This is a genomic window from Actinophytocola xinjiangensis (assembly GCF_001921215.1).
GTDB lineage: Bacteria > Actinomycetota > Actinomycetes > Mycobacteriales > Pseudonocardiaceae > Actinophytocola > Actinophytocola xinjiangensis.
Map to the genome: position 1 here is coordinate 1,027,548 of NZ_MSIF01000001.1, position 57,671 is coordinate 1,085,218.

At 70.6% G+C, this 57,671-nt stretch carries 46 protein-coding genes and 1 pseudogene (2 of these 47 cut by a window edge); 28 read left to right on the forward strand and 19 right to left on the reverse strand.

Annotated elements, in window-relative coordinates; all coding sequences use genetic code 11:
- The 3 genes in view from BLA60_RS04500 to BLA60_RS04510 are tightly spaced (at most 52 nt apart) and all read left to right on the forward strand, a layout consistent with a single transcriptional unit that may run on beyond the window.
- Positions 1-650 carry the 3' portion of a sensor histidine kinase gene (locus tag BLA60_RS04500; protein ID WP_211288583.1) on the forward strand. It extends 535 nt beyond the left edge of the window, so only the last 650 of its 1,185 coding nucleotides appear in the window; its start codon lies off the left edge, out of view; the stop codon is at positions 648-650.
- Positions 647-1,306: a response regulator transcription factor gene (locus BLA60_RS04505; protein ID WP_075131338.1), complete on the forward strand. Its 660-nt coding sequence runs from the start codon at positions 647-649 to the stop codon at positions 1,304-1,306. The genes BLA60_RS04500 and BLA60_RS04505 overlap by 4 nt, the downstream gene beginning before the upstream one ends.
- Positions 1,307-1,358: 52 nt before the next feature.
- Positions 1,359-2,132 carry a maleylpyruvate isomerase family mycothiol-dependent enzyme gene (locus tag BLA60_RS04510; RefSeq protein ID WP_075131339.1) on the forward strand — a complete coding sequence of 258 codons (774 nt, stop codon included), beginning with the start codon at positions 1,359-1,361 and terminating at the stop codon, positions 2,130-2,132.
- Positions 2,133-2,150: 18 nt separating this feature from the next.
- Here BLA60_RS04510 and BLA60_RS04515 read toward each other — a convergent pair whose 3' ends face one another.
- The gene (locus BLA60_RS04515) at positions 2,151-3,191 is read right to left on the reverse strand and encodes a hypothetical protein (protein ID WP_154814101.1); all 1,041 of its coding nucleotides are present in this window, start codon (positions 3,189-3,191) and stop codon (positions 2,151-2,153) included.
- Positions 3,192-3,526: 335 nt separating this feature from the next.
- Here BLA60_RS04515 and BLA60_RS04520 point away from each other — a divergent pair, with 335 nt between their 5' ends.
- Positions 3,527-4,102 (forward strand): dihydrofolate reductase family protein, encoded by a 576-nt coding sequence (locus BLA60_RS04520; RefSeq protein WP_075131529.1) that lies wholly within the window; start codon positions 3,527-3,529, stop codon positions 4,100-4,102.
- Between the two features lie 34 nt (positions 4,103-4,136).
- On the opposite strand, the gene BLA60_RS04525 is transcribed toward BLA60_RS04520, so the two are convergent.
- The 3 genes from BLA60_RS04525 to BLA60_RS42940 are packed head-to-tail and all read right to left on the reverse strand — an operon-like array spanning position 4,137 to position 6,383.
- Positions 4,137-6,011, reverse strand: a complete 1,875-nt coding sequence (locus BLA60_RS04525) for an FAD/NAD(P)-binding protein (RefSeq protein WP_075131341.1) — start codon at positions 6,009-6,011, stop codon at positions 4,137-4,139.
- Positions 6,008-6,199: a hypothetical protein gene (locus BLA60_RS04530; protein WP_075131342.1), complete on the reverse strand. Its 192-nt coding sequence runs from the start codon at positions 6,197-6,199 to the stop codon at positions 6,008-6,010. Before BLA60_RS04530 ends, BLA60_RS04525 begins: the two co-directional genes overlap by 4 nt.
- 10 nt (positions 6,200-6,209) lie before the next feature.
- Positions 6,210-6,383: a hypothetical protein gene (locus BLA60_RS42940; RefSeq protein ID WP_154814102.1), complete on the reverse strand. Its 174-nt coding sequence runs from the start codon at positions 6,381-6,383 to the stop codon at positions 6,210-6,212.
- Between the two features lie 200 nt (positions 6,384-6,583).
- Between BLA60_RS42940 and BLA60_RS46125 the strand changes: the two genes are divergently transcribed.
- The 4 genes from BLA60_RS46125 (at position 6,584) to BLA60_RS42945 (ending at position 9,383) form a co-directional block, all read left to right on the forward strand.
- On the forward strand, positions 6,584-6,706 hold the full coding sequence (locus BLA60_RS46125; RefSeq protein ID WP_281257409.1) for a hypothetical protein: 123 nt from the start codon (positions 6,584-6,586) through the stop codon (positions 6,704-6,706).
- Complete coding sequence (locus BLA60_RS04535; RefSeq protein ID WP_075131343.1) at positions 6,703-7,839, forward strand: LLM class flavin-dependent oxidoreductase; 1,137 nt, start codon at positions 6,703-6,705, stop codon at positions 7,837-7,839. The genes BLA60_RS46125 and BLA60_RS04535 overlap by 4 nt, the downstream gene beginning before the upstream one ends.
- Complete coding sequence (locus BLA60_RS04540; RefSeq protein ID WP_075131344.1) at positions 7,836-9,182, forward strand: NtaA/DmoA family FMN-dependent monooxygenase; 1,347 nt, start codon at positions 7,836-7,838, stop codon at positions 9,180-9,182. The genes BLA60_RS04535 and BLA60_RS04540 overlap by 4 nt, the downstream gene beginning before the upstream one ends.
- A gap of 63 nt (positions 9,183-9,245) precedes the next feature.
- Positions 9,246-9,383, forward strand: coding sequence for a hypothetical protein (locus BLA60_RS42945; RefSeq protein WP_154814103.1), 138 nt, complete (start codon positions 9,246-9,248; stop codon positions 9,381-9,383).
- Position 9,384: 1 nt separating this feature from the next.
- Here the strand turns inward: BLA60_RS42945 and BLA60_RS04545 are convergent, their stop codons facing one another.
- Entirely contained in the window at positions 9,385-10,320 is a 936-nt protein-coding gene (locus BLA60_RS04545) for an SDR family oxidoreductase (protein ID WP_075131345.1), read from the reverse strand.
- 77 nt (positions 10,321-10,397) lie between these two features.
- On the opposite strand from BLA60_RS04545, the gene BLA60_RS04550 reads away from it, so the two are divergent.
- Complete coding sequence (locus BLA60_RS04550; protein ID WP_075131346.1) at positions 10,398-10,967, forward strand: TetR/AcrR family transcriptional regulator; 570 nt, start codon at positions 10,398-10,400, stop codon at positions 10,965-10,967.
- A gap of 128 nt (positions 10,968-11,095) precedes the next feature.
- On the opposite strand, the gene BLA60_RS04555 is transcribed toward BLA60_RS04550, so the two are convergent.
- From BLA60_RS04555 to BLA60_RS04595, 9 genes are all read right to left on the reverse strand, one after another.
- Positions 11,096-12,367, reverse strand: coding sequence for an extracellular catalytic domain type 1 short-chain-length polyhydroxyalkanoate depolymerase (locus tag BLA60_RS04555; protein ID WP_075131347.1), 1,272 nt, complete (start codon positions 12,365-12,367; stop codon positions 11,096-11,098).
- A 198-nt stretch (positions 12,368-12,565) separates the two neighbouring features.
- Positions 12,566-13,765 carry a mandelate racemase/muconate lactonizing enzyme family protein gene (locus BLA60_RS04560; protein ID WP_075131348.1) on the reverse strand — a complete coding sequence of 400 codons (1,200 nt, stop codon included), beginning with the start codon at positions 13,763-13,765 and terminating at the stop codon, positions 12,566-12,568.
- A 2-nt stretch (positions 13,766-13,767) separates the two neighbouring features.
- Positions 13,768-14,589: a carbohydrate ABC transporter permease gene (locus BLA60_RS04565; protein ID WP_075131349.1), complete on the reverse strand. Its 822-nt coding sequence runs from the start codon at positions 14,587-14,589 to the stop codon at positions 13,768-13,770.
- Positions 14,589-15,404, reverse strand: a complete 816-nt coding sequence (locus tag BLA60_RS04570) for a carbohydrate ABC transporter permease (protein WP_245811808.1) — start codon at positions 15,402-15,404, stop codon at positions 14,589-14,591. Before BLA60_RS04570 ends, BLA60_RS04565 begins: the two co-directional genes overlap by 1 nt.
- A gap of 105 nt (positions 15,405-15,509) precedes the next feature.
- Positions 15,510-16,778 carry an ABC transporter substrate-binding protein gene (locus tag BLA60_RS04575; protein ID WP_075131350.1) on the reverse strand — a complete coding sequence of 423 codons (1,269 nt, stop codon included), beginning with the start codon at positions 16,776-16,778 and terminating at the stop codon, positions 15,510-15,512.
- Complete coding sequence (locus tag BLA60_RS04580) at positions 16,775-19,123, reverse strand: ricin-type beta-trefoil lectin domain protein (RefSeq protein WP_245811809.1); 2,349 nt, start codon at positions 19,121-19,123, stop codon at positions 16,775-16,777. The genes BLA60_RS04575 and BLA60_RS04580 overlap by 4 nt, the downstream gene beginning before the upstream one ends.
- Positions 19,124-19,125: 2 nt before the next feature.
- On the reverse strand, positions 19,126-20,817 hold the full coding sequence (locus tag BLA60_RS46410) for a ThuA domain-containing protein (protein ID WP_075131351.1): 1,692 nt from the start codon (positions 20,815-20,817) through the stop codon (positions 19,126-19,128).
- The gene (locus tag BLA60_RS04590) at positions 20,814-23,627 is read right to left on the reverse strand and encodes a PQQ-dependent sugar dehydrogenase (RefSeq protein ID WP_211288584.1); all 2,814 of its coding nucleotides are present in this window, start codon (positions 23,625-23,627) and stop codon (positions 20,814-20,816) included. Before BLA60_RS04590 ends, BLA60_RS46410 begins: the two co-directional genes overlap by 4 nt.
- Before the next feature lie 26 nt (positions 23,628-23,653).
- Positions 23,654-27,109 carry a ThuA domain-containing protein gene (locus tag BLA60_RS04595; RefSeq protein WP_211288585.1) on the reverse strand — a complete coding sequence of 1,152 codons (3,456 nt, stop codon included), beginning with the start codon at positions 27,107-27,109 and terminating at the stop codon, positions 23,654-23,656.
- Positions 27,110-27,678: 569 nt separating this feature from the next.
- Between BLA60_RS04595 and BLA60_RS04600 the strand changes: the two genes are divergently transcribed.
- From BLA60_RS04600 to BLA60_RS04615, 4 genes are all read left to right on the forward strand, one after another.
- The gene (locus BLA60_RS04600; protein ID WP_084734617.1) at positions 27,679-28,932 is read left to right on the forward strand and encodes a glycoside hydrolase family 6 protein; all 1,254 of its coding nucleotides are present in this window, start codon (positions 27,679-27,681) and stop codon (positions 28,930-28,932) included.
- Between the two features lie 217 nt (positions 28,933-29,149).
- Entirely contained in the window at positions 29,150-29,911 is a 762-nt protein-coding gene (locus BLA60_RS04605) for a FadR/GntR family transcriptional regulator (RefSeq protein ID WP_075131354.1), read from the forward strand.
- Positions 29,912-30,347: 436 nt separating this feature from the next.
- Positions 30,348-31,655 (forward strand): ricin-type beta-trefoil lectin domain protein, encoded by a 1,308-nt coding sequence (locus tag BLA60_RS04610; RefSeq protein ID WP_075131355.1) that lies wholly within the window; start codon positions 30,348-30,350, stop codon positions 31,653-31,655.
- A 23-nt stretch (positions 31,656-31,678) separates the two neighbouring features.
- The gene (locus tag BLA60_RS04615; protein ID WP_211288586.1) at positions 31,679-33,145 is read left to right on the forward strand and encodes an RICIN domain-containing protein; all 1,467 of its coding nucleotides are present in this window, start codon (positions 31,679-31,681) and stop codon (positions 33,143-33,145) included.
- A gap of 155 nt (positions 33,146-33,300) precedes the next feature.
- On the opposite strand, the gene BLA60_RS04620 is transcribed toward BLA60_RS04615, so the two are convergent.
- Positions 33,301-33,669 carry an STAS domain-containing protein gene (locus tag BLA60_RS04620; protein WP_075131357.1) on the reverse strand — a complete coding sequence of 123 codons (369 nt, stop codon included), beginning with the start codon at positions 33,667-33,669 and terminating at the stop codon, positions 33,301-33,303.
- 57 nt (positions 33,670-33,726) lie between these two features.
- Between BLA60_RS04620 and BLA60_RS04625 the strand changes: the two genes are divergently transcribed.
- The 12 genes from BLA60_RS04625 to BLA60_RS45280 all read left to right on the forward strand — a co-directional run bounded on the left by BLA60_RS04625 (position 33,727) and on the right by BLA60_RS45280 (position 40,757).
- The gene (locus BLA60_RS04625; protein WP_075131358.1) at positions 33,727-34,959 is read left to right on the forward strand and encodes a PP2C family protein-serine/threonine phosphatase; all 1,233 of its coding nucleotides are present in this window, start codon (positions 33,727-33,729) and stop codon (positions 34,957-34,959) included.
- A 263-nt stretch (positions 34,960-35,222) separates the two neighbouring features.
- The gene (locus tag BLA60_RS45275) at positions 35,223-35,741 is read left to right on the forward strand and encodes a hypothetical protein (RefSeq protein WP_075131533.1); all 519 of its coding nucleotides are present in this window, start codon (positions 35,223-35,225) and stop codon (positions 35,739-35,741) included.
- A 5-nt stretch (positions 35,742-35,746) separates the two neighbouring features.
- Entirely contained in the window at positions 35,747-36,727 is a 981-nt protein-coding gene (locus BLA60_RS04635) for an SRPBCC family protein (protein ID WP_084734618.1), read from the forward strand.
- Positions 36,724-37,128 (forward strand): gas vesicle protein GvpJ, encoded by a 405-nt coding sequence (gene gvpJ / locus BLA60_RS04640; RefSeq protein WP_075131360.1) that lies wholly within the window; start codon positions 36,724-36,726, stop codon positions 37,126-37,128. The genes BLA60_RS04635 and gvpJ overlap by 4 nt, the downstream gene beginning before the upstream one ends.
- Entirely contained in the window at positions 37,125-37,877 is a 753-nt protein-coding gene (locus BLA60_RS04645; protein WP_075131361.1) for a GvpL/GvpF family gas vesicle protein, read from the forward strand. Before gvpJ ends, BLA60_RS04645 begins: the two co-directional genes overlap by 4 nt.
- A gap of 3 nt (positions 37,878-37,880) precedes the next feature.
- The gene (locus tag BLA60_RS04650) at positions 37,881-38,120 is read left to right on the forward strand and encodes a gas vesicle protein GvpG (protein WP_075131362.1); all 240 of its coding nucleotides are present in this window, start codon (positions 37,881-37,883) and stop codon (positions 38,118-38,120) included.
- Positions 38,117-38,404, forward strand: a complete 288-nt coding sequence (gvpO, locus tag BLA60_RS04655) for a gas vesicle protein GvpO (protein WP_245811811.1) — start codon at positions 38,117-38,119, stop codon at positions 38,402-38,404. Before BLA60_RS04650 ends, gvpO begins: the two co-directional genes overlap by 4 nt.
- A complete protein-coding gene (locus BLA60_RS04660; protein ID WP_075131363.1) occupies positions 38,404-38,733 on the forward strand; it encodes a gas vesicle protein in 330 nt (109 codons plus the stop codon). The genes gvpO and BLA60_RS04660 overlap by 1 nt, the downstream gene beginning before the upstream one ends.
- A complete protein-coding gene (locus BLA60_RS04665; RefSeq protein ID WP_075131364.1) occupies positions 38,730-39,506 on the forward strand; it encodes a GvpL/GvpF family gas vesicle protein in 777 nt (258 codons plus the stop codon). The genes BLA60_RS04660 and BLA60_RS04665 overlap by 4 nt, the downstream gene beginning before the upstream one ends.
- Positions 39,503-39,700, forward strand: a complete 198-nt coding sequence (locus BLA60_RS04670; protein ID WP_075131365.1) for a gas vesicle protein — start codon at positions 39,503-39,505, stop codon at positions 39,698-39,700. Before BLA60_RS04665 ends, BLA60_RS04670 begins: the two co-directional genes overlap by 4 nt.
- Positions 39,697-39,990 carry a gas vesicle protein K gene (locus BLA60_RS04675; protein WP_075131366.1) on the forward strand — a complete coding sequence of 98 codons (294 nt, stop codon included), beginning with the start codon at positions 39,697-39,699 and terminating at the stop codon, positions 39,988-39,990. Before BLA60_RS04670 ends, BLA60_RS04675 begins: the two co-directional genes overlap by 4 nt.
- 167 nt (positions 39,991-40,157) lie before the next feature.
- Complete coding sequence (locus BLA60_RS45280) at positions 40,158-40,757, forward strand: helix-turn-helix transcriptional regulator (protein ID WP_075131367.1); 600 nt, start codon at positions 40,158-40,160, stop codon at positions 40,755-40,757.
- Positions 40,758-40,767: 10 nt separating this feature from the next.
- On the opposite strand, the pseudogene BLA60_RS04685 reads toward BLA60_RS45280, so the two are convergent.
- The 4 genes and pseudogenes from BLA60_RS04685 to BLA60_RS04700 form a co-directional block, all read right to left on the reverse strand.
- Positions 40,768-41,670, reverse strand: a pseudogene (locus BLA60_RS04685) (zinc-binding dehydrogenase); the annotation flags it as partial.
- Positions 41,671-41,728: 58 nt separating this feature from the next.
- Positions 41,729-43,483 carry an ABC transporter ATP-binding protein gene (locus tag BLA60_RS04690; RefSeq protein WP_084734619.1) on the reverse strand — a complete coding sequence of 585 codons (1,755 nt, stop codon included), beginning with the start codon at positions 43,481-43,483 and terminating at the stop codon, positions 41,729-41,731.
- 5 nt (positions 43,484-43,488) lie between these two features.
- A complete protein-coding gene (locus BLA60_RS04695; RefSeq protein ID WP_075131370.1) occupies positions 43,489-45,309 on the reverse strand; it encodes an ABC transporter ATP-binding protein in 1,821 nt (606 codons plus the stop codon).
- Entirely contained in the window at positions 45,306-46,478 is a 1,173-nt protein-coding gene (locus BLA60_RS04700; protein WP_075131371.1) for a glycosyltransferase family 4 protein, read from the reverse strand. Before BLA60_RS04700 ends, BLA60_RS04695 begins: the two co-directional genes overlap by 4 nt.
- A 122-nt stretch (positions 46,479-46,600) precedes the next feature.
- Between BLA60_RS04700 and BLA60_RS04705 the strand changes: the two genes are divergently transcribed.
- The 3 genes in view from BLA60_RS04705 to BLA60_RS04715 are tightly spaced (each overlapping or abutting the next) and all read left to right on the forward strand, a layout consistent with a single transcriptional unit that may run on beyond the window.
- Complete coding sequence (locus tag BLA60_RS04705; RefSeq protein ID WP_154814106.1) at positions 46,601-52,072, forward strand: type I polyketide synthase; 5,472 nt, start codon at positions 46,601-46,603, stop codon at positions 52,070-52,072.
- Positions 52,069-57,540, forward strand: coding sequence for a MupA/Atu3671 family FMN-dependent luciferase-like monooxygenase (locus tag BLA60_RS04710; RefSeq protein WP_075131373.1), 5,472 nt, complete (start codon positions 52,069-52,071; stop codon positions 57,538-57,540). The genes BLA60_RS04705 and BLA60_RS04710 overlap by 4 nt, the downstream gene beginning before the upstream one ends.
- Positions 57,527-57,671, forward strand: partial view of an MbtH family protein gene (locus tag BLA60_RS04715; RefSeq protein ID WP_075131374.1) — the 5' portion only. The gene runs 77 nt beyond the window's last position; 145 of the gene's 222 nt are visible here — the first part of the coding sequence; it begins with the start codon at positions 57,527-57,529; its stop codon lies beyond the right edge, outside the window. Before BLA60_RS04710 ends, BLA60_RS04715 begins: the two co-directional genes overlap by 14 nt.

Below are 57,671 nucleotides of genomic sequence, written 5' to 3' on the forward strand. Positions count from 1 at the left end.
TGAACGCACAGGCCGCCGCGCAGGCGGTCACCGCCGAACGGCTGCGCATCGCCCGCGAGATGCACGACACGGTCGCCCACAGCATCGGGATCATCGCCCTGCAGGCCGGCGCCGCGGTCCGGGTCGCCGAGACCCAGCCGGCCCGCGCCCGCGAGGCGATGCGCGTCGTGGAGCGGACGGGCCGCGAGACCCTGTCCGGACTCCAGCACATGCTCGGCGCGTTGCGCGAGTCCGGCGACGACCGGCCGCCGCTGCGTCCGGCCGCCGGCCTGGCCGACGTCGAACAGCTCGCCTCGACCACGACGGCCGCCGGTGTCCCCGTGCGGGTGCGGTGGGAGGGCGACCACCGCCCGCTGCCCACCGACGTCGACCTGGCGGCCTTCCGGATCATCCAGGAGTCGGTCACCAACGCCGTGCGGCACTCCGGCACCGACACCTGCGAGGTGACCATCGACCACCGCCCCGGCGAACTCGCCATCGAGATCCGCGACCACGGCACCGGCGAGGTCACCGGCACCGGCTACGGGCTGGCCGGCATGCGCGAACGGGCCGCCCTGCTGCACGGCGACCTCATCGCCGGGCCCCACCCGGCGGGCGGCTTTCTGGTCTCCGCCCGGCTGCCGATCCCCGTGGCGGCGGGTGCCGGATGACCGTCCGTGTCGTGCTCGCCGACGACCAGCCGCTGGTCCGCTCCGCCCTCGCCATGCTGATCACCGACGCCGCCGACGTCGAGGTCGTCGGCGAGGCCGCGGACGGCGCCGAAGCGGTCCGGCTGACGGCGGACCTCGCCCCGGACGTCGTGGTGATGGACATCCGGATGCCCGGGACCGACGGCATCGAGGCCACCCGGCGGATCACCGCCCGCACCACCGCCACCCGGGTTGTCGTCCTGACCACGTTCGACGACGACGAGTACGTCTACGGCGCGCTGCACGCCGGCGCGTCCGGCTTCCTCCTCAAGTCCATGGCCCTGGACGACATCCTCGCCGCCGTGCGCACCGTCGCCGCCGGGGACGCCCTGATCGCCCCCGGCGTCACCCGCCGGCTGATCACCGAGTTCGTCAACCGCCCGCCGGCGCCACCCGCGCGGCGGGCGCGGCTCACCGGCATCACCGACCGCGAACGCGAGGTGCTGACCCTGGTCGGCACCGGCCTGTCCAACACCGAGATCGCCCAGGCACTGTCCATCAGCACCGCCACCGCCAAGACCTACATGACCCGGCTGCTGGCCAAACTCGACGCCCGCGACCGGGTCCAGCTGGTGATCCTCGCCTACGAGACTGGCCTGGTGACGCCGTCGCCGTGAAAAGGCCAGCCGGGCGCGGAACACCGGCGGTCGTTCGGTGGTTGCGCATGGCATGAGTCAACTCGTGGACCGCACGGTCGCCGCTCTCCGCTCCGAGTACGACGTGCTCGCCGGCCTCGTCCGTACCCTCACCGACGACCAGCTGGCGGCCGCCAGCGGCGCCGACGAATGGACCGTCGCCCAGGTCCTGTCGCACCTGGGCAGTGGCGCGGAGATCAGCCGGGGGGCGATCGGCCGGGCGGCCGGCGAGACCGTGGCGGACGAGGACAACCAGACCATCTGGGCCCGCTGGGACGGGTCGACGCCGCGCGCGCAGGCCGAGGGTTTCCTGGAGCACACCGGCCGCTGGCTCGACCTGGTCGAGGGGCTCACCCCGGAGCAGCGCTCGTCGCTGACCGTGGACCTCGGCTTCCTGCCGGAGCCGGTGCCGGTGCTGGTCTCCCTGGGCATGCGGCTCAGTGAGGTCGCCAACCACTCGTGGGACGTGCGGGTGGCCTTCGAGCCCGACGCCGGGGTGGACGCCACCTCGGCCCAGGTGGTCGTGGACCTCCTGGCGGGGCCGCTGGGCTTCATGGTCGGCTTCCTCGCGAAGCCGGCCGAGCTGGCGGACCCGGTGTCGGTCGCGATCCCCGGCGCCGGCCTGGTGATCGACGACGGCGTGACCGTGGTGGACCACCTGGAGTCGCCGTCGGCGACGTTCGACGGGCCGGTGGAGGCGTTCGTCCGGCTGATCAGCGGCCGGCTCAAGGCACCGTACGACAAGGGCGTCACCGTCGAGGGCGCCGTCACGCTCGACGACCTGAGGCGCGTGTTCCCCGGCTTCTGAGCTCCTGCCGGTGGCGGGTCAGCAGTAGTCGCCGAGTTCACGCGCCATTTCCGGGGTCATCCGGCCCTGGCAGGGGAAGCCAGGCAGGTCGACTTTGCTCAGCATGTTCATGACCAGGGTCGGGGGTTTGCCGGGGGTGTCGGCGTCCCAGGACACGACGTGCTGGTCGCCGCCGAGGTTGTCGGTGGTGACGTCGGCGAACAGGTCGGACCACGGCTCGCGGGTGGCGCCCGACGCGCCGTCGCTCATCGCCTTGTCCAGGAGCGAGTGGTGCTTCTCGGCGTCGGATTCCGACGACCAGGACGTGCAGACGACCGCGTGTGGCGTGTCGGTGTTCGCGGACGGTGCGCGGACACCGACCGCGACGGCGGTCGGTTGGGGCGTGGCCCGCAGGTTCGGGGTGGCCACGGCCGCGACGACGACGTCCCCGAGGCAGTCGCTCAGCGCCCTGGTCCGGGGGTCGTCGGCGAGGGTCTCCCCGGTGGGTTCGCCGATGCGCGCCAGGTCGGCGCCGACGCCGCCGTAGACCAGGTCGGACCCCTCGGCCCTGGCCTTGGCCAGTTGCAGCGTCAGCGACGCGAACCGGGCGTCGTCCACCTCGCCGAGGGCGGGCGCGACGAGGGTCTGCTCCTCCCGCGTCCAGCCGAGACCGGTCAGGCCCTCGGAGATCCTGGTGCCGTCCTGCCCGCCCGCGACCAGCCCGACCAGGTGCGGCGGCTGCCCGGCGCTGACCGTGAAGTCGGCGTCGAGCAGCGCGATCCCCGGCTGTTCCTCGATGACGGTGACGTAGGGGGCCAGGTTGGCCGCGCCGTAACCGCGCAGACTGCCATGGCCGCCCTCGTCCACCCCCGGCTCCGCACCGGCGAGCTCGACGAGGGCCGCGGTGTCGTCGAAGGTCACCCAGGCCCGGGTGTCCTCGGTGGCGGCGACGCGATCCAACGCCAGCAGCAGCCTCGACCCACCGAGCGGGGGCGTCTCCGACCCGCCGGGGGGCTCCCCACCACACGCGACCAGCGTCAGACAACAGGCGGACACCAGCGCGGGCAGGACTCTACGCATCACCACACTCCTCACAGGACCGTTCGAAGCGGCCATGCTCCCATGACCGGCCCCGCCGGAAGGGCGAAATGGTCATAGCCCCGGCTGTGATCCCGGTGGGAGTCGTGAGCGGGGGGTCTCACGATCAGTGACCCCGCTGAGCTGCGGAAGCTCCACGAAGCGCGGAAACTGGAGATCGTCCACCACGCGGATCACGGCGGTGGTGCCGCGAGTTCGCGGCCGCCGTCCTCTGAGTTTTTTCCACGGTGATGTCGAACGGCGTCGAGCGTGTTCGTAGCCAAGGTGAGGGGCCGACAGCGGGCCGGTCCCCGTCAACCGTGATCGAGGAGAGCATCATGACCGCCACCTACACCTTCGACGTCTTCTCCACCCTTGACGGCTACGGCGCCCACATCGGCGACTGGGGCGGCTACTGGGGCAAGCAGGGCCCCGAGCTTCTCGACCGCCGCCTCGCGTTGTACGACGTGGAGCAGCGGATGGTCCTCGGGGCCACCACGTATCGGGCGCACGCGCAGCTGCTGGCCTCGGGCATGGAGTCCGGGCTGAGCGACCCCTGGGTCACTCGGATGACGAACCTGCCGACAACGGTGGTGTCGAGCACGCTGGAAGGACCGCTGGACTGGCCGGACGCGACCGTCGTGAGCGGCGACGCGGTCCAGGTCGTCGCCCGGCTCAAGGAGGAGTCCGAGGTGCCGCTGCGCTCGCACGGCAGCCTGTCGTTGAACCGAGCGCTGATGGCCGCCGGTCTGGTCGACCGCGTCCAGGTGACGCTCTTCCCGGTGATCACCGGCCGGACCGGAGTGGACCCGGTCTTCCAGGACGCGGCCGACTTCGACCTTGAGCTGCTGGAGAGCCGAACGCTGGACGGCCACACCCAGGAGCTCATCTACCGGCCCACCCCGCATGCCTGAGTCCATTCACGTCCCGCCGGCCCGTCGCCGATCACTACCTGGGCTGAGCGGCCCGCGCGAGGATGTGCCGCGCCACCGCGTCGTTCTGACGGAACCCGGGTGCGTTGGTGCGCGGCCGGGTGAACGCGCCGGGCGATCGCGCGCTGGTGTGCGGGCCAAGCGCGAACCGGCGTGGGTGCGGCCGTCCCGTCGCGTCGACCACCAAGCCCTCGGTGGTCGTGTGGATCCGGCCGGTGCTTCGTTCCGCTTCGGCGTCGAGCAGTAGTTCCTCGGCCAGCTCGCCCCGGTGGAACAGGTTGCGCAGCAAGGGGTCCGTGGCCCGCCGAGCGCTCGGTGCCGGCAGCCGCGCGTCGACCAGCGTGGTGGTCTCGACGGTGCCGGGCACGGCTGGGCTGTCCGCGACGAACCGGCGGTCCTCGACCCGCACCCGCATGTCCGGGCCGACGAACCGCAGGACCCCGGCCCGCTCGAGCGCGAGCAGCTCCCGCAGCCGGTGGGCGGGCGGTCCGCTCGCGTAGAAGCTGAAGAACCCGAACCACCAGCCGTCCACGCCGTCCACCTGGGACACCGGGGTCAGTTTCCCGGCCGCGACGAGCTGTGCGAGCTGCCCGAACACCGACAGCAGCGCCAGGAACGCACCCAGGTCCGCGCTGAACGACGCGGAGCCTCTGCGCGTGAGGTCGGCCTGGACGTAGGCTCGCACGTGGTCGGTCAGCGCCCCCCGGTCGGGGAACACGAGCCCGCGCAGCGGCCGGTCGATGGCGGCGAGGTCGAGCCGGTCGGTCTCGCCCGGCACGGCCTTCTCGACGAGGGCACGCAGTTCACCGCTGTCCCAGTCGGGCGCGGCGTAGCGCGCCGCGAACTCGTCGAGGTCCATCCGCACGCGGTCCGGGTGGCCGGTGAACAGCTCGTGGTAGTAGCCCCAGCCGATGTCCTTGGCCATCAACGGCCAGACATCGGTGTCGAAGTCGAGCCACCCCGGCCGCGCGAGCAGCGCGTCAACCTGCGGTGGCCCGAAGAAACGGGGGAGCGGTGCGGGCGGGCCGTGCAGCCGGTACCCGGGTTTCGCGTGGTAGGGCACACCACGGCGGGACCCGGCCCACAGCAGCGGCTCCGCGCCGGACGGGTGGTAGACGAGCGCGCCGTGGTCCCCGGTGACGAACCGGCCACCGCGGCCCTCGGTCAGCAGCACGGCGAGGTCGGTGAACGCGAGCCCGAGACCCCGCAGCAGCACGGGTTCTCCGGGTGCGATGTGCGACAGGTCCAGGTCGGCGGTGTAGGCGGGCGGGACGTACCGCAGGCCGTGCGCGCGGGCCGTCTCGGCGAGCCGCGCCTCCTCCGGTCCGGGAGCGGCGTCGAGGTGGCCGAGTGCGAGTACGACGATGTCCGTCACGAGCGTGCTGCCGTCCGCGAGGCGCACGGTCTGTGTCCCGTCCGGTGGGCCGGTGACGTCGACGGCGCGCGCGGCGTGCACCCGAACCTCGACGGTGTCCGGCAGCGCGGCGCGCACCTGCTCGTAGAACCACGTGAGGTAGGCGCTCTGCAGGCGGCGCGTGGGGAACGTGGTGGCGGTGACCGACCGCAGCTCGGTGGTGAGGGACTCGTGCACGGTGGCGTCGATCGTCCCGTCGCGGACTCCGGTCGCCCATTCGGCGAGTGTCGGGCCCGGCCGGATCGGCCCCGCGCACCGCACGGTGTCGTCGGTGAACATCGTGACGTCCTCCGGCATCGAGTTCATCCGCAGCAGCGGTGACTGCGCGAACCGCCACACCCGCCCCGGCCCCGGCGGGAACGGGTCGACGAGGTGCACGGTCAACCGTCCGCGCGGGAACTCCGGTGCGTTGGCGGCGATCCGTTCGAGCAGTCCGACACCTTTCGGTCCCGCGCCGACGACAACCAACGTGCTCACCTCGGCTGAGCCAGCGAGCGTGTCCGTTGTTCGGGGATGTGCACGTGGGCGCCCGGGTCGGGCAGGTACCAGTCGAGTGGCAGTGCGGGGAACTGGCCGTGCGGATCCGGCACGCACGCCAGCGTGCTGGCGTGGCGCTGCCACACCCGTCGGAGTACGCCTGCCCAGCGCAGCACGTGCCGCCGCATCGGACTCACGTCAGGTGAGGTGTTTCTCGGACGTGAGCAGCCGCACGCCGCTCGTCTGACTGACCCGGCCGGGCAGTGGCAGGTATCCGGCGGACCGGTGCCGGCCTGCGGTTACGGGCTGGCGCCAGCCGGTGGTCAGTGAGATCCGCTGGCGGACGCGGGCGGCGGCCTCGGCTGTGGTCATGGTTCACCCCTTTCGCCACCTCGACGAATACGGCACGACATGCCACCACGCAATCTTTGTGAAAAAGGCTTCCACATTGTGGAAGCTGCTTGCTCGGGTCCGCGGGCTGTGCCTGGATGGCAGGCGGGAGTGATGACCGAGGGGTGCGTTGCCTCGTGACTCTGGTGTCCGATGTGGACTGATGGTTCGGAGGTTTGCCCATGGCCTCGATTGCCGTGCTCGCCGGTGGCCCGTCGGCCCGGTCGCGCACCGCCGCCGCGATCGAGTCCGCGGTCGAGGAGATCGCCGCGGCCCTGCCCGTCACGGTGGAGGTGCGGCGGTGACGCCAGTACTGCCGCACCTTGCCGTGGCGTTGGACGGCGCCGGCTGGCACCCGGCGGCGTGGCGGGAGCCGGACGCGCGGCCCACCGAGCTGTTCACCGCGCGGTACTGGACGGAACTGGCCCGTGAGGCCGAGCGCGGCTTCCTGGACTTCGTCACGTTCGAGGACTCGTTCAGCCTCCAGTCCACACAGGACGGCAGGGTCGACCGGGTGCGCGGGCGGCTCGACGCCTCGCTGATCGCGGCCGCGGTCGCGCCGCGCACCACCGGAATCGGGTTGGTGCCGACCGTGATCGCCACGCACACCGAGCCGTTTCACGTCTCGAAGGCGATCGCCAGCCTCGACTACGCCAGCAGCGGCCGGGCCGGGTACCGGATGCGGATCTCCGCACAGCCCCACGAGTTCGCGCACGTGGGCAGGCGCGAGGCCGGCGAGGTGGCCGACCTGTTGGACGAGGCGGCCGACCATGTCGAGGTGGTGCGGCGGTTGTGGGACAGCTGGGAGGACGACGCGGAGATCCGGGACGCGGCCACCGGCCGGTTCGTCGACCGGGACCGGCTGCACCACATCGACTTCGCTGGGCGCTGGTTCAGCGTCCGGGGCCCGTCGATCACGCCCCGCCCACCGCAGGGGCAGCCACCGGTGGTCGCGCTCGCCCATGCGGCCCCGGTCTACCGGCTGGCCGTCCGCGCCGCCGACGTCGTGCTCGTGACCCCGCGCGATCCCGCCCACGCCGAGGAGACAGTGGCGCAGGTGCGGGCCGAGGAGACTGGCCGGGCCGCACCTGTGCACGTGTTCGGGGAGCTGGTGGTGTTCCTCGGCGCGACGGCAGCGGATCGGCTGGCGCGACTCGACGAACTCGACGGCACACCGTTCACGTCCGACGCCGCGGTGTTCGCCGGTACGCCGAACGACCTGGTGGACCTGCTGACCGAGCTGTGCGCGGCCGGGCTGACCGGCTTCCGTCTGCGGCCCGGAGTGCTGCCCGACGACCTGGTCGCGATCACCCGCGAGCTGGTGCCCCGACTGCGGGCCAGGGGCATGTTCCGCCGCGGATACACAGAGCGCACGTTGCGGGACCGGCTCGGCCTGGTCCGTCCGGCCAGCCGCTACGCCCAGGCTGGTGCCGAATGAGCAGGCCACCCAAGGAGGTCCACCTCGCCGCGCACTTTCCTGGCGTGAACAACACGACCGTGTGGAGCGATCCAGCGGCGGGCAGCCACATCGAGTTCGAGTCGTTCGCGCGGTTCGCGCGGACCGCCGAGCGGGCGAAGTTCGACTTCCTGTTTCTGGCAGAGGGACTGCGGTTGCGGGAGCAGGGCGGGCAGATCTACGACCTGGACGTGATGGGTCGGCCCGACACGTTCGCGGTGCTGGCGGCGTTGTCGGCCGTGACCGAGCGGCTCGGGCTCGCGGGCACGATCAACTCGACCTTCAACGAGCCGTTCGAGGTGGCCAGGCAGTTCGCCACCCTGGACCACCTGTCCGGCGGCCGGGCGGCGTGGAACGTGGTCACCTCGTGGGACGCGTTCACCGGCGAGAACTTCCGCCGCGGCGGGTTCCTCGCGGAAGCCGACCGGTACACGCGTGCCGAACGGTTCCTGCGTGCCGCCTGGACGCTGTTCGACTCGTGGCGTGGCGACGAGATCCTCGCCGACAAGGCGTCGGGCCGGTTCCTCACCACGCCGTCGCCGGGTGCGTTCGCCGTCCACGACGACCACTTCGACATCGCAGGCCACTTCACCGTGCCGCGCGGCCCGCAGGGCAGGCCAGTGATCTTCCAGGCAGGCGACTCGGATTCCGGCCGGGAGTTCGCCGCCGCGACCGCCGACGCGATCTTCTCCCGGCACGGCACCCTCGAAGCCGGGCAGGCCTTCTACGCCGACGTCAAGGCGCGGCTCGCCCGCCACGGCCGCACCCCCGACTCACTGAAAGTGCTGCCCGCTGCCACGTTCGTGCTCGGCGACACCGACGCCGACGCCCGCGAACAGGCGGCGGTCGTGCGTCGTCAGCAGGTCAGCGGGCAGACCGCGATCAGACTGCTCGAACAGGTGTGGAACCGGGACCTGTCGGCGTACGACCCGGACGGTTCGTTGCCCGACATCGACCCGCTGGTCGGCGAGAGTCACATCGCTCAGGGCCGTGCCAGCGTGCGCATGAACCGCGACCCGCTGGCCGTGGCGAAACAGTGGCGCGAACTGGCCTCGGCGAAGAAACTGTCCATCCGGGACCTGATGATCGAGGTCAGTGCTCGGCAGACGTTCGTCGGCTCCCCGGCCACCGTCGCACGGGTCATCAACGACCTCGTCCAGGCGGATGCGAGCGACGGGTTCATCCTCGTCCCGCACATCACACCCGGTGGACTGGACGCCTTCGCCGAGACGGTCGTACCGCTGCTGCAGGAACGTGGCGTGTTCCGCACCGAGTACACGGGAACGACACTGCGGCACCATCTCGGGTTGGGAGCCGCGCCATGAGCGTTGGGCGGGTACCGGTGGCGACGGTCCGCTGTGAAACACCGTGGCTACGCGGATCGCACGGTGCGGTGGCAGGTGTGGCTGACCGGTCCGATGGATACCCGGTCAGGGCTCGGCGCGCGGAAGGTGTCCCAGGCCGCGGCCCGGTCGATCGCCGACGCGGCGGCGGACACCTTCCTGCGTGCCTACGCCAGCGAGTAGCTCAGGCGAAGTAGTGCCCCTCCTTGAGGTCGGTGATCAGGCCGGGACCGGTCGGCTGCCAGCCGAGCAGGTCGCGCGTGATCCGGGCGGAGGCGGGACCGTCGACGCCCCAGAAGCCGCCGAGCCAGCCGACGTACCCGCCGATCTGCTCGGGGCCGACGGAGACGGCGGGGACGGCGAGTTGCGCGGCGAGGATCTCGGCGACCTCGCGGATCGGCACGCCTTCGTCGCCGACGGCGTGCAGGACCGACCCGGCGGGCGCTGATTCGAGCGCGAGGCGGAACAGCCGGGCGGCGTCGTCGCGGTGGACCGTGGGCCAGCGGTTGGTGCCGTCGCCGACGTAGGCGGCGGCGCCTTTCTCGCGTGCGAAGCCGATCGCTGTGGCGATGAGCCCGTTGTCGCCGTTGCCGTGTGTGGCCGGTGGGAGCCGGACGACCGACGAGCGCACCCCGTGGTCGGCGAGGGCGAGCGTGTGGTGGGCGTTGGCGATCCGCCCGCCGCCGCCCTCGATCGGGCCGGTGCCGTCCCCTGCTGTCGTGGCCAGTCCGTCGCGTTCGGTGGCCACGACTCCCGGTGCGAGCCCGAGCACGCCGAGGATGCCGGAGGCGACGACCAGCGGCTTGCCGGTGCCTGCCAGTGCCTCGCCGAAGGTCTCGATCGCCGCACGGTCGGCGTCGGTGGCGCCCGCGTAGTCACCCGCGAAGGCGACGTCGTGTTTGAACGCGAGGTGGATGACACCGTCGGCCGTGGTGACGGCGTCGCGCAGGGTGTCGAGGTCGTCGAGCGACCCTGGGCGGACCTCGGCTCCCGCCGCCCGCAGCGCGCCCGAGGCGGCGGCCGAGCGGGCGAGGCCGGTGACGGTGTGGCCCGCGGCGATGAGGTCGGGGACGAGCCCACGGCCGACCCAGCCCGACGCACCGGTGACGAAGACATGCATGAAGACCTCCAGGACTGCTATTCTTTATACAGTCGTACCAGAAATTGTGGGGCGCGACAAACACCCTGGAGGAAGCGATGGCGGGACGGCCGGTAGACCACCAGCGGCGGGCCGAGTTGCTCGAGGCGGTGGTCGACTACGCGGTCGAGCACGGGTTCTCCGAGCTGACGTGGCGGCCCGTCGCGGCTGCCGTCGGCGTGTCGACCAACACGCTGGTGCACCACTTCGGCACCAAGGAGCAGATGTTCGAGGCCATCCTCGACCGGTTGCGGGAACGCCTCGTCGTGTCCACCGACGACCTGCTCGGCGAGCGACCCGACCTGGTCACGGTGGCGCGCGTGGTCTGGGAGCGAACGTCGGATCCTCAACGGGGGGCGGAGTTCCGGCTGTTCTTCGCGGTCTACGGACGCGCTCTCCAGGCGCCGCGACAGTTCGCGGGGTTCCTGGAGCGGGTCGTGTCCGACTGGATGAGCTCCCTGCGCGACGTACAGGTCCCGGGCACCGACGCGGAAACGGCGACCCGCAGGGCCACACTGGTGATCGCGACCATCCGCGGACTGCTCCTCGACCTGCTCGCCACCGGTGACCGCGACCGCGTCCACGACGCGGCCGAGTCGCTCTTCGCCGCGCTGGAACACCAGCTGTGACGGCCGGGACTTCCTGCGTACCCAACCGCACCGGTCGTTCCGCAGGACTCGGTGCGTGGGGGTCCGCGAACGATCGAATCCCGCCGCGCCATCGGAGAACGGAACGCCGATGGCGCGGCGGAGGCCCGTCAGGGGCTCGTGGTGGTGCAGGTCGTACCGTTGAGGGCGAAGGACGCGGGTGTGCCGGTGTTGCCGGTGTGGGTGGCCTGGAAGCCGATCGTGATCGACGCGTTCGGAGCGATCGCGGCGTTGTGGCTGACGTTGCGTGCCGTCACCTGCCCCGACGTCGGGGTGTAGGTGGCGTTCCACCCGGACGCGATGGTTTGACCGTTGGGCAGGGTGAACACCAGGGACCACTGGTTGATCGGGTCGGTGCCGGTGTTGGTGAGGGTGATGTTCTCGGTGAGTCCGGTGTTCCACGCGTTGACCGTGGCGGTGACATCGCACTCGCCCGGTTCGGGTGTCGGGCCCGAGTTGTCCAGGGCGAAGAACGCGATGGCCGATGCCGCCATGCCACCCGAGGGCAGGCTGTGTCCCGCGCCCTGGATGCTGTACGCCTCCACCTGGACGGTGCCGGACGTGTCGGCGTAACGACGGCGGTTCCAGTTCTGCTGCGGGGTGTCGGTGAACGTCGGTGTCTGGCTCAGCCCGAACACGTCGGTCCACTGCTCGATCTCCTCCTGAAGCAGGGAGTACGGTACGAGCGTGTCGGCGGTGCCGTGCCACAGCTGGATCCGCGGGCGGTGGCCGGTGTAGCCGGGGAAGGCCTGCCGGACCGCGTCCCCCCACTCCGACGGTGTCCGGTTCATGCTTCCGCCCGTGCACCTGCTGGCGCCCGGTGGGTAGTCCGCCGCGTTGGCGAAGCAGTTGAACGGCACGCCCATGAAGGCCGCGCCTGCGGTGAACACGTCGGGGTACAGGGCGAGCATGTGGTTGGTCATCATGCCCCCGGAGGACGACCCGGTGGCGAACACCCGGTTCGGGTCCCCGCCGTAGCGCTGCTCGACGTAGCTGACCATGGAGACGATCGACACCGGGTCGCTGCCGCCACCGCGGCGTTTGGCCGCGTCCGACCAGGTGTCGAAACAGTTCCCGAACCCGGCCTGCTGTTGGGCGCTCGGATAGATGACGACGAACCCGTGCCGGTCGGCGAGCGAGGCGAACTCACTGCCGGAGTAGAAACCAGGGCCCGAGCCGCCGCAGCCGTGCATGGCGACCACGATCGCGGGATTCGCGGGACGGGTGTCGGGCACGTAGACGTGCATGCGCATCCCGCCCGGGTTGTCGCCGAAGCCAGTCACCTCCACCAGGGTCGCCGCGGACGCCGCGGGCGGATGCACGACTGTGGCGATGGTGACCAGCAGGGTGCTGGCCATCGTCACGAGAGCGGTTCTGATCATCGTTGACCTCCGGTCGGCGATCCCGCCTTCCTCGACGGTATGCATTCCGAGAACGGCCGTCAACAATGTGCCGACTATCTGGGCCAAGATTTGGGAGCGCTCCAGATATCCGAAAGTTTCGGACCGATAGTGGGCGTTGAGAAATAAGGGCGCGTTGGTTGGGTGGTCGCGCCACGGTCGAATCCTTGCCGCGTACTTTCACAGACCGCCGGGATGGTCGGTGTGCCCGTCGATCACTGGATGCAGGGGAAGGGCCGGTGCGGCGAGCAGTCGTCGGCCGGCCGAGGACGGGCGTACGTTCGGGCCGTCGCCGTTCTGGTTCGGGGGTCGTTGGTGTGTCGTCCGGATGGTGTGTTCGTCGATGTGGATACCGATGCCTGGCGTGTCGCCGAGGACGAAGGCGCCGTCGTCGACGTGGTGGGCGAGGTGGACGCCGGCTGGTGGCACGAGGTCCTGCAGTTCGGCGGCGAGGTGGTTCGGTAGCGAGGCGGCGGCGTGGAGCAGTCCGGCCGGGGTGTTGCCGACGGGGCTGACCGGCAGGTCGTGGGCGTGGGCGAGGGTGGCGACCCGGAGGAAGTGGGTGATTCCCCAGACCGCGCTGGTCTGGACGACGTCGACCGCGCCCGTGGTGAGCAGTGGACGGAACTGTTCGAGGCCGGTGAGGTTCTCCCCGGTCGCGACCGACGCCCGGATTCCTCTCCCCACCGCGGCCATCCCCTCGGCGTCCCACCGCCGCACGGGCTCCTCGACCCAGGTGAGGTCGATCGTCCGTTCCAGTTCGCACACGTGGCGGACGGCTTGCTTGCGCGTCCAGGACTCGTTCGCGTCGAGCATCATGGCCGGCCGCGACGCGGGTCCGGAGTCGGCCAGGACATCCCGTACCAGTGCGAGTCGGTGCCGGTCCCGATCGACGTCGAGGCCGCCCTTGAGCTTCGCCGCGCGCAGGCCGTGTTCGGCGTAGGTCCGGTACACGGCGACCAGTTCGTCGTCGGTCAGTGCGATGTCCAGCCCGGAGGCGTAGGCGGGTACCCGCCGGTCGCGGGCGCCGAGCAGTCGCCAGAGCGGTTCGCCGGCGGCCTTGGCCTTGATGTCCCACAGTGCCGTGTCGAACGTGCCGATCGTGCCGAACACCGCCCCGGCGTGCCCTGCCTTGAACGTGCGCCGCAGCATCCGGTCGTAGAGGGCCGTGACGCCGCGTGGGTCCTCGCCCTCGATGGCCGCGAAGACGGTCTCGGCGTCGAGGTGCGGGCCGAGGCCGACGCCCGTGATCCCCTCGTCGGTGTCCACCAGGACGATCGGCACCGGGGTGTGCCCGTCGGCGAGCACGCCGTTGGCGTCGCCGACCGGGCGTCCCCAGGTCAGGACGGTGGTCAGGGTGCGGAACCCGGTGATTTCCATGTTCAGCCCTTCGTGGCGCCGGCCGTGACGCCCTGTGCGATCTGGCGCTGGAAGAACAGGTAGATCACCAGCATGGGCACGGCCGCGATCAGGACGCCCGCGGCGAAGGTCGGGATGTCGTCGGAGTACTGACCGCGCAGCGAGGTGACGCCGACCATGAGGGTGCGGTGCTCGGCCGACGGCATCACCAGCAGCGCGATGAGCACGTCGTTCCAGCAGAACAACGTGTTCAGGATGCCGACCGAGATCAGCGCCGGGGTGCCCAGTGGCAGCATGACCCTGCGGTACACGCCGAAGAGCGTGTTGCCGTCGATCCTGGCCGCGTCGACGACCTCGGTGGGCACGTGTGCGTAGTAACTGGCCATCAGGAAGATCGTGAACGGCAGGAACTGCGCGACGTACGCGAGGATCAGCCCGGGGTAGGTGTCGATCAGGCCGAACGTGGTGAGCGTCCGGGAGAGCGGGACCATGATGACCTGGAACGGGACGAACAACGCGGCGAGGCAGCCGAGGAACAGGGCCCGCGAGCCGCGGAACCGCAGCCGTCCCAGTGCGAAGCCGGCCATCGATCCGATCAGGAGCAGCAGCGCGACCGCGCACAGCACGACGATGAGCGAGTTGGCGAAGTAGCGCGCCAGCCCGACGCTGTTCCAGGCGGTCGAGAGGTTGTCGGCGCGCGGGGAGTCCGCGGGGGAGAAGCGGTCGAGGACGTACTCGCGTCGTGTCTTCAACGCCACGTTGGTGGTGAACACCAGCGGGTAGACGGTGGCCAGTGCGAGCGCGGCCATCGGGACGGCGACCAGCCACCTGCTCACCCGCGCCATCAGTCCTCCCTGCCGGAGCGACGGAGCACGCTGACCTGCAGCAGTCCCACCACGACCATCACGAGGAACAGGACGGTGGCCGCGGCCGAGGCCAGCGCGGGCCGGTTCAGCTGGCCCTGCTGGATCCAGATGTAGTACTCCGGCAGGTAGGTGGCGCCGCCCGGACCGCCGCTGGTCATCACGTACAGCAGGCCGAACATCGAGGTCAGCATCCCGATCATCGTGGTCACGAACACGAACTGGATGGTGCGGGACAGGCCGGGAACGATGACGTGCCAGATGATCCGGGGAAGCGCGGCGCCGTCGATCCGCGCGGCGTCGAGCAGGCTGGTGTCGAGGGTGGCGAACCCGGCGAGGAACACCACCAGCGCCATCCCGAACGTCGCCCAGACATGGACGCCGACGACCATGAAGATCGCGACGTCCGGGTCACCGAGCCAGTCGACCGGACCGAGACCGACGCTGCCGAGCAGGGCGTTGAGCGGACCGTCGAAGGCCAGCAGCAGGGTGAAGATCGCACCGACGATCACCGGTGACAGCACGGCCGGGAAGAAGTACACACTCCGGAAGATCCGGTGGCCGGGCACGCGCAGGTAGATGAACGTCGCGAGCAGCCCGGGAATGGCGACCGCGACCGGCAGCAGCGCCACCAGCAGCCCGACGTTGCGCAGCGCGCCGACGAAGAGCGGATCGCCCATCAGCGTCACGTAGTTGTCCAGCCCCACGGCCGTCCCGTCGCTGTCGCCGTCCCCGGTGAACGAGAAGTTGACGCCGAGGACCAGCGGGTACAGCCGCAGCACCACGACAACCAGCACGGCCGGAGCCACCAGTACGTAGGGCGCGAGGCGTTCCGCGTTCCGGCGGCGAGTCGCCCTGCGCGGCACGGGGTCAATCGCCGGTGTGCTCCCGGTCGGCACCGATCAGCTTCCCTGGTCCGCGGTGGCCAGTTGGGACAGTGCGTCGTCGACGGTGACCGAACCGCTCAGCAGTTGCTGGGACAGCCGCCGCATCAGGTCGAGGGTCTCCACCGACAGCGCCACGTGCAGGGCGGGTTCGCCGGTCTCGAGCCCGGAGACGATGTCGGCGACGGCCGGGCCAGCGTCCGACACGTCGATGGCGGTGTCGGCGGCGATCGCACCCGCGTCGGCGTAGAACGCCTCCAGCGCGTCCTTCGAGGTCAACGAGCGGACCAGGTCGGCGGCGACCTCCGGGTCAGCGGTCCACCTGGCGACCGCGTAGCCGATTCCACCGTCGTAGGGCAGGCTCGGCGTCGCCCCGGTGGTGCTGACCGGCGCCCGCATGACGCCGATGTCAGCGGGGGCGAGGAACTCACCGAAGTCCTGCCAGTGCCCGACGTCCGACATCAGCCCGATGACGTGGGCGGCCTCGCCGGAGGAGAAGATCGCGAAGGCGTCGTTGAACATGGCCGTCGAGTTCGCCCCCTCGTTGTTGAGGCCAGCGCGCTCGGTCTCCGTCCACATCTCGAAGATCCGCTTCACGTTCGGTGAGGTCCAGTTCCGCTTTCCGACGATCCAGTCGTCGTACTCCTGGTCGGTGAGCACGCCGGAACCCAGGCCGGAGAGGAAGAACTCGATGCCGATGCCTTCCTTGTTGCCGAGCGCGATACACGTGGCGTCGGTCCTGTCCATGATCGTGGCGCAGCCGTCGACGAACTCGGTCCAGGTGGTGGGTGGGCTGTCCGGGTCGAGGCCAGCTTGTTCGTAGAGATTCCTGTTGTAGTAGATCGGGTGACCCTGCAACGTGACCGGTGCGGCGTAGGTCCTGCCGCCCTCGGTGAACGCGTTCCAGCCCACCAGGCGCTCCCGGTCCTCGGCGACGTAGGAGTCCAGCGGCACGAGCGAGTCCACCCGGTCGCGGAGCTGGCCGCCACCGTTGAAGAGCATGACGTCCGGCCCCTTGCCGGACTGGATGGCCGCGCCGAGCAAGGTGTAGTACTGGTCGAACGGTTGGGCCACGAACTCGACCTCGACCTCGGGGTGCTTGTCCGCGAAGTCGGCCTTCGCCGCCTCGATGTAGGCGGCCGCGTCGTCGTCGCCCGACTTCCAGTCCCACACCACCAGTGTGTTCCCGTCGCCGCCGGACGACGGGGCAGGCCCGGCGGCGCTCCCGCAGCCTGCCACCGTCAGCCCGGCGGCCAGGACGACAGTCCACAGTGCTCGGTTCTTCACCGCATACTCCACTGCTGGTTCGCTCCTCCGTGGCACGACCAGAGGTGGATCAGGGTGCCGTTCGCGGTGGCGTTGCCGCTGGCGTCGAGGCAGAGTCCGGAGTGGACGCCGGTGATGGTGCCGTTGGTGTTGAGGTTCCACTGTTGGTTGGTGCCGCCGTGGCAGTCCCAGATGATCGCCTTGGTGCCGTTGGCGGTGCCCTGTCCGGACGCGTCGAGGCACTGGGTGCCGTTGGTGAGTGTCCTGCTCGCCGTGTAGGTCCACCGCTGGTCGGCGCTTCCGTCGCAGTCCCACAACCGGGCCTGCGTGCCGTTGGTCGTGTTCGCGAGGTCGACGCAACGACCGGACTGGCCACCCACGATCGTGCCGGTCCGCGGATCGGTGTTGCCCTGCGGACCGGCGTTCGACATCACGGCCTGGGCGCCGGCCGGCCAGTTGCCGTTCGTGACCGTCACGTTGCCGTGGACGACGTTGCCGCGGTCGCCGTTGGTGATGTTGGTGCTGCCGTTGGTCGACCAGTTGTCGGTGACCGTCCAGTTGCCCATGTTCTCCCCACCCCAGTAGTTGGCGGTGGCCCAGGTGCCGGTGTTGGAGAAGACGTTGTTGGTCGCGGTGTAGTACTTCGAGCCCTCGTCGAAGTAGACGCCGAAGTAGCCGTTCGTCCGCAGGCAGTGGTTGCCGCTGATCACCGCGTTCGGGTTCCACCCCAACGTGTAGATGCAGCCGCCGTCGTTCATCTGCCGCATGACGTCGTGGACGTAGTTGTTGATGAGCTTGTTGCCCGACGCCGTGGTCGGCGTGGAGTAGCGCGGCTGGAAGTTGTACAGGCCGCGGCCCGCGTAGTGGTCGCTGCCGCCCGCGTCGTTGCTGCCCCAGCCGTACCCGATGGACATGCCGGAGTACGGCAGGTTGTAGATCTCGTTGTTGGCCACGTTGGTGGTCGTGACGTAGGTGGTCAGCACCGAGACGTTGCCGCGGTACTCGATGCCGAGATCGTGGATGCGGTTGTTGCTGATCGTGATGTTCCGGTTGACCATCCGCTGGTCGCTCGGGTGGTGGGCGTCGGCGCGGACGCCGCCGACGATGATGCCGCCCGCGGAGTTGTGGGCGATCTCGGACCGGGTCACCGTGATGTCGCTGGCGCCGAGGCCGACGCCGCTGGCGTGGGCGTTGGCGTCGTTGCCGATGCCGATGGCCGTCTGCCCGACGTTGAGGAACGCGGACTCGCTGAAGGTGATGCCGCGGGCGGCGGAGATCTGTACGGCGGCGGGCATCTGGTGCCAGTGCGGCCGGGCCGCCTCGAACTGCTGGCAGCCGTTCTGGCAGGTCGTCAGCCGGTCGGCCGGCCAGTTCCAGTTGCCCGCGAGGTACGAGCCGGTCTGCTGGTCCGCGTACCCCTGGTCGCTGCTGGGACCGAGCCAGCTGGTGCCGGTGAACGTGATCCCGGTGAACGTGATGTCGTGGGCGGGCGCGTCGTAGGTGCCCCCGACGTTCACCAGCGACTCCATCACCGGTAGCTCCACGCTGACGGTGCTCATGTTCTGTCCGGCGATCGGGATGTAGTACAGGGCGCCGGTCCCGGGGTTGAGGTACCACTCGCCGGGCGCGTCGAGGAACTCGTACGCGTTGACCAGGGAGAACGGACCCGCGCGGTGCGGCGCCGTGAGCGTGTCGTACCCGAAGGTGTTGTTGTTCCACGCGGGTTGCCGCATCGTGATGGCGTTCCCGCTGATGCTCTGCACCGGCGAGTACCGGTCGGTGAACGAGTTGACGCTCTCCACCTCGACCCGGTTCTGGTTGGCCACGTTGTTCAGATAGCTCAGCGTCGGGCTGGAGAAGGTCATGCCCGCGTTGGTGAAGGTGAACAGGGACCGGTCCACCTGGGTACGTGCCCGGGTGGCGATCGCGCCGTCCACGTACAGCTGCCGGGACTCGACCCCGGCGCCGACGTTCGCCTGCCAGATGTTCTTGCCCGCGTCGGCGACCGACCAGCCGGTGACCGCGCGGGCGCCACTGAGGACAGGACGTGTCGACGGGGCGGCCTGCCACCTCACCTGGTGCCCGTCGCTCCCCGAGTCCTCCTCGGTCAACCGCAGCGGCGCCGACAGCCGGTACACCCCGTCCGCCAGCTCCACCACGATGTCGTCGGACATGGTGTCGTTGAGCGACCGCACGGCGGTCCGCGCGGCGGACAGCGAGCACGGACCTGTCGCGGTGCAGGCGGTTCCCGTGCCGGTGGGGGAGACGTGCAGGGTGGTCACCGCCGCGCCGGCGACCGGCGCCCTGGCCACCGCGACGAACGTGACGACCGACGTGACCACCGCGGCGACACGACGTCCCCGCACGGTCACGAGAGTGTCCAGCGCTGGTTCGTGCCACCGTGGCAGCTCCAGATGATGAGCTGGGTACCGTTGGCCGAGCTGGCGCCGTTGGCGTCGAGGCACCTGCCGGAGTTGGTCAGTGACCCGTTCGCTCCGGCGATCCAGTTCTGCCCGCCACGACCGTCGCAGGTGGACAGCTGGACGTTGGCCCCGTCGTTGGTGCCGACAGCGGTCATGCACTTGCCCAGTGCGCGCAGGGTGCTGCCCTCGCGGGTCCACTGCTGGTTCGTGCCGCCGGTGCAGGTCCAGAGTTGGATCTTCGTGCCGTCGGCGGAACTGGCGCCGTTGACGTCGACGCACTTGCCGGCCACGCCCACGATCGGTCCCGGGGTGGGGGTGACGACCCCGAGTTCCTTGATCCGGATGTTGCGGAAGGACACGTCGTCGCCGGTGCCGTGGTTCTGGATGCCGATGTGGCCGGAGGTCAACGATCGGGCCGGTTCGGTGTTGGTGAAGTCGTTGATCTTCACCCCGTTCAGGAACACCTGCAGGCGCTCGCCCTCGACGAGCAGCTCGTAGGTGTTCCATTCGCCGGGCGGGTTGAGCGCTGCGTCGCGGGCGGCCTGGTCGGCGGCTTGGAAGCCGTAGACCGAGCCGGTGGTCCTGTCGGGCGTGTCGGTGGCGTCGATCTGTACCTCGTGGCCGTTGCTGAGGGCCGAGTTCGGATCGCTGCCCGCCGGGAACCCGATGACCACACCGGAGTTGTCGTCGCCGGGCATCATCCAGTCCAGCTTGAGGGAGTAGGAGCGGTACTCCTTGGCGCTGTACCAGAGCATGCCCATGCCGCCCGTGGAGGTGAGCGTGGCGTTGCTGTTCGTGAAGCCGCCGGGGCCGGTCTGCGACCAGCCGGCGGTCGATCCGTTGTAGAGGGTGGTGTAGCCGGTCTCGGGCCGGCAGTCGGCCTTGGTCCGGTTGGCCGCGTACCGGATGCCGCCGAGCACCAGCGACCGGAACGCCGGTTCGGCGTAGCTGGCCTGGGTGTGGCCGTTCCCCGTGTAGAACGACCGTCCACCCTGGATGGCCTTGCACCAGGTGATCGGGTGATCGCCGCCCATGGACCCGCCGGAGTACGTCGACTCGTCCAGCGTGGCGAGCACCTTGGCCGACGAGCGGGGGTTGGTGCGGAAGTTGTACCACTCGTCGGTGCGTACCCAGGTCTGGCCCAGATGTGCGGTGGCCGCGTGTGCCCGGTCCTCGACTCGCTCGGTGGCCTGCTGGATGGCCGGATGCGAGGCGAAGTACGCGCCGACCAGCTCGCCGTAGAACGGCCAGTCGTACTCGGTGTCGGACGCGGAATGGATGCCGGCGTAGCCACCGCCACCCCGGACGTAGGACTCGAACGCGCTCTGCTGGGTGGCGTTGAGGACGTCGCCCGTGGTGTTGAGGAAGACCACGGCCTCGAACTGGGCCAGGTTCGTGGTGGTGAACGCGTTGGCGTCCTCGGTCGCGGTGACGGTGAAGCTGTTGGTCGCGCCCAGCTCCCGGATCAGGGCGATGCCCTGCGGGATGGAGTCGTGCCGGAAGCCGGCGGTCTTGGAGAACACCAGCACGTCGTACGGCGTGTCGGCGGCGGTGGCCGGTGGGTTGGAGCCGAGCGCGAGGACGGCGAGCGCGGTGGTGACCGCACCGAGCGCACGCCGGGGGAGCGAGTGTTTCATCTCTGTGTGCCCTCCTGGGACGACGTCCACTTCTGGTTGGCGCCGCCGGTACAGGTCCAGGTGATCAGCTGGGTGCCGTCGGCCGAACTGCCGCCGCTGGCGTCCAGGCACCTGGTGCCGTTGCGGATGGTGCCGTCCGACCGCACGGACCAGCTCTGTCCCGCGCCGCCGTCACAGGTCGACAGCTGCACCAGGCTGCCGTCCGCGGTGGCGGTCATGCACTTGCCCAGCGAACGCAACGTGCTCCCGCTGACCGTCCACTGTTGGTTGGTGCCGCCGGTGCAGGTCCAGAGCTGGATCTTGGTGCCGTCGGCGCTGCTCGCACCGTTGACGTCGACGCACTTGCCGCCGATGCCGGTGATCCGTGTGGGGTCGCCGTTCGCCGGCGGCGTGCCGAACGTGTACGAGTCCAGGTCGAACAGGAAGCCGCTGCCACCGGAGAAGGTCAGGTAGAGCGTGATGGTTCCGGCCGGAACGCCGGTCAGGGTGGTGGACACGGTGGTGAAGGTGTCCCAGCCGCCGGTCACCGGCACGGCGACCGAGCCGAGTACGGTCCCGGTCGGCGATCCGGCCCGCACGGACAGGGTGCCGCCGGAGCCGCCGGAGGACACCCGGGCGGTGAACTGGTTCTCCGTGCCGAGGGCGTAGGGCTGGAACGCGATCCAGTCGCCGTTGTGGATGTCGCCGACCGTTCTCCCGCCCTCCGCGAGCGTCTTGTCGAACAGGGCGGTGCCCGACTGGGTGCCGCGGTGCTCGGCCTGGCGGTGCCGGGGCTGCAGGACGTGCTCCGCGGTTGTCGTCAGCGCGGGCTGGCCGTTCGCACCGAGGTCGGTGTACTCGGCGATGAAGCCCGCGTACAGGTTCGCCGCCGTGTCGTGCTCACCGTCCACCGGGATCTGCATCGTTCCCGAACAGCCGTTGCGTACGGAGATCTCGTGGCCGTGTTCGTCGTGGCCGAGCTTGTAGGTCAGCTTCACCCGGTCGCAGTCGATGGTGCCGTCCTCGGGGTCGGTCACGGTGATCGTGTACGGCACCCCGTCGCCGAAGCTGAACAGGGACCCGTTGACCGGCGTGGTCAGCGTGACCGTGGGGGCGGTGTTCCCGACGGTGATCACCACGTTCGCCGCCGCCGAGCGCCCGCCGCCGTCGGTCACCGTGAGGGTGGCCGTGTACTGGCCGTTGGCCGAGTAGGTGTGGCTCGGGTTCGCCGAGGTGGACGTGCTCCCATCACCGAAGTTCCAGTGGTACGTGAGAGCGGTGCCCTCCGGGTCCGACGAGCCGGCCGAGGAGAAGGTGACGGCCAGCGGCGCGCCCCCGGAGGTGCGACTGGCGCCGGCCCGCGCGATCGGCGCCTGGTTGCCTGCCGGGTTGTACTCGATGCGGTAGAGCGCCGAGTCGGCACTGCCGCTGCCCCAGCCGCTGCCGTAGTCCAGCACGTACAGCGCGCCGTCCTGGCCGAACGCCGAGTCCATGACCTGGGTGCCACGCCACGGGAACTCGTTGATCTGCCCGGGAGAGCCGTCAGAGTTGACGTCGACCACCTTGATCCAGCGCCGGCCGAACTCGGACAGGAAGACGTGCCCGTCCAGCGCGGCGGGGAACTTGACGGTCGACGGGTTGGACGCGTCGTAGCGGTACACGACACCGCCCATCGGGGACTCGGAGCCGCAGCCGAACGCCGAGACCGAGCAGTTGTCGTAGTTGATCCACGCCGCGCGGGCGGCCGGCAGGGTGGTCTGCCCGGTGTTGTTGCGGGAGTTGTTGACCGGCGCCGCGCAGGTGAACCGGTTCCCGGACGGCCCGGACGGGAACGTGTAGTCCACATAGGTCTCGGCGGTGGTGTTCCCGCCGGTGCAGTACGGCCAGCCGTAGTTCCCGGCCGAGGTGATCCGGTTGAACTCCACCTGCCCGCCCGGCCCTCTGCTGTTGTTCGCCGAGCCCGCGTCCGGCCCGTAGTCACCGAGGTAGAGCACCCCGGTGGCCTTGTCCACGCCGAAGCGGAACGGGTTGCGCAGCCCCATCGCGTAGATCTCGGGCCGGGTGTTCGCCGTGCCGGGCGCGAACAGGTTGCCGGCCGGGATCGAGTACGAACCGTTGGCGTTCACCTTGATCCGCAACACCTTGCCGCGCAGGTCGTTCGTGTTGCCGGCGCTGCGTTGGGCGTCGTAGGCGGGGTTGCGGTCGGCGCGCTCGTCGATCGGGGTGTAGCCGGCCGAGTCGAACGGGTTGGTGTCATCACCCGTGGACAGGTAGAGGTTGCCGGCCGAGTCGAAGTCGATGTCGCCGCCGACGTGGCAGCACATACCCCGGCTGGTCGGCACGTCGAGCACGGTCACCTGGCTGGCCATGTTGACCGTGAAGTCGGAGTTCAGGGTGAAGCGGGACAGCCGGTTCACACCGTTCCACGCGGAGAAGTCCGTGCCGTTGGCCGGCGCGTCGCCGCCCGGGGTGGACAGCGGGGGCGCGTAGAAGAGGTAGATGAATCGGTTGGTGGCGAAGCCGGGGTCCACGCCGACGCCCTGCAGGCCCTCCTCGTCGTGGGTGTAGACCGGCAGGGTGCCGATCGTGCTGGTCACGCCGGCGGCGGTGGTCCTGCGCAGCACCCCGTTGCGCGCGGTGTGCAGCACCGAGCGGTCGGGCAGCACGGCGAGCGACATGGGCTCACCCAACTCGCCCACGCCCCTGGCCAGCTCGACCTGCTGGAAGTCGGCCGGGTTCACCGCGTGCGCCGCCGCCGGCACCACCGAGGTGAACACCGGCACGGTGACGCTCGCCGCGATCAACGCGGCGGCCACGAGCAGTGTTCTCACGCCCAGTCCTCTCACGCCTTCTCCAGTCACGAGGGCACGGTCCAGCGCTGATTGGCGCCGCCGTGGCAGGTCCAGATGATCAGTTGGGTGCCGTCCGCGGTGCTGGCCCCGTTGGCGTCGAGGCACTTGCCGGAGTTGACCAGCGATCCGTTGGTCTGGGCGGCCCAGTTCTGTCCCGAGCCACCGTTGCAGGTGGACAGTTGAACGAGGGCGCCGTCCGCCGTACCGGTTGCCGTCATGCATTTGTCCAGCGACCGCAGCGTGGTCCCGTTGCGGGTCCAGCGCTGGTTGGCGCCGCCGGTGCAGGTCCAGAGCTGGATCTTGGTGCCGTCGGCGCTGCTGGCGCCGTTGACGTCGACACATTTGTCGCCGGCACCGGTGATCGCGCCGCCGTCGCCCCCGGCGGGGGTGCCCACGCCGGGTCCGACGAACGTCATCGAGTCCAGGTCGAACGCGTTGTTCGCCGTGGACCTGAACACCACGAACAACTCGACCGTGCCGGCCGGCCGCGTCACGGTCACCGGTGCCAGGCTCGCGTAGTTGTCCCACCCACCCGTGCTCCCCACGGTCGCGGTGGCCACCAGCTGTCCGGTCGGCGAGTCGGCCCGCAGCTCGATCGTGCCGCCCGGGCCGGGGGAGGACACCCGGAACGAGACCTGGTTGATGTTGGTCAGGTTCATCGGCGTGAACGAGATCCAGTCGTTGTCGCTGATGTCCCCGATGCGGGCGCCGGCCTCCGCGCCCGCCTGGGACACGACCCGGATACCGGACGAGCCGGTGAAGTGCTCGGCCTGCTTGTGTTTGGGCTGCAACAGAACCTGGGCTCGTCCGGTCAGCGCGGGCACGCCGGTGGCGCCGCCGTCGGTGTACACGGCGTCGGCCACGTAGAACAGGTTCGCGTCCGCTCCGTGGCCGCCGTCCGAGCCGGTCGTGATTGTCCCCGAGCAGCCGGTCCTCGGGTCGAGCGGGTGCGCGTGCTCGTCGTGGCCGAGTGCGGGGGTGGTGACCACCCGGCCGCAGTCGATCGTCGTGTCCTCCGGGTCGGTGACGGTCACGCCGTAGGGCACGGTGTCCCCGAAGTCGAACATCCCGCCGTGGGCGGGCCCGGTGAACCGGACCGTCGGCGCCGTGTTGCCGGAGGTCACCGCGACGTTGGCGACTCCGGTCCGCCCGTTCACGGCGGTCACCGTGAGCTGCGCGTTGTACTGGCCGCGCGTGGTGTAGGTGTGCGACGGGTTGGCCGAGGTGGAAGTGCCGCCGTCGCCGAAGGTCCACCGGTAGGTCAGCGCGCCGCCTGCCGGGTCGGACGACCCGGCGCTGGAGAAGCTCACGGTCAACGGCGTTCCACCGGAGGACGGGGTTCCTGTCGCGCGGGCGATCGGGGCGCGGTCGCCGGAGATGTAGTCGATTCGGGAGAGAGCGGAGTCGGGGTTGTCCCGGCCGAACCCGCTGCCCCATTCGAGCAGGTAGAGCGAGCCGTCCGGGCCGAACTTGGCGTCCATCGGCGACCTGAACGTCAGGTTGGCCAGGAACCGGTTGATCTTCAACAGGTTTCCCGAGCCGTCGAGCCGGAACTCGTGCATCGTGTTGCGCGCCCACTCGCCGAAGAACGCCGTCTTGTCGAAGTACTGCGGGAACTTGGTGTCCGACGGGTTGTTCGGGTCGTAGTGGTACACGGGGAACGCCATGGGTGCCTCGCCGCCGCCACCCATCTCCGGGAAGGCGTTGCCGTTGCCGCCGTTGCCGTACCAGACGGCGGCCGCACGCGCCGAGGGCAGGCTGGTGAGCCCGGTGTTGTTGGGGGAGGTGTTGACCGGCGCGGCGCAGTTGAACGTGGCGCCGGAGGTGTTGTTCGCGAAGTTGAAGTCGTTGAACGGGATGTTGTTCGCCACGCAGTACGGCCAGCCGTAGAACCCGGGGGACTCGATCACGTTCCACTCGACCAGCCCGCCCGGCCCGCGGTTGGCGTTGTCGGCGCCCGCGTCCGGGCCGTAGTCGGCCACGTAGAGCGTGCCGTCGGTGTCCACGGTGAACCGGAACGGGTTGCGGAAGCCCATCGCGTAGATCTCCGCCCGGGTCTGCGCGGTGCCGGGCGCGAACATGTTGCCGCTCGGGACCGTGTAGGTGCCGTTCGACTCCGGGTGGATGCGCAGGATCTTGCCGCGCAGGTCGTTGGTGTTGGCCGAGGTCTTCTGCGCGTCGAACAGGGCGCGCCCGGACCGTTCGTCGATCGGCGTGTAGCCGCTGGACTCGTGCGGATTGGTGTCGTCGCCGACGCCGACGTAGAGGTTCCCGCCCGGCCCGAACGTGAGGTAGCCGCCGGTGTGGCCGGGTTCGGACTGTCGCGCGGCGGGGATGGTCAGCAGCACCTGCTCGCTGCCCGACACCAGTGAGTCGCCGCTGACCGTGAAGCGCGACACCCGGTTGACCTCCTGAGAACCGGCTGGCGAGTAGTACAGGTAGACCCAGCCGGTGGTGGCGAAGTTCGGGTCGAGCGCCACGCCGGCCAGGCCGTCCTCGCCGCCGGTGTAGACCGAGAGGGTGCCGGCGGTGACCGTGCTGCTGGTGCTCGGCTTGTAGATCTTCAGTTGCCCGCCGTACTGGGTGTAGAACACCCGGCCGTCCGGTGCGATGTCGAGCGTGCCGGGCGCCACGGTGTTGGCGTCCAGTTCGACCCTGTCGTAGTTCGTCCACACGGTCGGGCCGCAGTCGGCCGCGGCGGTGCCGGCGGCGGACCGCACACCGCCGAGGATGTGTGACCGGAACAGGGGCTCGGAGTACGCGGAGGACTGGTGCCCCATGGCCGTCGCCCACAGCCGGCCGCCCTCGACGTTGCGACACCAGGAGATCGGGTGGTCGCTGCCCATGCCGGACGAGCCGGGGTCGTAGGTCGTCTCGTCGGCCGTGGCCAGCACGTGCACGTCACCGCGGGCGTTGCGGTTGAAGTTGTACCACTCCTCCGTGCGGTTCCAGCGTTGCGGCAGGCCCTGGCCGGACGGGTGCGCCTGGTCGGCGACCTTGGCCGTGCCGGCGACGGTGGCCGAGTGCTGGGTCATGGTCATCCCGAGCACCTGGTCCCACCACGGGAACTCGTTCTCGATGTTCATGTCCGTGGCGTTGTGGATCGCGACGATGCCCCCGCCGCCGCGCAGGTAGTTCTGGAAGGCCGTCCGCTGCGCCGCCGTCGTCCAGACCATGCCGGAGGTCTGGAACATGACGACGACGTCGAAGGTGGGCAGTGTGCCGTCGGTGAAGACGGTCGAGTCCTCGGTGTGCGTGAGCTGCCAGCCGTTGTCCGTGGCCATCTGCTGGAACATCGCGACACCGGCCGGGATGGAGTCGTGCCGGTAGCCGGCGGTCTTGGTGAACAGCAGTACTTTCTCGCCCACGGCCGGGGCGGCGGGGGCGGTGGACGCGGTCAGCATGCTCACCAGCAGGGCGCAGGCGAGCGCGGTCAGGAACGTGCCGAGTGCGTGTCGCACGGTGGGCCTCCGAAGGCAGGGGAGAGGCGATCGCGTGGAGCCGGGTTCAGATCTGCTCGCTCACCTCCGTTGGGAGCGCTCCCAGCCCGCTGCGCGATTGCCGCCTGCCGATACTCGGGAGGAGGGCCGCGGCAGTCCGAGGGACCATGTTCGGACTCGATGGTGATACCAGGTGTGTTGCCCGGATCACACCATAGCTGGCTGTCGGTGGTCGGAGTCAAGAGCCAGTGGTGCATAAGTACGACTTATTCGCGTTGGTCACGCGCTTCGGTGGCTCTCTCCGCCTGGTGGAGGTCCAGTCATGCTCCCGGTGGTACTGCGGCCGGGTGCCTGATGCCGACCGAGAAAGTGACCTGAAGAAATTGGTCGTACTTTTCGTCGTCGCCGGTTACAGTTCAAGGGGGTCTGGGAGCGCTCCCAGTCCGCCGGCGCCGACGACGCTGCGAGGAACCCCGTATGCGATCAAGGAATCCGATACTCGGCGGTGTGGTCGTCGCGACGCTCGTCCGGATCGCCTACCCGCCCCTCTGACAGGAGTCCGCATGCGCAACACCGTTGTTGCCGGAGGCATGATGGTGGCGGCGCTCATCGCGAGCGTCGTCACCGTCGCCGCCGGGGGAACCGCCCAGGCCGCCGCGTCCCCGTTCTACGTCGATCCGAACACCGGCTCGGCGAGGTGGGTGGCGGCGAACCCGAACGACTCCAGAACGCCCATGATCCGGGACCGCATCGCGGCCACGCCACAGGGGAAGTGGTTCACCACTACCAACACCTCAACGGTGCGGGGCGAGGTTGACGCCTATGTCGGGGCCGCCGCGTCGGCGGGAAAGATCCCGATCATGGTCGTGTACAACGTCCCGAACCGCGACTGCGGTGGTCCCAGCGGCGGCGGCGCACCGTCCCACGACGCCTATCGGGCGTGGGTCGACCAGGTCGCGGCGGGCCTGGCCGGCCGTCCGGCGGTGATCGTGCTGGAACCGGATGTGTTGCCGCTCATGACGAGTTGCCAGTCGGCCGATCAGCAGAACCAGACGAAGGCGTCGATCGCCTACGCGGGCAGGAAACTCAAGTCAGGGTCCGGGCAGGCGAAGGTGTACCTCGACATCGGCCACTCCGCGTGGCTGGCGCCAGGGGAGGCTGCGGCGCGGCTGCGCGGTGCCGACATCTCCAACAGCGCGGATGGCATCTCCACCAACGTGTCGAACTACCGGTCGACCGCCGACGAGGTGGCCTTCGCCAAGGCGGTGCTCAACGCCGTGGGTGACTCGCGGCTGCGCGCGGTGGTCGACACCAGCCGCAACGGCAACGGGCCGTTGGGCAGCGAGTGGTGTGACCCGGCGGGGCGGGCCATCGGCACGCCGAGCACGGACCAGACCGGTGACGGGCAGATCGCCGCGTTCCTGTGGATCAAGCTGCCGGGTGAGTCCGACGGATGTATCGCTCCGGCGGGCCAGTTCGTGCCGCAGCGCGCGTACGAGTTGGCGGCCGCCGCCAACTGGACGCCGGAGCCGGGGACCGGTTCGTGCGGGGTGACGCACCGGGTGGTCAGTACGTGGCAGTCCGGTTACACCGGTGAGATCGTCATCGAGAACCGCGGGCCGTCCATTGACGGGTGGACACTCACGTTCTCCGCGCCGAACGTGACCGTGACCCAGGGTTGGGGTGGGACGTGGACCGACACGGGGGACACCGTGCGGGTCACGAACGAGTCGTGGAACGGCCGGCTCGACACCGGTGGCACCACGACCATCGGGTACACCGCGAGCCACAACGGCAGCCAGTCGTTCCTCTCGCCGACCCTGAACGGAGTGCCTTGTGCCTAGGCGATAGGTGGCGGGAAGCGTGGGGTGGCGCAGCACCTCGTCCACCCCGCGCCGAGCCGCTCGAGGCGCGCGAAACGCCGACCCCGTCCCTCCGGACCGACGCCCCGGTGGCGCGGTCGGATTCGGCCGTGCGTCTCGGATCGCCCAGGAGGACCCGCGCGCCGCGGCGCGACCTTCGGGCGGGTTGGACAACGCGTGGACGCCGTACTCTTCCCGTGTGACCAACGACCGGGGAGAAGAGATCGATCAGGACGCCGCGCCGGCAGCCGACGCGTACCGGCCTGGTTATGAGTTGGTGGCTGAGCGGATTCTGCTGTTGATCGCCGAGGCGGGGTTTCGGCCGGGGGATCGGATGCCGACCGAGAACGAGTTGGCCGCGCGGTTGGGTACCAGCCGGAGCATGGTGCGCGAGGCGGTGAAGATCCTGTCCGCGATCGGGCGGGTGCGGGCGCAGAAGGGTCGTGGCCTGTACGTCGCCGACGACGAGGGAATGCTGGGTTCCTCGCGCTGGGGCGGGTTCTTCCTGCCGACCGATCTGGACCACGTCTACATGTTGTTCGAGTTCCGCCGGATCCAGGAGACGGCGGCGAGCCGGCTGGCGGCGATCCACGCGACGCCGGCGGAACTGCGGGCGATCGAGGCGGCGGTCGAGATGTGCCGCCAGGGCCAGGTGACGGGGGAGGCGGCGCTGTTCGACCGCGGTGACGAGGAGTTCCACCTCGCGGTCGCGGCGGCTTCGCACAACCAGTTCCTGGTCGCGGCGGTGCGTGAGGCCCGCCTCCTGCAACGTCAGTCCAACATCATCGGCATGCACGGTGCCGTCGGCGGCCACGCGGCCGAAGCGGTGGAGGAACACGCGGCGATCCTGAAGGCCGTCCGCGACGGCGACGCGGAGAGCGCGGCCCAGGCCACGGCCACCCACCTGGACAACACCCTCGATGACTACCGGCACCAGATCCAGCGCCGCGTCTTCGGCTGAGCTGCTGGCCGCCTCCTTGCGCCGTTCGATAAGTCGGAAACATCCTCCCCGGATAAGACAGAAGCATTGCGCTGTCAGTGATTGGTCCCGTACGGTAATCAATGGATCGAACCGCTTCGACGCTGTTCGGGAGTCCTTATGGTTCAACGGCGAACTGTCCCTGTGCACCTGCCGCTCGGCCCGCGGTTGACCCGCGAATGAGGATGGGCCCGCGGATGATCGGGGTGGTCGCCAGCTGGGCTGGCGTGCCGCGGCCGAGCTTGCCGGATGCCCCACCTGGTCCCGATGCGTGGCGACCCTGGGGTCGTTGAACCCATTGAGTCCGTTTGGCGTCCTGGGTTCTCCGCGCCCTCGACTGGGAGCGCTCCCAGGTTGCCTTCAACGGCCCCGACCAACGCTGGACCCTGCCCTGAACCATCGGATGGGAGGCACGCTCATGAGACAGGACACACGTCCACGGCGGTGGTGGACGCTGGTCGTCGCCGCCACGGTGACACTCACCGGTGCGAGTGTGGCGGAGGCCGGGCCGGCCCCCGAGGCCACGGATGCCGGCACGCTCGCCGCGTCGGCTGGCTGTGGTCAGGCTCCGACGTTGCAGAGTGGTACGCACACGATTTCCAGCGGCGGTAAGAGTCGGCAGTTCATCCTGAGCGTTCCCGGAAACTACGACAACACCCGCCAACACCGGTTGGTGTTCGGGTTCCACTGGTTGGGCGGCACCATGCAACAGGTCGCCGGCGGCGGAACCGACGGAGACGTGTACGCCCACTACGGGCTGCGGCGACTGGCGAACGACACCGCCATCCTCGTGGCGCCTCAGGGCCTCAACAACGGCTGGGCCAACTCCGGTGGTGAGGATCTGACCTTCGTCGACGACATGATGCGCATGATCGACGACGGTCTCTGTGTCGACACGACGCAGCGCTTCGCTCTTGGCTTCAGCTACGGCGGCGCGATGAGCTACGCGATCGCGTGCGCCAGGGCGACGACGTTCCGCGCGGTCGCGGTCATCGGCGCACCTCGGGAGCTCAGCGGATGTAGCGGTGGGACGCAGCCCATCGCGTACATGGGGATCCACGGCATCAACGACAACATCGGGTCCGGGCGGGCGCTGCGGGACAGGTTCGTCCGGAACAACGGCTGTACCGCCCAGAACCCACCGGAACCACCGGGGGGCAGCCTGACCCACATCAGCACCGCCTACTCGGGGTGTCGGGACGGATATCCGGTTGTCTGGGCGCCCTTCGACGGTGGTCACCAACAGGGCCCGGTGGATGGGTGCGCTGGCTGCGAGAGCGGCGCGAGGAGCTGGGTCAAGAACGAGGTGTGGCGGTTCTTCACCGGAGAGTCCCCGCCGCCGCCACCGCCCACGTTCCGCCTGCGCGGCGAGGCCTCCGGCCGGTGCCTGGACGTCAACGGCGCGGCCTCGGCCAACGGCTCCCAGATGATCATTTGGGACTGTCACACCAATGCCAACCAGCAGTTCACCCTGACCGGGCAGGCACTGCAGGTGATGGGTAAATGCCTCGAGATCCCCAGCGGTGCCACCGCCGGTACCCGGGCCCGGATCTGGGACTGCAACGGCGGCGCCAACCAGCAGTGGACCATCAACGCCAATGGCACGGTCAGCAGCGTCCAGAACGGACTGTGCCTGGATGTCAGCGGCGCCGGCACGGCCAACGGCACCGCCGTGAACGTCTGGAGCTGTCACGCCGGCGCCAACCAGCGCTGGGCAAGGGCATGAGTCGACAGGAGACGGGAGATCTGATGACACGCGTTCGATCGGCGCGCCGGTTGCTGATCTCCCTGGTGGCGACCGCGCTCACCGCGGCGGCGAGTCTCGTCGTCACCGCATCGCCGGCCGTTGCCGCCACCCACCAGTTCCGAGGCATGAACTGGGCCGTGCTGGGGGACAACTTCAGCACCAGCCCGCTCGTCGTGCAGGGCCTGAGCCAGTCCGACAGCAACGCGACGGTACGAGCCAAAGCCAACGCCCTCTACGACGACATGGCCTCCACCATGGGGGTCAACACCGTCCGGCTTCCCATCAACACGCACACGGTGGCCAGTACGACCTGGTGGAACGCCTACCGTGGCGCCATCGACGCCGCCACCGAACGCGGCTTCAAGGTCATCCTCGCCTACTGGGAGGACGGCGCTGCCTCCGGCGGCAGGATCACGAACATGACCGCGTGGAACACGATGTGGTCCAGCGTGACCAACACCTACGGCTCGAACAGCAACGTCTACTTCGAACCGATGAACGAGCCGCACGGCTACTCGTCGGCGGACTGGCGCGACGTCGCGGCGAACTGGCTCAGCTATCACACCTCGGCTGTGCCCGGCAGGGTGCTCATCGGCGGCACCGGCTTCAGCCAGGATCTGCGGGACATCTGCGACGACAGCCGTTTCACCTCGACGCTGCTGTCCTTCCACCACTACGCCTTCTTCTACAACCCGATGACCTACGACGCCTTCCGGAGCCACATTCAGACGCGCCTGGGCAACTGCGCCTCCCGCGCTGTCGCGACCGAGTTCGGCGCGCCGATGTCCACCGGCCTCAACTACGCCGACGCGAACAGCACCGACAACTTCGTGCGGCACATCCGCGCCATGGCGCAGGTCATGCGCGACAACCAGATGGGCGGCACCTACTGGCCCGCCGTCGGCGGCAAGCCCGGCACCATCGGGTACGACTGGTACTCGATGTACGCCATGAGCGGCAGCGGCACCAACCTCGACCTGACCGTCCGCAACGCCTCCGGCGCCGACCGGATCCGCTACGGCTGGGGCGACGGCTCCACGAACCCACCGCCCACGGTCTACCGGATCGATGTGCGCCACAGCGGCAAGGCCATGGATGTCCAGGCGCCGAACACCGACAACGGTGCGCGCGTCGGCCAGTACACCTACGGCGGCAACCCGTGGCAGCAGTGGCAGTTCCAGGACGCCGGCAGCGGCTACTGGCGCATCATCAGCCGCCACAGCGGAAAGTGCCTCGATGTGGTGAGCGCTTCAACGGCCGACGGCGCCGACCTCATCCAGTACACCTGTGGTTCCGGCACCAACCAGCAGTTCCAGATGGTCGCCAACGGCAGCTACTTCCAGCTCCGGGCACGACACAGCGGCAAATGCGTGGACGTACCGGCCGCGTCGACCGCGGACGGTGTGATCCTCACGCAGTACACGTGCGGCACCGGCGCCAACCAGCAGTGGTCACGAACGGCCGTCTGAACCGGGCGGCGGGTTCGCCACGCGGAGCATGGACGAGTCGGTCGAGCAACTCGGCACCTGGGTCACACCCGGCACACCCCCGCGCGAAGATCACGATCGGCGAGTGGTGTGGCCCGGCGGCCGAACACGACCTCGACCGGGGGCGATCGGCGTGATCAGCTCGGCGGTGCGTCGGTGAGGGCCTCGTCGCGGGTGGGGTACAGGGCGAGGTCCTGGTCAAGGCCCATCAGTTGAAGCGGGCGGAGCGTCGCGGGCGCCGCGGCGACGAAACGCACGTCGGTCGGTGTGTGGGCGGCTGCTTTCCGGATGCCGACGAGGACGGCGAGCCCCGCGGAGGCCAGGAAGGTGACACCGCTCAGGTCGACGACCAGGACGGCCGGGGTGTCCTCCAGCGCGCGGAGTGCGGATTCTTCCAGCTGGGAGGCGGTCATCACGTCGATCTCTCCGCTCACCAGCAGGACCACCGCCCGCCCGTGGGTTTCCGCGTCGACCAGGAGTACGGTGGGCTGGGGATCGGGGTTCATGACTCCATCCTGTGGTTGTGAGCATCCGGTGGCAACCTGGGTGGCTAGGCTGAGCGTATGTCGAAGCCGGCCAGCCGGGCGAACGGTGCGCAGGAACGGTTGAGCCGTATCGAGTTGGTCACCGATACCGCGCTGGCCCACGTCGAGTTGGAGGACATGCAGCGCGAGCTGCTGGAACGGGTACTGGAGTTGCTCGAGGCCGACAGCGCGGTCGTCCTGATGAACGACACCCTGGCTGGTGGCCTCACACCGACGGTGGTCATCGGCCTCAACGAGGACCTGAGCGACGACGTCCAGGTGTCGATCGGACGCGGCTTCGCGGGGATGGTGGCGGACCGGAAAGGTCCGGTCATGCTCGACCAGGTCGATGAGAGCACCCTGCTCGACCGTCGGCTCGTCGAACGGGGAGTGCGTTGCCTGCTCGGGGTGCCGATGCTGGCCGAGGGGCAGGTCATCGGCGTTCTGTACGTCGGCTCGGTGACCAGTCGGATCTTTACCGACGACGACATCAACCTGCTGCAGGTCGCGGCCGACCGCATCGCCCTCGCGACGCAGGTCGCGTCCTCTCGGGCCGAGCGTGCCGCCGCCAAGGCGTTGCACCGCAGCCTGCTGCCGGCGCGGTTACCCGCTGTGCCTGGCTTCTCGCTCGCGGGGCGCTATCTCCCCGGTGGGGACAACGGCGTCGGCGGTGACTGGTACGACGCGTTCACCCTGCCCTCCGGTCGGCTCGGCCTGGTGATCGGCGACGTGGTGGGGCACGGACTGCGCGCCGCGGTGATCATGGGGCGGATGCGCAGCGTGGTGCGTGCCTACGCGCTGGAGACCGAGGATCCCGCTGTCGTACTGGAGAAGCTCGACAGCAAGCTGACCCATTTCGAACCCGGTGCCATGGCCACCGCTGCCTACGCGGTGTTCGATCCGGGGACGCATCGCCTGGAGATCTCGCTGGCAGGCCACCCGCCTCCCGTGGTGTGTCGGCCCGGGACGCTGGGCACGGTGGCGGATATCCCTCCGGACCTGCCGGTCGGCACCGGTCTTGCCCCGCGGCGGCGTCGGAACCATGTGCTCGACGTCGAGCCCGGCGGGGTGGTGTGCCTGTACACCGACGGCTTGGTCGAACGTCGGAACGCCTCCATCGACGAGGGCATGGGCCACCTCTGCGACGCCGTCACCGTCGAAACGGCCGACAGTGTGTGCACCACCGTCATGGACAAGCTCGTCGCCGGACACACTCCCGGTGACGACATCGCCGTCGTGGTCCTGTGTCGCGATCCGGCGGCCGAGATCTGAGACCGAGCGGGACCCACGAGCGCGGCGCTTCACAACGGGAGTAACCCCCGCACCCCAGATCAGAGCCCGCGGACTCTCAACGGCTCGGATCTCGTTGGCGCCCACGTGTTTGTCGTTGCCTCACCCGTGGGACAGGTGTCGTTCCTCCACGAATCGAACCGAGACTTCCTCCGCCGATCCCGATGATCCGGTTTCACACCGCGCACCTCGGGTACGACCCCAAACAGGTCCCGTTCGAGGGGCACCCTGTTGGGAGGAGGAGCATGAACGCTCAGTCAAGACTTGTGCTGGGAATGGGAGTCGGACTCGGCTATCTGCTCGGCCGCACGAAGAAAATGCGGCTGGCACTGATGATCGCCGCGGCTGGTGCCACCCGATCGCTCGGCTCACCGCGGCAGCTTCTGCAACGCGGCTTGAGCCAGCTCGGTACCTCGGCCGACCTCGACAGTCTTACCAAGGCTGCGCGCGGGCAGCTCGTCGGCGCGGCGAAGACCGCGGCCGTGACCGCCGCCAGTAACCGCATCGACGCGCTCAATGATCGCTTGCAGCCCAAGGAGTCCGCCGAGGACGTGGATTCCGGCGAGGCCACGGATTCCAGCAGGGATTCCGACGAGGACGAGCCGGACACCGATTCGGAGGAATCGTCCGCCGAGTCCCGGGATGAGCCGCGGCGTCCGCGTCGCCGGGCCCCGTCCCGACGGAGTTCGGGCGAGGACACGAAGCCCCGACGGTCCACCACCCGCAGTCGCACGCGTACTCCAGTGCGCCGGGCCGGGGGGTGACGTCCATGGCGACCGAAACCATCAGCAAGGCCGCCGGCAAGGGCAAGAAGGCGGCCGAGAAGGTCACCGAGAAGGCCAAGCAGGGTACGCAGAGCACCCAGCTGGGCGACTCGCTGCGCAGGCTCGCCGAGACGGTGACCACCAGGGCAACCAGCTCGCTGACCGACAAGGTCAGCGCCGCGACCGGTCGACTCACCGACTACAGCGACGGTGACGGCAAGGGCGGTGGGCTGCTGCAGGCGGTGACCGGCAGCGAACCCGGCGTGCGGGGCAAGGCCGTGACCGGGGCGCTGAAGGGTGCGTTCCAGGGCGTGAAGGACAAGGTCAAGGGCGCGTTCGGCAAGGGCGGGAACAAGGGCAGGGGCAAGGGCAAGATCAAGACGACCAACATCATCGAGGAGATCGACGTCGGTGTGCCGGTCGATCTCGCCTACGACCAGTGGACCCGGTTCACCGAGTTCCCCACCTTCATGAAGAAGGTCGAGGACGTCGAGCAGGTCGAGGACAGCAAGCTGCGGTGGAAGGCCCAGATCCTCTGGTCGCACCGCACCTGGGAGGCCACGATCCTTGAGCAGGTCCCCGACGAGCGGATCGTGTGGCGATCCCAGGGCGACAAGGGCCACGTCGACGGCGCGGTCACCTTCCACGAACTCGCCCCGGACCTGACCAGGATCCTGGTGGTCCTGGAGTACCACCCGCAGGGACTGTTCGAGCACACCGGAAATCTGTGGCGTGCCCAGGGCCGGCGGGTCCGTCTGGAGCTCAAGCACTTCCGCCGGTACGTGATGCGGCACGCGCTGCTCAATCCGGACGACGTCGAGGGCTGGCGCGGGGAGATCCGTGACGGCGAGGTCGTCGACGAACCCGACGAGGCGGAGCGGGACGCCGACGAGGAGACCGGCGACACCGACGAGGCGGCCGAGGACCGGACCGACGAGGACGCGGCCGACGAGGACGACGAGGAGAGCGAGGGCCGGAAATCATGACCACAGCCGTGCAGCCAGCAGGTGGCGGCAGCGGGGTGGAACGGCCGACATCGAGCAGTCTGGCCGACGTCATCGACACCATCCTGGACAAGGGCCTGGTCATCGACGCGTACGTGCGGGTGTCACTGGTCGGTATCGAACTGTTGACCATCGACGCGCGGGTCGTGGTGGCCAGTGTGGACACCTACCTGCGGTTCGCCGAGGCCGTCAACCGGCTGGACATCTCCGCCGACGAGAAGCAGGGTCTGCCCGACCTGGTCGGGGGCATGCAGGAAAGCGGCTCCAAGAGCAAGACCAAGGGCGCGTTGGAGGCCGCCGGCGAGAAGCTGCGGGAGACCCTCGGCGACGACTCCGGCGAGGAGGAGCCGGCCGGACAGCGACGGAAGGGAGGCTCGCGGTGACCGAGTCCACGCGAGGTGTCTACGTCTACGGCATCGTGCCGGCCGACGTGGAGGTCCAGCCGGACGCCGAGGGCGTCGGCGACCCCCCTGGCAAGGTCGACATGGTCACCCACGGGGACATCGCCGCGCTGATCAGCGCGGTCCCCACGGACGAGGCGCTCGGCCGGCCGGAGGACCTCACCGCGCACGCCGCGCTGCTCGACGGTGCCGCGGCCGAGGTGCCGGTGCTGCCGATGAAGTTCGGCGGCGTACTCGCCGGCCGGGAGCAGGTGACCGAGGAACTGCTCGCCCCGCACCACGACGAGTTCGTCGGCGCGCTGGCCGAGCTGGAGGGCCGGGCCGAGTACCTGGTGCGCGGCCGCTACCACACCGACACCGTGCTCGGCGAGATCCTGCGGGAGAACCCCGAGCTGGACCGGCTGCGGGAGCGGATCCGGGAGACCTCGCAGGACGCGTCGCGCAACGAGCGGATCAGCCTCGGTGAGGCGGTCAACAACGCGCTCGCGGCCAAGCGGGCGGCCGACACCTCGACCGCGATGAAAGCGCTGGGAGACCTGGACCTGACCGTCACCTCGCGGGAACCCACCCACGAGGAGGACGCCGTGCACCTGGCCTGCCTGGCGCGGACCGACCAACAGTCTGACCTGGAGGCCGCGTTGAACCGGCTGGCCGAACAGTGGACCGGCCGGGTCGACCTGCGGCTGCTCGGGCCACTCGCGCCCTACGACTTCGTGGTCAGCGCGGTGTGAGCGATGGGTCTGCTGTCGATGATCGTCGGCCTGCCGCTGGCCCCGGTGCGCGGGGTGGTCAAGCTCGCCGAAGTGGTGCAGCGGCAGGTCGACGAGGAACTGCGCCACCCGATGTCGGTTCGCCGGGAACTGGAGGAACTCGACCGGCGAGAAGCCGAGGGCGAACTGACCCCGGCTGAGGAAACCGAGGCACAGCAACGGATTCTCGACCGCATGACCGAACAGAACACGATGGAGAGGTGAGTGTGGCGATGGCCGGTACCACGACGTCGGCGACCAGGGCCGCCGCCCAGGCACAGGAGCACCTCAGCGCGCTCACGACCAAGGACGTGTCGGGCGTGGTCTCGGTCGAACCTACCGAGGACGGCTGGCTGGTGGAGGTCGAGGTGATCGAGGACCACCGGATCCCGGCGTCCTCGGACATGCTCGCGGTGTACGAGGCCGCGTTGGACGAGCAGGGCGACCTGCTGTCCTACCGCAGAACCAGGCGCTACCCGCGTGGCCGTGCCGACGTGGGGAGGAACTGATGACCCAGCCGACGACCGTCCCCCAGGCCGGCCCGCCCAGTCAGTCGGCCTCCAACCTCGGCGACATCCTGGAACGCGTGCTCGACAAGGGCATCGTCATCGCCGGGGACATCCAGGTCAACCTGCTCGACATCGAACTGCTCACCATCAAGCTGCGGCTGGTGATCGCCTCCCTGGAGACCGCCAAGCAGGTCGGCATCGACTGGTGGGAGAACGACCCGTGGCTGTCCGGCTCGGCCATCGAGAGTCGCGGCGGGCAACGCCAGCTGGAGGCGGAGAACAAGCAGCTGCGCGCCAAGATCGCCGAGCTGGAGGCGAGCGGGGAATGACCGAGTACGGAAGCTGGGTGTACGCGGTGGCCAGGGAAGTCGACGCGCACCTGCTGGACGGTCTCACCGGGGTCGCCGGCGAGACCGTCCGATCGGTCGCCGGAAAAGGGCTGAGCGCGGTCGTCGGGACCGTGCCGCTGGCCGAGTTCGGCGAGCAGGCGCTGCGACGCAACCTCGAGGACCTCGACTGGCTGGCCGGCGTCGCGCGGGCGCACGACGCTGTCGTGGCCGCCGTCGCGCTGACAGTTCCGGCCGTGCCGTTCCGACTGACCACCGTCTACTACGACGACGACCGGGTCGCCGAACTGCTGCGCACGGACGCGAGCCGCTTCACCGAAACGCTGGACCGGATCGCCGGCCGCACGGAGTGGGGCGTGCGCGCCCTGCTGGACCGCGACCGACTCCGCGAGCCGCAGCCGGCGGCCCCCGCGACCGGTTCGGCCGGCGCCGGCGCGGCCTACCTGCGCCGGCGCCGCACCGAACGCGACACCGGCGCCCGGATCGAACAGTTCGCCCGCGAGCAGGCCGACACGCTGCACGCCGCGTTGGCCGCGCACGCGGTGGACGCCCGGCGCAACCGTCCGCACGCGCCCGCGCTGGCCGACCCCAACCGGCCGATGATCCTCAACGGCGCCTACCTGGTCGCGGAGCGGGACGCGGCCGCGTTCGCCGAGACGGTCCACGAGCTCGACCGGCGCACCGAGGAGGTCGAGCTGCGGCTCACCGGGCCGTGGCCGGCGTACTCCTTCGCCACCACCGGAGGTGAGCCGTGACCGCGCCCGTTCCCGCCCCTGACCGGCACATCGCCCTGGTCGACCTGCTGGACCGGGTACTGGCCAGCGGCGTGGTGATCAGCGGCGAGCTGCGACTGTCCATCGCGGACGTCGACCTGGTGCACGTCTCGCTGCACGCCCTGCTGACCTCGGTCAGCACCCTGGAGCGCACCACCCTGGAGCGCCCCCGATGACCGACCAGCCGCGCCACCACCACCTCAACGCAGACCCGGAGTCCGCCCAGCAGAGCCTGGCCGGGCTGGTGCTCACCGTCGTGGAACTGCTGCGCCAGCTGATGGAGCGCCAGGCCATCCGCCGTGTCGACGACGGCGGCCTCACCGACGAGAAGATCGAACAGATCGGTCTGACGCTGATGCGGCTGGACGAGGGCATGGACGAGCTGTGTGAGCACTTCGAGCTCACCCGCGCCGATCTCAACCTCGATCTCGGTCCACTGGGCACACTTCTTCCGCCCGAGAACTGACCGAATTCCATCCGGGTACGGAACCGCGGGTTCGATATGAGCCAGGAGCACACGCGTCAACGCTACCGAAGGTTGTCGGGCGTTCACTGGACACCGCGGCCGCGTCAGTCCACATAGGTTGACCGTCAACGGGGAACCGCAGTACTCGGCTGTGGGGTTTGGCGGTCATGATCAGGGTGAACGTTGTCGACAGCATGCCTATTTACGTCAAGGGGCTCGAGGTGAGTCTGGCTCCGAGCGACATCGCTGTCCTTCCGCACCGCGCGGAACGCGGTGACACTTCACGGGCAGATGTCTTCCTCGTCAACCCCGACGCCGTCGACGGTGGTCCACTGTCGGAGTTCGTGGCCGGGCTCGCGAACGACGCGCCGGTGTTGCTGCTCAGCCACGGGGCGAGCGAACTGGCGAGGGACTACTACGTCCAGCTCGGCGCCTGCGGGCTGGTACGGCGGTGCGCGGACGCCCCGACCGTGGTCTCGGCGGTCCGTTCCGTCGCCGCCGGGGGTGAGTTCTGGGATTCCTCGGTCGCGGCGCCGAACGACGAGACCGCCGAGGTGTCGGAATCGTTGTCCCCCCGTGAGTTGCAGGTTCTTCTGCACATCGCGCGAGGGCTCACGCACGGTCAGATCGCGACCAGGCTTCGAGTCAGCGGGAACACCGTGAACACCTATGTGAAGCGAATTCGGTCGAAACTGCGTCTGGGCAACAAGGCGGAGCTGACCCGGTTCGCGATGCAGCTGCCCCGGACCGGCCCTGGGGAATCGTGAGCACGATCTTTCCGATGTGTCGCGCCTGACTCAGGAACCTGAAGGCCTCGGGTGCCTGAAGGATGCTCCAGGTGGTCACCGGAAGCAGTCGCAGGGCACCGCTCGAGAACAGGTCGACCACCTCGGAAAGCATGCGTCGTACCAGTCCCGGGCCCGCGTCCGTCAGCACGAACCGCCGGTAGCTCAGGCCGGGATACGTGCGTTCGACCCACGCGGCCTCCCTGATGTCGGTCTTGCCCATCTCGACGAACCGCCCGCCGCGGGAGAGCAGGCGCAGGGACGCGTCGACGAACTCGCCGGCCAGGGAGTTGAGCACGACATCGACGCCGCGGCCCCGGGTCGTCCGCCGGAACTTGTCCTCGAACTCCACCGTTCTCGACGAGGCCAGCCGGTCCTCCCCGATCCCCTCCGCCCGCAGGACGTCCCATTTCCGGGGGTGGGCGGTGCCGAACACCTCCACGCCCCGGTGCCGGGCCAACTGGGTGGCGGCCAGTCCCACACCCCCGGCGGCCGAGTGCACGAGCAACGACTCGCCGGGCCGGACCGGGGCGAGGTGCACCAGCGCGTAGTAGGCGGTCAGGAACGCCACCGGGGTCGAGGCGGCCTCGACGAACGACCAGCCGGCCGGAACCCGGGTGAGGGACCGGTGATCGGTCACGGCGGTCGGCCCGAACCCGCCTGGCAGCAGGCCCATGACCCGGTCACCGGGAGCCACCCCGGTCACCGCCGTACCGACCTCGACGACCACGCCCGCGCCCTCCAGCCCCAGGCCCTGCCGGCCGGGATACAGACCGAGGATCGTCAGCAGGTCCCGGAAGTTCACCCCCGCCGCCCGCACGTCCACCCGCACCTGGTGCGGTAGCAACGGCCCCAGGGCCTCCGGGTGGGCGGTCAGCGCGAGGTTCTCGATCATGCCCGGGGTCGATGCCACCAACCGCCAGGACGGGGTGTCCGCCGGCGGGGTCAGGTGATCAGCGGTAGGCACGGTGCTGGGTCCGGTAGAGGTCGGCGTAGAGACCGCCGGCGCCGATGAGTTCGTCGTGGCTTCCCAGTTCCGCCACGGTGCCCTCGCTCAGGACGACGATGAGGTCCGCCAGGCTGACCGTGGACAGCCGGTGGGTGACCAGGACCGTGATTCCGGCGTGGGCGGTGGCGTCCCGGAACGTGGTCAGCAGCGCGTGTTCCGCCCGCGGGTCCAGGGACGCCGCCGGCTCGTCGAGGACCAGCAGGGACACGTCCTCCCGCAGGAACGCGCGGGCCAGCGCGACCTTCTGCCACTGCCCGCCGGACAGCTCGGTCCCCTCGTCGTAGGACCGGCCGACCACTGAGGCGAGTCCGTCGGGCAGCGATCGCGGGATGTCCAGCCCGTCGGCCCGGCGCAGTGCCCGGAGGAGGGCGGGTTCGTCGGCGCCCGGGACGCCGTCGGCGGGCAGCCGTCCCAGACCGACCGACTCCGCCAGGGTGAGTTCGAACCTGGCGAAGTCCTGGAACAGGCACGAGACCTGGGCGAGCCAGTCCGCCGTGATCTCCGTTCCCCGGTAGGCGACCTGGCCCTCCGTCGGCTGGTAGAGCCCGCACAGCAGCTTCGACAGGGTGCTCTTGCCCGCGCCGTTCTCGCCGATCAGCGCGACGACCGAGCCGACGGGAATGGTGAGGTCGATGTCCCGCAGCGCGGGGGTCGAGGAACCGGGGTAGTGGAAGGACACCTTTCGCAGTTCGATCGCCTCGGCCGCCGCCGTCGGAGCCGGAGCTGCCGGCCGGCGCGGGGCGGGGCGCGGGTCCTCCAGCGCCCGCAGCCGGTCGAGCGTGGTGCCGACCTCACGCAGAACGGTGAGCAGACCGCTGACCACGCCCATCCGGTTGGCGATGGCGATACCCAGGACGAGGGCCACCAGCAGGTCCCCGACGGTGGCCGTGCCGCCGCCGACCCGCCGCACGACGAGGACGAGCGCGCCCAGATATCCGGTGACGAACAGGAGTTGGCCGGCGCAGCGCAGGAGCGCGGCCCGCCGCTCACCACGGACGAGCCGGCGGCTCGCCCGGTCCCAGGCGGTGCCGTGCCGGGCGACCACCTCGTCGGTCAGCCCGAGCAGGCGCAGCTCCATCGCGGACTCCGGCCTGGACACCAGCCAGAGGAAGTGGTCGGCCAGCCGGTCGTCCCGCGCCGCGGCACGCTGGGCGGTGTCGATCGTGTTCCTGGCGAGTCGGTTCGCCTCGACGAGCACGACCGCCAGCAGCGGCAACAGCCCCAGCAGCGGGTCCAGCGTGAACAGCAGCGGCACACTCAGCGCCAGCGTGAGCAGCAGACCGCCGAACTCGAGAATCGCCTCCACCGAGGACCTGGTCCGGCCGATGCCGCGCTGCACCAGATGGAGCAGGTCGGCGAACTCCGGCTGCTCCTGGTTCTCCAGCGGGGTTCCCGTGCCGACACACGTGAACAGGCGTTGCCGCAGTGCGTCGTCCATCAGCTCACCGAGCTCGAAGTACGACAGGTGCGCGAAGTGGGCGCACATGAGCTCCGCCATGATCAGCGCGGCGAGCAGCACGCCGCCGGTGATCGCCGGTGTGGCCCGCCCGCCGAGGACGTCGTCCACGAACGACCCGAGAACGAGGGCCACCAGCGGGGTCGCGAGGTACCCGGCCGACAGCAGGCCGGTGGCGACCAGCAGCCGGCGTCGGTCGGTGTGCCAGGCGAGGGTGAGCAGCTGACGGGTCGTTCGCCACATCGACCTCACCCGGCCAGCTGGTCGAAGCGGTCGGCCTGGAGGCGGAACATCGTCGCGTAGGTCCCCGACCGGGCCAGCAGTTCGTCGTGGGTGCCGTGTTCGGTGATGGTACCGCCGTCGAGGACCGCGATCGCGTCGGTCCGGCGCACGGTCGAGAACCGGTGCGCGATGACGAGGGTCGTCACCCCGGCCGTGAGCTCGAAGAACTCCTGGTGGAACGCGGCTTCGGCACGCGGGTCGAGCTGGGCGGTCGGTTCGTCGAGCACCACCAGCGACGCGCCCATCGCCTGGGCGTACAACGCCCTGGCGAGCGCGATCCGTTGCCACTGCCCGCCGGAGAGGCCGACTCCGCCGTGGTAGCGGGGGCTGAGCACGGTGTCCAGGCCGTGCGGCAGCGCCTCCAGGATCTCCCGCGCGTTGGCCAGGGTGATCGCGTCCAGCAGCGCGCCGTGGTCCGGGGGGCGGTGGGCCGCGCCCAGCAGGACGTTGTCCCGCAGGGTGAGGTCGAAGCGGGTGAAGTTCTGGGTGAGCGCCGCGATCCGCTGTCGCCACGCCACGGGGTCGAGGTCACCCAGGTCGTGCTCGCCGACGGTGATCCTGCCGTGGGTGGGCGTGTGGAAACCGGCCAGCAGTTTGATCATCGTGGTCTTGCCGGCGCCGTTGAGGCCGACGATCGCCGTCGAGCGCCCGGCCGGGATGGTCAGCCGCACGTCGCGGAGCAGGTCGCGGTCGGCGCCGGGATAGCGGAAGTGGACGTGCTCGAACGTGATCGCGGCGTCCCGGCGGATCGTCACCGGTTCGGCCGGGGCGCGCGCGGCGGTGTGCGCGGCGCGTACCGCGCGTTCGTGACCGGTGATGACGTCGTGGGCCAGGTGGCCGTGCTCGGTGGCCGTGTCACAGTCGGGGATGCCCCGACCGAACCGCAGCGGAACGAGCGTGGCCTGGGCGGCGACCACGAGCCCGGCGACACCGGGGTCCTGCCCGTGCAGGACCGCGATCGTGACGATGGCGAACACGCCGACCCCGAAACCGACGGCGGTGTACCGGAGAAACGGTCCGAAGTAGACCTCCCGCCTGGCCTTCCAGGTCTTCGCCAGGTAGGCGGCGGTCTCCCTGCCGGTGCGTTCCCGCAGCCACCCGGTGAGCCGCAGCGCGCGGATCTCCTTGGCCGACACGCTGTCGGTGCCCAGGTTGTGCAGGTAGAACACGCGCTTGCGCTCGTCGGCCAGCCCGTGCCAGTAGTGGTGGAAGTAGCGACTCAGCGCGCCTCGGTGGCCGATCCGCAGCAGGACCGCCGCCGCCAGCAGCGGGACGGCGACCAGCCACGACACGGTCACCCCGACCACGGCCACGGCCGCGCCGAGCTGGAGGTACCTGGCGGTCAGCGGCAGCAGGGCGGCGGCGCCGCTGCCCGGGGTCGGCAGTCCCTGCCGGTGCAGGCGCACCGCGTCGGCGAGCTTGCCGCTCACGTCGCCGCGCTCGGCGGTCGCCAGCGGCGCCGACAGCGCGTTGGTGATGAGCCGGTGGTGCGCGTGGCGGTCGATCGACCGGGCGATCCCCGTGGTGAGGACCGTCCACAGCGGATCGAGCAGCTGCTGGGCGGTCATCGCCAGCACGGCGACGACCAGCCAGGACGTCGCCGTGTCCGGCACGTCCGACGTGGACCACACGGTCGCGACGACCTGGCCCATGGCCAGGATGAACGTGACCGGCAGGACCCCCGACACCACCACGAGCGCGGCGGCGGGCACGAGCTGGCGCACCCTGGCGCCGCGCAGCAGCGCGGCGAGGCCCAGCCACGCGCGGATCCGGTCGGCGAGGATCATCGGTGACCGTTGGACAGGCCACTGAGGTCGTCCCGGACGGCGTCCCCGACGTGCGGGGGGCCGTAGTTCTCGGCGAGGAGCCGGTAGCCGTGCCGGACGAGGTCGGCACGCAGCGCCGGGTCGCCGGCGACCCGCTGGATCGCCTCGGCGGTCTCGGCGGCGGAATCGGCCAGCAGGTAGTGCCGGCCGTGTTCGGCGTCGATGCCCTCGATCCCCTTGGCGGAGGAGACCACCGGGCTGCCGGCGGCGAACGCCTCCAGGATCTTCAGCCGGCTGCCGCCGCCGATGGCCAGCGGCACGGCCAGCACGGCGTTTCGCCACAACGCCGTGACACTGGGCGGGTTCATGACGAACCGCGCTCCCGGCGGGAACCTGCGGTTGCGCACCGAGGGCAACGGTCTGGCGCCGGCGATCGTGATGGGAAACGGCCGGCCCCGGTCGCGGTGCAGCAGGGGCGCGACCTCGTCCAACAGGACGTCCACGGCCTGCGTGTTGGGAAACCAGTCCAGGCTCCCGACGAACAGCGCGTGGTCGATGCGCGCGGGCGGGGGAGGAGCCGTCGCCGGCACGGGGATGGCGTTCGGGACGACGGTGACCTCGTCCGGGGAGATGCCGTGGAGCCGGACCAGGAGGTCACGGTCGGGCGCTGTGCAGGTCCAGACCCGGTCGGCCGCCTCGACCATCCGCCGCTCGACCGACCGCACGGCCTGGCCGTGGGTGCCGATGAGACTGGAGTACTCCGGGCGGGATCGCGCGATGCTGCTGGTGTCGACGGACAACTGCGACTCGACGTTGTGCAGGTCCATGACCACGGCGCAGGTCGTGTTGTCCTGGACGTGGACGAGGTAGCGCCACAGTTCGAGCCCGCTCACCACGACGACGTCCGGTTCTGCGCGCCGGATGTCGCGCAGCAGTTCCTCGGCGGTGGCCGGGCAGAAGATGTGCGGGTACGGGTCGGCCAGGTCACCGCCGTCGGTGGTCACGACGCCCGACGGGTGCGCGCAGCGGCCGGGGTTCGGGCAACCGAGATCGAACTGGGTGAACCGCGCCTCGCGGCCGATGCCGGCGGCGAGACCCGCGTAGCGGATCGGGGCGCCCCCAGGCCTGACCGTCAGGCGCTTGTTCGTGAGCAGCAGGACACGACAGCGCTGGCCATGACTTTCCGGCACGCTGGCTCCTCTCCGCCTCGGCGTACCAACGTATAAGCGATGATCGTTCGACGGCGGGAAAGCCTTGTCCCACGTTTTGGTGGCAAGACCGCTGGCGCGGCGCGAACCTACAGTTCGCTCTCGTGAGAGAACCGGTGGCGGTTGTCGGGATGGCTGGGCGGTTTCCCGAAGCCAGGGACCTGGACGACTTCTGGCGCAACCTGGCCGACGGCCGGGACTGCCTGACCGAGCCGAGCGACGACGAACTGCTCCGGTACGGCGAACGACCGGAGTACCTGGCCCACCCCGGTTACGTGCGGGGCCGCCACCGCATGCCCGACGGCGACCTGTTCGACCCGGCGTGTTTCGGCATGACACCGCGCGAGGCGGAACTCCGGGACCCGCAGCAGCGCCTGCTGCTCGAACTCGCCGGGTCGGCGCTCGACCACGCCGGCTACGACCCCGCCCGGTATCCGGGGGCCGTCGGCGTGTTCGGTGGCGCCGGTCCGGCCAGGTACCGGGCCAACCACGTCGAACCGACCGAGGTGATCCAACGCAACGTGGGTCTGCTGGCGGTGGACGTGTCCAACGACCCGGACTACGTCGCGACGTTCATCTCCCACCGCCTCGGCCTGACGGGTCCGAGCATGACCGTGCAGACGGCGTGCTCGACCTCGCTGATCGCCGTCCACCTGGCGTGCCAGTCGTTGCGCCTCGGCGAGTGCGACATGGCCCTGGCGGGCGGGGCGAACATCGAGATGCCGCTCGACTGCGGGTACATCGCGCTGGGTGGGGGGATCCGCTCGGCGGACGGCCGGGTACGTCCCTTCGACGAGCGGGCCGGCGGAACGAACTTCGGCACGGGCGGCGGTGTCGTCGTCCTGAAGCGACTCGCCGACGCACTGCGCGACGGGGACACCGTCCACGCGGTCGTTCGCGGTTCGGCGGTCAACAACGACGGTGACCGCAAGGCCGGGTTCTCCGCGCCCAGCGAACAGGGCCAGGCCGAGTGCGTCCGGGCCGCGATCGAGTCCGCCGGGGTCGACGCGCGGGCGATCTCGTACGTGGAGGCGCACGGAACCGGGACCAAGGTCGGCGACCCGGTCGAGGTGGCCGGGCTGGCGACCGCGTTCGCCGGCGCCGCCGACGAGGCGTTGCCGCCGGGCAGCTGTGTGCTGGGGTCGGTCAAGGGCAACGTCGGCCATCTCGGTGTCGCGGCCGGGATCTGCGGGTTCATCAAGACCGTGCTCGCGCTGACGCACGAGGAGATCCCGGCCACGGTCAACCACCGCACCCCGAACCCGAAGCTCTCCCTCGCCGACACCCCGTTCGCCGTCGCCGTCGAGCGCGTCCCGTGGCCGCGCACGAAGGGCGCGCCCCGGGTGGCCGGCGTCAGCTCGTTCGGGATCGGTGGGTCCAACGGCCACGTCATCCTGGAGGAGGCCCCCGAGCGGGAGCACGGCGACGACGCGGCGGCGGAGCGGGCCCAGGTGGTCGTCTGGTCGGCGGCCACCGAGAGCGCCCGCGACACGCTCACCGGCAGGCTCGCCGAGCATCTCGCCGACCAGGACGCGCGTGAGTTCCGGGACGCGGCGCACACCCTGCGGGCCGGCCGGGCCGAACGCCGGCACCGCGCGGCCGTCGTGGCGACCGGCGGAGCCGAGGCCGCCCGCCTGATGCGCGGCGGGACCGTCGTGCTGCCCGACACCGTCGACCGCGAGGTGGTCTTCTGCTTCCCCGGTCAGGGTTCCCAGCACAACGGCATGCTGCGCGAGCTGTACCGGACGAACGGCGCCTTCCGCGAGGAGTGCGACACGCTGTTCGACCTGACGGCCGTGATGTCCGAACGGGACCTGCGCGCGCTGTGGCTCTCGGACGACACCGATCAGGACACCCTGAAGGAGACCTCGGTCGCCCAGCCGCTGCTGTTCGTGCTGGAGCTCGCGCTCGGCCGCTGCCTGGTGGCGTGGGGGTTGCGGCCGGCCAGGATGGTCGGTCACAGCGTCGGTGAGCTGGTGGCCGCGACCCTCGCCGGGGTGTTCGGGGTCGAGGACGGGCTCCGGGCAGTCATCGGCCGGTCAGGCCTGATGGCGGGCATGCCCCGGGGGCGGATGGTCGCCGTGTCGGCGGACGTGGACGCGGTCCGTGAGCTGCTCGGTGCCGACCTCGGCGGTGTCGCGCTCGCCGCGGTCAACAGCGACCGGCAGATCGTCCTGTCCGGAAGCGAGGAGGACGTCGTCGGGGTCGCCGACCGGCTGCGGGCGGCGGGGACGACCGTGTCCCCGCTCCACACCTCGCACGGGTTCCACTCACCGTCGATGGCCGTGGCCGCCGAGAAGTTCGCGGACCTGCTCGCGACGGTCGACCTCGGTGAGCCCCGGATCCCCGTGGTGTCCGCCGCGACCGGCCGGGAACTGACCGCCGAGCAGGCGCGCACGCCGTCGTTCTGGGCGCGGCAGCTGGTCGATCCGGTGTTGTTCGCGCCGGCCGTGGCCGCCGTGGTGGGTGCGGGCCCGGCGTTCCTGGTCGAGGTCGGTCCCGGTCAGGCACTCACCGATCTGCTGCGCGGCAACCAGGACGTGCGGGCGTCGCGTTCGGTCGCCCTGGCGACCCAGCCGAGGCCGAAGGCACCGGCCGACCGGCGGGCGGTCCTGGAGAACACCCTGGCCAGGCTGTGGGTCGAGGGCCAGCCGGTGGACCTGCGCGAGGTGGCGGCCGACGCGCGGGCCCGCCGGGTTCCGGCGCCCGGCTACCCCTACGAGCGGCGCCGGTGCTGGATCGAGCGGCCGCCGGGGCACGTCGAGTTGCGGGAGGGTGACCTGCCGGTCAGCACGCCCCAGCGACCGGAGGCCGCCCCGGTGCCCACCGCCGAGACCGACACCGACGGGAGCACCGACGGGAGCACCGACGGGATCTGGTCGGTCGGCACCCTCGAGTGGCGGCGGTCGCGCACCGGTCGTCCGCCGCTGGTCGACGGCGAGGTCGACGGCCGGCCCGCGCTGCTCGCCCTGCCGGCCGACCCCGGTTTCCGTGACCTCGTCCGGGACGCCTTCCTGCGTGCCGGGTTCCGCACCATCCGGGCGACCGGCGTGCTCGGGACCGAGCCGGCGGGCCGCCGGACCCTGGACGTCACCTCCGACCAGGACTGGGACGCCTTCCTCGACCGCCTCGGCGAGGCGGCCGAGCCGGTGGTGGTCGCCTACGCCGTGGGGCTTTCCGGTCCGGAGGACACGACCTCGGCGAACGTCGACGAGGCACTGCGTTGGGGCTTCCACGGGCTGCTGCGGTGTGCGCGCGCCGTCGTCCGGGCGCAGCGGCGGCTGCGGGTGCCGCTGCGGCTCGTGGTGATCACCCGGCGGTCGGTGGACATCACCGGCGCCGAGCCGGTGAACCCGGCGAACGCGATGGCACTGGGATTCCTGCGCAGCCTGGAGAAGGAACACCCCGAGATCCAGGGCATGCTGATCGACCTCTCGGCGGACACCGCAGTGGAGGTGCTGTCCGGGGAACTCGCCGAGCCGAGTGCACCGACCCTGGCACTGCGGGGCACGTCGGTGTGGGTGCCCGCCCTGGCCGAGCTCGCCCGGTCCGCCCCGGCCGGGCGGCACCGCGTGCGTCAGCGGGGCGTCTACCTGGTCACCGGCGGTCTGGGTGGCATCGGCCTGGTGGTGGCCAGGGAACTCGCCGAGAGCGGCCGGCGGCCCCGCATCGCGCTGGTCGGCCGGTCGGGTCCGCCCGACGAGACGACGCCCGCCGGGGCGCGGGTGGCCGACGCGCTGGAGTCCCTGTCGGACGCCGGCGCGGAGGTCGGGGTGTTCCGGGCGGACGTCGCCGACGCCGCGTCGCTGCGGTCGGCCGTCGCCGAGATCGAGGCGCGGTTCGGGACCGTCAACGGGGTCGTGCACGCGGCGGGGGTGGCCGGTGGCGGACTGCTCGCGCACCGCGAGCACGCCGACATCGAGGCCGTGCTCGCGCCCAAGGTCCGCGGCACGCTCAACCTGCACGAGCTGCTCGGCGGGCGTTCCGACCTGGACTTCCTGCTGTTGTTCTCCAGCCAGGCCGGTCTGGGCGGCCTGCTCGGCAGCGCCGACTACGCCGCCGCCAACGCCTTCCTCGACGCCTTCGCCCAGCGGCACGGCCGGGGCGGCCGGCACACGGTCGCCATCGGCTGGCCTGGCTGGTCGGAGGTCGGCATGCTCGCGGAGTCCGAGGTGAACGCCGCGACGCTGGTCGGTGACCAGACCGACGGTGCCGCGCCCGGCGTCGCGCCCGGTGTCGTGCCCGACGCCGCCGGTGCCCGGCTGCCGGTCGAGTACCGCCGGACGTTCACCGAACAGGACTGGGAACTCGACGAGCACCGGTTCGAGGGGCAGGCGGTGCTGGTGGGAACCGCGGCGATCGAGCTGGTGGTGACCGCGGTCCGGTCGCTGGGGCTCTACGAGGCCGACCTGGCCCTGACACTGCGTGACGTGGTGTTCGCGTCCCCGATCCTGGGCGCCGAGCAGGTGGAGACCCGGGTCGTGTTCCACCCACGGGAGGGCGAACACCGGTTCACCGTGGAGACCCGCCAGGCCGACGGCACCTGGCGTGGCCACGTCGAGGGTGTGGTGGCCGCCGGGCCCACCGACGCCAGGCCGGCCGATCCGGTGAGCCTGCGCAGCGGGTACACCGGTGAGGGAAAGCCGGACATCGTCGACCTGATCGAGTTCGGTCCGCGCTGGGACTGCATCGCGGCGATGCGGTGGGGGACGCACGAGGCCGTGCTCGACCTCGAACTGCCCGAGAAGTTCCACGACGACCTCGACCTGCACCCCCTGCACCCGGCCCTGTTCGACCGGGCTTCGGTGATCCCTCCCGCCGACGGTGTGCACCGGCTGTGGCTGCCGTTCATGTACGAGCGGCTGACGGTGTTCGCGCCGCTGCCGGCCAGGATCCTGGTCCACGCGTGGATCGAGGACTTCGACCAGGGCTGGGCGTCGATCAACATCGACATCCACGACCCGGACACCGGCGCACAGCTGGTGCGGGTGGAGTCCTACACCTTCCGCGAGGTCCGGCCGGCCGAGTTCGTCCAGGGCCTGCGCGCCACCCCCGACCCGGGTCCCCGGCCGGCGCCCGCCGGCGACCAGGACGTTCCCCTGCTGTCCCCCCAGGACGGTGCGAGCGTCTTCGCGGAGGTGCTGAACGGGAGCTACCCACCGTTCGTCGCGGTGAACCCGGCCGGTGGACGGTGGACGGTGGCGGGCGTTCCGTGGGTCACCGACGGCCACGGTCCGCCCGAGCCGGTGGGCCTGGCCCAACCCCCGGTGCCCCGGCCGGCCGAACGGCGAACGCCCAGCCCGACGGCGGGCCCGGCGCCGGAGGTCGGCGAGATCGCCTCGATGGTGCGGACGTTCTGGATCGAGGCGCTCGGCCTGGACGGCATCGGCTACGAGGAGGACTTCTTCGAACTCGGCGGCAACTCGCTGGTCGCGGTGCAGCTGATCGCCAGGGTCGGCGCCCACTACGGGCTCAGGCTGAGCCCGGACATCCTGTTCGAGGCCAGCACCGTCACCGCGCTGGCCGGCGAGGTCGGCTCGCGGCTGGCCGAGGGTGAACCGGTTGGGCGGGCATGACGGCTGAACCGGAGCCGAACGCCACGGCGCGACTGGAACACCTTCGGCACCGGCTGGGCGGCCGGCGACCCGTCGTGTCCGAACAGGACACGACGGTGGCCGGTGACCAGCTGTGGCCGCTGTCGTTTCCCCAGCGACAGATCTGGATCCTGGAGCAGCTCTCGCCGGGTTCGGCGGCCTACCACCTGCCCCTGGTCGCCAGGATCACCGGGGCGGTGGACCCGGCGGCCCTGCGGGCGGCGCTGCTGGCCGTGCTGAACCGTCAGGACGCGCTGCGGGCCGGAGTCGTGTCCGACGGTTCGGCCGTGCGCCAACGGTTCCTGGCCGTCGCCGAGGTGGAGCTGCCGGTGCTGGACACCGACGGCGAGGACGACCTGTGGCGCCGGGCGGAGGAGTTCGTGCGTACGCCGTTCGACCTCGACGGCGGGCCGCTGTGGCGGGCGACGATGTTGCGGCTCGGCCCCGAACACCACGTGCTGATGGTGTGCTTCCACCACCTGGTGATCGACGGCTGGTCCATCGGACTGTTCTGGAACGACCTGTGCGCCGCCTACCGGGCCGGCCCGCCCACGGCCGGCCCCGCGACGTCCTACGCGGACTTCGTGACCTGGCAGCGGGAGCGACTGGTCGGAGACCGGCTGGAACGGGAACTGCGGTACTGGGCCGACCGGCTCGACGGCGCGCCGCCGCTGCTGTCGCTGCCCACGGACAACGCGCGACGCCCGACGGCCCGGCCGCGTGGCGGTGTGGCGCGGGTCGACCTCCCCGCCGAGGTGGTCACCGGGCTGCACGCGTTGGCCCGCGCCGAGGGCGCCAGCCTGTACATGGTGCTGCTCGCCGTGTACGCGACCCTGTTGCACCGCCGCACCGGTGAGGACGACGTGCTCGTCGGGACGCCGGTGGCCAACCGGACACGGCCGGAGCACGAGCCGGTGATCGGCCTGTTCACCAACACCGTCGTGATGCGCACCCGACCGCGCGGCAGGACGGTGTTCCGGCGGTTCCTGCGCGTGGTGCGCGACGGTGTCCTCGACGACCTCGCCCACCAGGAGCTGCCCTTCGAGCTGCTGGTGCGGCGGGTGCGGCCCGACCGTGACCTGAGCTACGCGCCGATCTTCCAGGTCATGTTCGCGCTGCACAACCTGCGGGACTCCGGGACGGCACCGGCCGGCACCGAGGTCGAGTTCCTCGACGTGGCGGTCGGCGCCAGCCGCTACGACCTCGACCTGTCGCTGGTCGAACGCGGGGGGCGGGTGACGGGCCGGCTCGAGTACAACGCCGAGCTGTTCGACCCGTCCACCGCGGAAGGCCTGGCGCGGGACTTCCAGGAACTCGCCCGTTCGGTCGTCGACGACCCGGACCGGTCGCTGACCTCCCTCCCGCTGGGCACCGTCGAGGACCGGGCGACGGCACTGCGGGCGGCGCGGGGCCCCGTCGGCGAGCCGAACCCCGCCCTGGTGCACGAGCAGATCGCCGAACGGGCCAGGAGCACACCGGACGCCGTGGCACTGGACTGTCTTGGCGAGGAGCTGACCTACCGGGAACTGGACGACCACGCCAACCAACTCGCCCACCACCTTCGCGGGCTCGGCGCCGGACCGGAGACCGTGGTGGCGGTGAACCTGGAACGGTCGACCGGCCTGGTCGTCGCGCTGCTCGGCGTGCTCAGGGCCGGGGCGGCCTACCTGCCCGTCGACCCGGACCACCCTGCCGACCGGATCGCGCATCTGCTGCGCGACGCCTCGGTGCCGATCGTGGTCACCTCCGCCCGGCTCGGTGAGCGCCTGCCACCGGTCGACGCCGTCCTGGTCAGGCTGGACACCGACGCCGCCGCGATCTCGGCCCACCGGGCCGACGCGCCGCGGACCGGCGTGACCGCTGGCAACCTGGCCTACGTCCTGCACACCTCCGGCTCCACCGGCCGACCCAAGGGCGTGCTGGTCGAACACGGCAACGTGCGCAACCTGCTGCACGCGCTCGACGAGGTGGTGCCCGACCGGGGCCGCCGCCGCTGGCTCGCGGTGACCAGCGTGTCCTTCGACATCTCGGTGCTCGAACTGCTGTGGACGCTCGCGCGGGGGTACCGGGTGCGGGTGCGGGCCAGGGACGGCGGTGACACCGGGGCGGCGGCCGAACCCGGCCGGGACACCCTGGACTTCAGCCTGTTCTACTTCGGCGCCGAGGCGGGGGCCGACGGGTACCGGCTGCTCACCGACGGCGCGCGGCTGGCCGACGAGCACGGGTTCGGCGCGGTGTGGACCCCGGAGCGGCACTTCAACGAGTTCGGCGGCAACTTCCCCAACCCCGCCGTCACCGGCGCCGCGCTCGCGACGATGACCTCCCGGCTGGAGATCCGCGCCGGCAGCGTGGTCCTACCGCTGCATGATCCGCTGCGAGTGGCCGAACAGTGGTCGGTGGTGGACAACCTGTCGGGCGGGCGGGTCGGGGTCTCGTTCGCGTCCGGGTGGCACCCGACCGACTTCGCGCTCGCGCCGCACGACTACCAGGACCGCCGCCGGGTCATGCGGGAGCGGATCGAGCAGGTGCGGCTGCTGTGGCGTGGGGGGACCCTGTCCCGGCGTTCCGGTACCGGTGAGACGGTCGAGGTCACCAGCCACCCCCGGCCGGTCAGGGCCGAGTTGCCGGTGTGGCTCACGGCCGGTGGCACCAGGGCGACCTTCGCGCTGGCGGGCGAGCTGGGGGTGAACCTGCTGACCCACCTGCTCGGGCAGGACCTCGACGACCTGCGGGTCAACATCGCCACCTACCGCGACGCGCGGGCCGCCGCCGGGTACGACCCCGCGACCGGTCGCGTCTCGGTGATGCTGCACACCTACGTCGGGGACGACCTGGAGCAGATCCGGGAGCTGCTGCGGGAGCCGTTCTCCCGGTACCTGCGAACCTCCTTCGGCCTGATGAGCAACCTCGCCACGGCGCTGGGACACAGTCCGACGGAGTCCGATGTGGACTTCCTGCTGGCGCAGGCGTTCGACCGGTACTTCGAGGACAGCGGGCTGATCGGCACGCCGGACATGTGCGTGCGCCGGGCGGAGCGGCTCTTCCGGCTCGGCGTGGACGAGGTGGCCTGCCTGGTCGACCTCGGCGTCGACCACGACACGGCGATGGCCGGTCTGCGCCGGCTCACGTCCGTGGTCGGCGACACGCGGGAGCGGCTACGCCGGGTCGCCGAGGCCGACCTCCCCGCCCTGCTGGCCGAGGACGGGATCTCGCACCTCCAGCTCACGCCGTCACTGCTGCGCTCGGTGCTCGACGACCCGGCCGGCGACGAGGCACTGCGCGGGGTCGAGGTGCTGCTGGTCGGCGGCGAGGAGTTCCCCGCCTCGCTCGCCGCCGAACTCGCGAAGCGGACCTCGGCGCAGGTGCTCAACCTGTACGGGCCGACCGAGACGACGGTGTGGTCGATGGCGCACCGGGTCGACCCGACCGCGTCGGTGGTGCCGATCGGCACGGCGCTGGCCAACACCCAGGTGTTCGTGCTCGACGGTGCCGGCGAGCCGGCGCCGCGCGGGGTGCTCGGCGAGATCTTCATCGGTGGACTCGGGGTCAGCCGGGGCTATCTCGGCCAACCCGGGCTCACCGCCGAACGGTTCGTGCCCAACCCGTTCGGGCCGCCGGGGTCGCGGATGTACCGCACCGGCGACCGGGGGTACCGGGCGGCGGACGACACCGTGCGCTTCGTGGGCCGGGCCGACGACCAGGTGAAGGTGCGGGGCTTCCGGGTCGAGCTGCGTGAGGTGGAGGCGTGCCTGCGGACCTGCCCCGGGGTGCGCGACGCCGCGGTCACCGTCGTGGCCGAGGGACTCTGCGCGTACGTGGTCACCGACCTCGACACGCCCTGGGATCCGCGCGTACCGCGCGAGCACGTCGCCACGGCGCTGCCCCGCCACATGGTGCCCGGTGTGGTGGTGCGTGTGGAGGCCCTGCCACGCACGGCCAACGGCAAGCTGGACCGGGCGCGCCTGACTGGGCTCCCGGCCTCGTCGACCACCCCGGCCGACGTACCGGACGACCCGGGGAGCCCGACCGAGCGGGTTCTCGTGGAGATCTGGCGGGAGGTGTTCGACCGCCGGCACATCGGCGTGTCCGACGACTTCTTCGCCCTGGGCGGGCACTCCCTCCTTGGCCTGCGGGCGATCGCCGCCGTCCGTCGACGGCTGGGCGTGCCGGTCCCGCTGCGCAGCCTGTTCGAGGCCCGCACGATCACCGCCCTCGCCCAGGTGATCGACCGGGGCACCTTCGCCGCGCCCCGGCCGGCGGACCCGGACCGGCTGCACCGGGATGCGCGGCTGGCACCCGAGATCCGCCCGGCCGGGACCGGCCCCTGGACGCCGCCGGCCACCGTCCTGGTCACCGGCGCCACCGGTTTCCTCGGCCGGGTGCTCGTCGCCGAGTTGCTCGCCCACCGCGACCTCACCGTGCACTGTCTGGTGCTCGCCGAGGACGACACGTCGGGACAGCGGTCGGTCGAGGAGGCCCTGCGGGCGGCCGGCCTGTGGCGCGAGGAGTGGCGCAGGCGGATCGTCGCCGTCGCCGGTGACCTGTCCCGCCCCCGGTTCGGCCTCGACCCGCGACGGTTCGCCGACCTCGCGGACGAGGTCGACACCGTGTACCACGCCGGCGCCCTGGTCCACCTGCTCTACCCGTACGACGTGCTCAGGGGCCCCAACGTCGACGGCACCGTCGAGGCGCTGCGGCTGGCCTGCACCGGACGGCCCAAGACCTTCCACCACGTGTCCACCCTGGAGGTCTTCCCGGACGACGTGCCGCACCGCGAGGACGTCACGCCCGGTGAGGACTGTCGGGCGCACGGCGCCTACGCCCAGAGCAAGTGGGTCGCCGAGCGGCTCGTCGCGCAGGCCGCGGACCGCGGCCTTCCGGTCTGCGTACTGCGCCCGGGAAACGTGGCCGGCCACCGGCGAACCGGCTACTGGAACACCCTGGACCCGATGTACACCCTGATCCGGGGCTGCCTGCGGATCGGCGCGGCACCGGACCTCGACCTGGTGGTCAACCTGACGCCCGTGGACTACGCGGCCTCGGCCATCGCGCGGCTGTCCTTCGACGAAGGCTCGGTCGGTCAGGCGTTCCACCTGTTCAACCCGAACCCGGCCACCCCGTGGGCCGAGGTGGTCGACGTCCTGCGCGGCGCCGGGCACGACCTCGACCTCCTGCCGTACCGGCAGTGGCGCGACCGGTACCCCGGGCGTGGCCCCGGATCGGACGAGCTGTCCGACATGGTCGCGTTGAGCGCGGAGTTCGACGGGCTGGGCGACGTCGCCGCGAACGGGCGGTCACGGCTGAAGGACCTGGAGATCGACTGCTCGGCGACGGTGCGTGCGCTGGCCGGGACCGGGATCGACTGCGGACCCGTCGACGCCGCGTTGATCGGAACCTACCTCGGGCACTGGGCCGGGGAGAACTCAGGAGCGTTGCATGCCGGACACTGACCGGCCCGACGAGGTGCGGGATCACCACGTCGTGGTCAACCACGAGGAGCAGTACTCGCTGTGGCCGGTCCAGCGGGCGGTACCCGCCGGCTGGACGGTCATCGGCGAGGCGCGCACCAGGGCCGAGTGTC

Excerpts from the sequence above, each read along its gene's own strand:
- BLA60_RS04505 (WP_075131338.1), top strand. The coding sequence starts at position 647 with ATGACCGTCCGTGTCGTGCTCGCCGACGACCAGCCGCTGGTCCGCTCC.
- BLA60_RS04510 (WP_075131339.1), top strand. The coding sequence starts at position 1,359 with ATGAGTCAACTCGTGGACCGCACGGTCGCCGCTCTCCGCTCCGAGTAC.
- BLA60_RS04515 (WP_154814101.1), bottom strand. The coding sequence starts at position 3,191 with ATGCGTAGAGTCCTGCCCGCGCTGGTGTCCGCCTGTTGTCTGACGCTG.
- BLA60_RS04520 (WP_075131529.1), top strand. The coding sequence starts at position 3,527 with ATGACCGCCACCTACACCTTCGACGTCTTCTCCACCCTTGACGGCTAC.
- BLA60_RS04530 (WP_075131342.1), bottom strand. The coding sequence starts at position 6,199 with ATGCGGCGGCACGTGCTGCGCTGGGCAGGCGTACTCCGACGGGTGTGG.
- BLA60_RS42940 (WP_154814102.1), bottom strand. The coding sequence starts at position 6,383 with ATGACCACAGCCGAGGCCGCCGCCCGCGTCCGCCAGCGGATCTCACTG.
- BLA60_RS46125 (WP_281257409.1), top strand. The coding sequence starts at position 6,584 with ATGGCCTCGATTGCCGTGCTCGCCGGTGGCCCGTCGGCCCGGTCGCGC.
- BLA60_RS04540 (WP_075131344.1), top strand. The coding sequence starts at position 7,836 with ATGAGCAGGCCACCCAAGGAGGTCCACCTCGCCGCGCACTTTCCTGGC.
- BLA60_RS04545 (WP_075131345.1), bottom strand. The coding sequence starts at position 10,320 with ATGCATGTCTTCGTCACCGGTGCGTCGGGCTGGGTCGGCCGTGGGCTC.
- BLA60_RS04550 (WP_075131346.1), top strand. The coding sequence starts at position 10,398 with ATGGCGGGACGGCCGGTAGACCACCAGCGGCGGGCCGAGTTGCTCGAG.
- BLA60_RS04555 (WP_075131347.1), bottom strand. The coding sequence starts at position 12,367 with ATGATCAGAACCGCTCTCGTGACGATGGCCAGCACCCTGCTGGTCACC.
- BLA60_RS04560 (WP_075131348.1), bottom strand. The coding sequence starts at position 13,765 with ATGGAAATCACCGGGTTCCGCACCCTGACCACCGTCCTGACCTGGGGA.
- BLA60_RS04565 (WP_075131349.1), bottom strand. The coding sequence starts at position 14,589 with ATGGCGCGGGTGAGCAGGTGGCTGGTCGCCGTCCCGATGGCCGCGCTC.
- BLA60_RS46410 (WP_075131351.1), bottom strand. The coding sequence starts at position 20,817 with ATGAAACACTCGCTCCCCCGGCGTGCGCTCGGTGCGGTCACCACCGCG.
- BLA60_RS04600 (WP_084734617.1), top strand. The coding sequence starts at position 27,679 with ATGATGGTGGCGGCGCTCATCGCGAGCGTCGTCACCGTCGCCGCCGGG.
- BLA60_RS04610 (WP_075131355.1), top strand. The coding sequence starts at position 30,348 with ATGAGACAGGACACACGTCCACGGCGGTGGTGGACGCTGGTCGTCGCC.
- BLA60_RS04615 (WP_211288586.1), top strand. The coding sequence starts at position 31,679 with ATGACACGCGTTCGATCGGCGCGCCGGTTGCTGATCTCCCTGGTGGCG.
- BLA60_RS04620 (WP_075131357.1), bottom strand. The coding sequence starts at position 33,669 with ATGAACCCCGATCCCCAGCCCACCGTACTCCTGGTCGACGCGGAAACC.
- BLA60_RS04625 (WP_075131358.1), top strand. The coding sequence starts at position 33,727 with ATGTCGAAGCCGGCCAGCCGGGCGAACGGTGCGCAGGAACGGTTGAGC.
- BLA60_RS45275 (WP_075131533.1), top strand. The coding sequence starts at position 35,223 with ATGAACGCTCAGTCAAGACTTGTGCTGGGAATGGGAGTCGGACTCGGC.
- BLA60_RS04635 (WP_084734618.1), top strand. The coding sequence starts at position 35,747 with ATGGCGACCGAAACCATCAGCAAGGCCGCCGGCAAGGGCAAGAAGGCG.
- gvpJ (WP_075131360.1), top strand. The coding sequence starts at position 36,724 with ATGACCACAGCCGTGCAGCCAGCAGGTGGCGGCAGCGGGGTGGAACGG.
- BLA60_RS04650 (WP_075131362.1), top strand. The coding sequence starts at position 37,881 with ATGGGTCTGCTGTCGATGATCGTCGGCCTGCCGCTGGCCCCGGTGCGC.
- BLA60_RS04660 (WP_075131363.1), top strand. The coding sequence starts at position 38,404 with ATGACCCAGCCGACGACCGTCCCCCAGGCCGGCCCGCCCAGTCAGTCG.
- BLA60_RS04665 (WP_075131364.1), top strand. The coding sequence starts at position 38,730 with ATGACCGAGTACGGAAGCTGGGTGTACGCGGTGGCCAGGGAAGTCGAC.
- BLA60_RS04675 (WP_075131366.1), top strand. The coding sequence starts at position 39,697 with ATGACCGACCAGCCGCGCCACCACCACCTCAACGCAGACCCGGAGTCC.
- BLA60_RS45280 (WP_075131367.1), top strand. The coding sequence starts at position 40,158 with ATGATCAGGGTGAACGTTGTCGACAGCATGCCTATTTACGTCAAGGGG.
- BLA60_RS04690 (WP_084734619.1), bottom strand. The coding sequence starts at position 43,483 with ATGTGGCGAACGACCCGTCAGCTGCTCACCCTCGCCTGGCACACCGAC.
- BLA60_RS04695 (WP_075131370.1), bottom strand. The coding sequence starts at position 45,309 with ATGATCCTCGCCGACCGGATCCGCGCGTGGCTGGGCCTCGCCGCGCTG.
- BLA60_RS04710 (WP_075131373.1), top strand. The coding sequence starts at position 52,069 with ATGACGGCTGAACCGGAGCCGAACGCCACGGCGCGACTGGAACACCTT.